Source organism: Kribbella sp. NPDC056861, from assembly GCF_040687575.1.
GTDB lineage: Bacteria > Actinomycetota > Actinomycetes > Propionibacteriales > Kribbellaceae > Kribbella.
This window is the reverse complement of record NZ_JBFBNQ010000010.1, coordinates 1-54313: the sequence shown is the minus strand read 5'-3', so window position 1 is coordinate 54313 and position 54313 is coordinate 1. Positions and strand designations below refer to the sequence as shown.

The 54313-nt window shown below is 65.9% G+C and carries 59 protein-coding genes and 2 pseudogenes (1 of these 61 cut by a window edge); 26 read left to right on the top strand and 35 right to left on the bottom strand.

The genetic code is table 11. The annotated features are described in order from the left end of the window. Positions 1–2550, bottom strand: partial view of a S8 family peptidase gene (locus AB0P21_RS39365; protein ID WP_363704283.1) — the 5' portion only. It extends 633 nt beyond the left edge of the window; the window shows 2550 of its 3183 coding nt (coding positions 1–2550); it begins with the start codon at positions 2548–2550; its stop codon lies off the left edge, out of view. 691 nt (positions 2551–3241) lie between these two features. Here AB0P21_RS39365 and AB0P21_RS39360 point away from each other — a divergent pair. The 5 genes from AB0P21_RS39360 (at position 3242) to AB0P21_RS39340 (ending at position 5465) form a co-directional block, all read left to right on the top strand. Then, positions 3242–3466 (top strand): HAD family hydrolase, encoded by a 225-nt coding sequence (locus AB0P21_RS39360; RefSeq protein ID WP_363704462.1) that lies wholly within the window; start codon positions 3242–3244, stop codon positions 3464–3466. A 398-nt stretch (positions 3467–3864) separates the two neighbouring features. After that, positions 3865–4050, top strand: a complete 186-nt coding sequence (locus AB0P21_RS39355; RefSeq protein ID WP_363704281.1) for a hypothetical protein — start codon at positions 3865–3867, stop codon at positions 4048–4050. A gap of 161 nt (positions 4051–4211) precedes the next feature. Further along, complete coding sequence (locus tag AB0P21_RS39350) at positions 4212–4553, top strand: PadR family transcriptional regulator (RefSeq protein WP_363704279.1); 342 nt, start codon at positions 4212–4214, stop codon at positions 4551–4553. Next, positions 4550–5098, top strand: coding sequence for a hypothetical protein (locus AB0P21_RS39345; RefSeq protein WP_363704277.1), 549 nt, complete (start codon positions 4550–4552; stop codon positions 5096–5098). Before AB0P21_RS39350 ends, AB0P21_RS39345 begins: the two co-directional genes overlap by 4 nt. After that, positions 5076–5465, top strand: coding sequence for a hypothetical protein (locus AB0P21_RS39340; protein WP_363704275.1), 390 nt, complete (start codon positions 5076–5078; stop codon positions 5463–5465). The genes AB0P21_RS39345 and AB0P21_RS39340 overlap by 23 nt, the downstream gene beginning before the upstream one ends. Positions 5466–5873: 408 nt before the next feature. Here the strand turns inward: AB0P21_RS39340 and AB0P21_RS39335 are convergent, their stop codons facing one another. After that, entirely contained in the window at positions 5874–6434 is a 561-nt protein-coding gene (locus AB0P21_RS39335; RefSeq protein WP_363704273.1) for a hypothetical protein, read from the bottom strand. Between the two features lie 905 nt (positions 6435–7339). Beyond that, a complete protein-coding gene (locus AB0P21_RS39330) occupies positions 7340–8590 on the bottom strand; it encodes an epoxide hydrolase (RefSeq protein WP_363704271.1) in 1251 nt (416 codons plus the stop codon). Positions 8591–8961: 371 nt separating this feature from the next. On the opposite strand from AB0P21_RS39330, the gene AB0P21_RS39325 reads away from it, so the two are divergent. Next, positions 8962–9147, top strand: coding sequence for a hypothetical protein (locus tag AB0P21_RS39325; RefSeq protein WP_363704269.1), 186 nt, complete (start codon positions 8962–8964; stop codon positions 9145–9147). 650 nt (positions 9148–9797) lie between these two features. Here AB0P21_RS39325 and AB0P21_RS39320 read toward each other — a convergent pair. Further along, positions 9798–10235 carry a hypothetical protein gene (locus AB0P21_RS39320; protein WP_363704267.1) on the bottom strand — a complete coding sequence of 146 codons (438 nt, stop codon included), beginning with the start codon at positions 10233–10235 and terminating at the stop codon, positions 9798–9800. Positions 10236–10318: 83 nt separating this feature from the next. Next, on the bottom strand, positions 10319–10870 hold the full coding sequence (locus AB0P21_RS39315; RefSeq protein WP_363704265.1) for a nuclear transport factor 2 family protein: 552 nt from the start codon (positions 10868–10870) through the stop codon (positions 10319–10321). A 108-nt stretch (positions 10871–10978) separates the two neighbouring features. Here AB0P21_RS39315 and AB0P21_RS39310 point away from each other — a divergent pair, with 108 nt between their 5' ends. Next, the gene (locus AB0P21_RS39310) at positions 10979–11584 is read left to right on the top strand and encodes a TetR/AcrR family transcriptional regulator (RefSeq protein ID WP_363704263.1); all 606 of its coding nucleotides are present in this window, start codon (positions 10979–10981) and stop codon (positions 11582–11584) included. Between the two features lie 834 nt (positions 11585–12418). On the opposite strand, the gene AB0P21_RS39305 is transcribed toward AB0P21_RS39310, so the two are convergent. Both AB0P21_RS39305 and AB0P21_RS39300 read right to left on the bottom strand, forming a co-directional pair. After that, positions 12419–12721, bottom strand: a complete 303-nt coding sequence (locus tag AB0P21_RS39305) for a hypothetical protein (RefSeq protein ID WP_363704261.1) — start codon at positions 12719–12721, stop codon at positions 12419–12421. Positions 12722–13216: 495 nt separating this feature from the next. Continuing rightward, positions 13217–13840 (bottom strand): TetR/AcrR family transcriptional regulator C-terminal ligand-binding domain-containing protein, encoded by a 624-nt coding sequence (locus AB0P21_RS39300; RefSeq protein ID WP_363704259.1) that lies wholly within the window; start codon positions 13838–13840, stop codon positions 13217–13219. A gap of 75 nt (positions 13841–13915) precedes the next feature. Between AB0P21_RS39300 and AB0P21_RS39295 the strand changes: the two genes are divergently transcribed. From AB0P21_RS39295 to AB0P21_RS39280, 4 genes are all read left to right on the top strand, one after another. Beyond that, a complete protein-coding gene (locus AB0P21_RS39295) occupies positions 13916–15121 on the top strand; it encodes a winged helix DNA-binding domain-containing protein (protein ID WP_363704257.1) in 1206 nt (401 codons plus the stop codon). Between the two features lie 489 nt (positions 15122–15610). Continuing rightward, a complete protein-coding gene (locus tag AB0P21_RS39290) occupies positions 15611–16636 on the top strand; it encodes an aldo/keto reductase (protein ID WP_363704255.1) in 1026 nt (341 codons plus the stop codon). A 269-nt stretch (positions 16637–16905) separates the two neighbouring features. Then, on the top strand, positions 16906–17037 hold the full coding sequence (locus AB0P21_RS39285; protein ID WP_363704253.1) for a hypothetical protein: 132 nt from the start codon (positions 16906–16908) through the stop codon (positions 17035–17037). Between the two features lie 2 nt (positions 17038–17039). Beyond that, positions 17040–17144, top strand: coding sequence for a TetR family transcriptional regulator (locus AB0P21_RS39280; RefSeq protein ID WP_363704460.1), 105 nt, complete (start codon positions 17040–17042; stop codon positions 17142–17144). Positions 17145–17761: 617 nt separating this feature from the next. Here the strand turns inward: AB0P21_RS39280 and AB0P21_RS39275 are convergent. The 3 genes from AB0P21_RS39275 to AB0P21_RS39265 form a co-directional block, all read right to left on the bottom strand. Continuing rightward, positions 17762–18814 carry an NADP-dependent oxidoreductase gene (locus tag AB0P21_RS39275; protein WP_363704251.1) on the bottom strand — a complete coding sequence of 351 codons (1053 nt, stop codon included), beginning with the start codon at positions 18812–18814 and terminating at the stop codon, positions 17762–17764. After that, entirely contained in the window at positions 18771–19625 is an 855-nt protein-coding gene (locus tag AB0P21_RS39270; protein WP_363704249.1) for a helix-turn-helix transcriptional regulator, read from the bottom strand. Before AB0P21_RS39270 ends, AB0P21_RS39275 begins: the two co-directional genes overlap by 44 nt. Before the next feature lie 328 nt (positions 19626–19953). Further along, a complete protein-coding gene (locus AB0P21_RS39265; RefSeq protein ID WP_363704247.1) occupies positions 19954–20895 on the bottom strand; it encodes a LysR family transcriptional regulator in 942 nt (313 codons plus the stop codon). Between AB0P21_RS39265 and AB0P21_RS39260 the strand changes: the two genes are divergently transcribed. Both AB0P21_RS39260 and AB0P21_RS39255 read left to right on the top strand, forming a co-directional pair. After that, a complete protein-coding gene (locus AB0P21_RS39260; RefSeq protein WP_363704245.1) occupies positions 20888–21793 on the top strand; it encodes an SDR family NAD(P)-dependent oxidoreductase in 906 nt (301 codons plus the stop codon). The genes AB0P21_RS39265 and AB0P21_RS39260 overlap by 8 nt on opposite strands. Before the next feature lie 13 nt (positions 21794–21806). Then, complete coding sequence (locus tag AB0P21_RS39255) at positions 21807–22253, top strand: hypothetical protein (RefSeq protein ID WP_363704243.1); 447 nt, start codon at positions 21807–21809, stop codon at positions 22251–22253. Between the two features lie 1364 nt (positions 22254–23617). Here the strand turns inward: AB0P21_RS39255 and AB0P21_RS39250 are convergent. The 3 genes from AB0P21_RS39250 to AB0P21_RS39240 form a co-directional block, all read right to left on the bottom strand. Continuing rightward, entirely contained in the window at positions 23618–24481 is an 864-nt protein-coding gene (locus AB0P21_RS39250) for an NADP-dependent oxidoreductase (RefSeq protein WP_363704241.1), read from the bottom strand. A gap of 93 nt (positions 24482–24574) precedes the next feature. Then, positions 24575–24982 (bottom strand): PPOX class F420-dependent oxidoreductase, encoded by a 408-nt coding sequence (locus AB0P21_RS39245; RefSeq protein WP_363704239.1) that lies wholly within the window; start codon positions 24980–24982, stop codon positions 24575–24577. Between the two features lie 25 nt (positions 24983–25007). Next, positions 25008–26471 (bottom strand): MFS transporter, encoded by a 1464-nt coding sequence (locus tag AB0P21_RS39240; RefSeq protein WP_363704237.1) that lies wholly within the window; start codon positions 26469–26471, stop codon positions 25008–25010. A gap of 123 nt (positions 26472–26594) precedes the next feature. Here AB0P21_RS39240 and AB0P21_RS39235 point away from each other — a divergent pair, with 123 nt between their 5' ends. After that, the gene (locus AB0P21_RS39235) at positions 26595–27281 is read left to right on the top strand and encodes a TetR family transcriptional regulator (protein ID WP_363704235.1); all 687 of its coding nucleotides are present in this window, start codon (positions 26595–26597) and stop codon (positions 27279–27281) included. A 248-nt stretch (positions 27282–27529) separates the two neighbouring features. On the opposite strand, the gene AB0P21_RS39230 is transcribed toward AB0P21_RS39235, so the two are convergent. The 3 genes from AB0P21_RS39230 to AB0P21_RS39220 form a co-directional block, all read right to left on the bottom strand. Beyond that, positions 27530–28336, bottom strand: coding sequence for a hypothetical protein (locus AB0P21_RS39230; RefSeq protein ID WP_363704233.1), 807 nt, complete (start codon positions 28334–28336; stop codon positions 27530–27532). Further along, entirely contained in the window at positions 28333–29265 is a 933-nt protein-coding gene (locus tag AB0P21_RS39225) for an ATP-binding cassette domain-containing protein (RefSeq protein WP_363704231.1), read from the bottom strand. The genes AB0P21_RS39230 and AB0P21_RS39225 overlap by 4 nt, the downstream gene beginning before the upstream one ends. A gap of 553 nt (positions 29266–29818) precedes the next feature. Next, positions 29819–29989: a hypothetical protein gene (locus AB0P21_RS39220; RefSeq protein ID WP_363704229.1), complete on the bottom strand. Its 171-nt coding sequence runs from the start codon at positions 29987–29989 to the stop codon at positions 29819–29821. A 106-nt stretch (positions 29990–30095) separates the two neighbouring features. Here AB0P21_RS39220 and AB0P21_RS39215 point away from each other — a divergent pair, with 106 nt between their 5' ends. Beyond that, a complete protein-coding gene (locus AB0P21_RS39215; RefSeq protein WP_363704227.1) occupies positions 30096–30548 on the top strand; it encodes a hypothetical protein in 453 nt (150 codons plus the stop codon). Then, entirely contained in the window at positions 30545–31222 is a 678-nt protein-coding gene (locus AB0P21_RS39210; protein ID WP_363704225.1) for a response regulator transcription factor, read from the top strand. Before AB0P21_RS39215 ends, AB0P21_RS39210 begins: the two co-directional genes overlap by 4 nt. Positions 31223–31271: 49 nt before the next feature. On the opposite strand, the gene AB0P21_RS39205 is transcribed toward AB0P21_RS39210, so the two are convergent. Next, on the bottom strand, positions 31272–32807 hold the full coding sequence (locus AB0P21_RS39205) for a bifunctional 3-(3-hydroxy-phenyl)propionate/3-hydroxycinnamic acid hydroxylase (RefSeq protein ID WP_363704223.1): 1536 nt from the start codon (positions 32805–32807) through the stop codon (positions 31272–31274). A gap of 28 nt (positions 32808–32835) precedes the next feature. Further along, positions 32836–33708: an NADP-dependent oxidoreductase gene (locus AB0P21_RS39200; protein WP_363704221.1), complete on the bottom strand. Its 873-nt coding sequence runs from the start codon at positions 33706–33708 to the stop codon at positions 32836–32838. Between the two features lie 178 nt (positions 33709–33886). Here AB0P21_RS39200 and AB0P21_RS39195 point away from each other — a divergent pair, with 178 nt between their 5' ends. After that, positions 33887–34807 (top strand): LysR substrate-binding domain-containing protein, encoded by a 921-nt coding sequence (locus AB0P21_RS39195; RefSeq protein ID WP_363704219.1) that lies wholly within the window; start codon positions 33887–33889, stop codon positions 34805–34807. 570 nt (positions 34808–35377) lie between these two features. Here the strand turns inward: AB0P21_RS39195 and AB0P21_RS39190 are convergent. Continuing rightward, a complete protein-coding gene (locus tag AB0P21_RS39190) occupies positions 35378–35797 on the bottom strand; it encodes a hypothetical protein (protein ID WP_363704217.1) in 420 nt (139 codons plus the stop codon). A gap of 74 nt (positions 35798–35871) precedes the next feature. Here AB0P21_RS39190 and AB0P21_RS39185 point away from each other — a divergent pair. Continuing rightward, positions 35872–36024, top strand: a pseudogene (locus tag AB0P21_RS39185) (hypothetical protein); the annotation flags it as partial. A 210-nt stretch (positions 36025–36234) separates the two neighbouring features. Here the strand turns inward: AB0P21_RS39185 and AB0P21_RS39180 are convergent. After that, entirely contained in the window at positions 36235–36864 is a 630-nt protein-coding gene (locus AB0P21_RS39180; protein ID WP_363704215.1) for a GAF and ANTAR domain-containing protein, read from the bottom strand. A 288-nt stretch (positions 36865–37152) separates the two neighbouring features. Between AB0P21_RS39180 and AB0P21_RS39175 the strand changes: the two genes are divergently transcribed. Then, positions 37153–37500 carry a TraR/DksA C4-type zinc finger protein gene (locus AB0P21_RS39175; RefSeq protein ID WP_363704213.1) on the top strand — a complete coding sequence of 116 codons (348 nt, stop codon included), beginning with the start codon at positions 37153–37155 and terminating at the stop codon, positions 37498–37500. 133 nt (positions 37501–37633) lie between these two features. Here AB0P21_RS39175 and AB0P21_RS39170 read toward each other — a convergent pair whose 3' ends face one another. The 8 genes from AB0P21_RS39170 to AB0P21_RS39135 all read right to left on the bottom strand — a co-directional run bounded on the left by AB0P21_RS39170 (position 37634) and on the right by AB0P21_RS39135 (position 44000). Continuing rightward, positions 37634–38710, bottom strand: a complete 1077-nt coding sequence (locus tag AB0P21_RS39170) for an FAD-dependent oxidoreductase (RefSeq protein ID WP_363704211.1) — start codon at positions 38708–38710, stop codon at positions 37634–37636. Then, a complete protein-coding gene (locus AB0P21_RS39165) occupies positions 38707–39993 on the bottom strand; it encodes a DUF2254 domain-containing protein (RefSeq protein ID WP_363704209.1) in 1287 nt (428 codons plus the stop codon). The genes AB0P21_RS39170 and AB0P21_RS39165 overlap by 4 nt, the downstream gene beginning before the upstream one ends. A gap of 96 nt (positions 39994–40089) precedes the next feature. After that, positions 40090–40296, bottom strand: a complete 207-nt coding sequence (locus tag AB0P21_RS39160; RefSeq protein ID WP_363704207.1) for a hypothetical protein — start codon at positions 40294–40296, stop codon at positions 40090–40092. After that, entirely contained in the window at positions 40296–41264 is a 969-nt protein-coding gene (locus AB0P21_RS39155) for an alcohol dehydrogenase catalytic domain-containing protein (RefSeq protein ID WP_363704205.1), read from the bottom strand. Before AB0P21_RS39155 ends, AB0P21_RS39160 begins: the two co-directional genes overlap by 1 nt. Beyond that, positions 41261–41740, bottom strand: a complete 480-nt coding sequence (locus tag AB0P21_RS39150) for a hypothetical protein (protein ID WP_363704203.1) — start codon at positions 41738–41740, stop codon at positions 41261–41263. The genes AB0P21_RS39155 and AB0P21_RS39150 overlap by 4 nt, the downstream gene beginning before the upstream one ends. Positions 41741–41850: 110 nt before the next feature. Beyond that, entirely contained in the window at positions 41851–42162 is a 312-nt protein-coding gene (locus tag AB0P21_RS39145) for an antibiotic biosynthesis monooxygenase (RefSeq protein ID WP_363704201.1), read from the bottom strand. Continuing rightward, complete coding sequence (locus AB0P21_RS39140; protein ID WP_363704199.1) at positions 42159–42734, bottom strand: type 1 glutamine amidotransferase domain-containing protein; 576 nt, start codon at positions 42732–42734, stop codon at positions 42159–42161. Before AB0P21_RS39140 ends, AB0P21_RS39145 begins: the two co-directional genes overlap by 4 nt. Before the next feature lie 87 nt (positions 42735–42821). Next, entirely contained in the window at positions 42822–44000 is a 1179-nt protein-coding gene (locus AB0P21_RS39135) for a glutathione-independent formaldehyde dehydrogenase (RefSeq protein WP_363704197.1), read from the bottom strand. A 267-nt stretch (positions 44001–44267) separates the two neighbouring features. Between AB0P21_RS39135 and AB0P21_RS39130 the strand changes: the two genes are divergently transcribed. Both AB0P21_RS39130 and AB0P21_RS39125 read left to right on the top strand, forming a co-directional pair. Next, positions 44268–45170: a LysR family transcriptional regulator gene (locus AB0P21_RS39130; protein ID WP_363704195.1), complete on the top strand. Its 903-nt coding sequence runs from the start codon at positions 44268–44270 to the stop codon at positions 45168–45170. A 255-nt stretch (positions 45171–45425) separates the two neighbouring features. Then, positions 45426–45674, top strand: a complete 249-nt coding sequence (locus AB0P21_RS39125) for a hypothetical protein (RefSeq protein ID WP_363704193.1) — start codon at positions 45426–45428, stop codon at positions 45672–45674. 30 nt (positions 45675–45704) lie between these two features. Here the strand turns inward: AB0P21_RS39125 and AB0P21_RS39120 are convergent, their stop codons facing one another. Both AB0P21_RS39120 and AB0P21_RS39115 read right to left on the bottom strand, forming a co-directional pair. Next, the gene (locus AB0P21_RS39120; RefSeq protein WP_363704191.1) at positions 45705–46685 is read right to left on the bottom strand and encodes an aldo/keto reductase; all 981 of its coding nucleotides are present in this window, start codon (positions 46683–46685) and stop codon (positions 45705–45707) included. Between the two features lie 44 nt (positions 46686–46729). Continuing rightward, positions 46730–47575, bottom strand: a complete 846-nt coding sequence (locus tag AB0P21_RS39115) for an SDR family oxidoreductase (RefSeq protein WP_363704189.1) — start codon at positions 47573–47575, stop codon at positions 46730–46732. A 164-nt stretch (positions 47576–47739) separates the two neighbouring features. Between AB0P21_RS39115 and AB0P21_RS39110 the strand changes: the two are divergent. The 4 genes and pseudogenes from AB0P21_RS39110 to AB0P21_RS39095 form a co-directional block, all read left to right on the top strand. Continuing rightward, positions 47740–47982: pseudogene (locus AB0P21_RS39110) on the top strand (helix-turn-helix transcriptional regulator); the annotation flags it as partial. Between the two features lie 254 nt (positions 47983–48236). Then, complete coding sequence (locus AB0P21_RS39105) at positions 48237–48695, top strand: hypothetical protein (protein WP_363704187.1); 459 nt, start codon at positions 48237–48239, stop codon at positions 48693–48695. A gap of 259 nt (positions 48696–48954) precedes the next feature. Beyond that, positions 48955–49467 carry a hypothetical protein gene (locus AB0P21_RS39100; RefSeq protein ID WP_363704458.1) on the top strand — a complete coding sequence of 171 codons (513 nt, stop codon included), beginning with the start codon at positions 48955–48957 and terminating at the stop codon, positions 49465–49467. A gap of 32 nt (positions 49468–49499) precedes the next feature. Next, entirely contained in the window at positions 49500–50375 is an 876-nt protein-coding gene (locus AB0P21_RS39095) for a transglutaminase domain-containing protein (RefSeq protein WP_363704185.1), read from the top strand. Positions 50376–50422: 47 nt separating this feature from the next. On the opposite strand, the gene AB0P21_RS39090 is transcribed toward AB0P21_RS39095, so the two are convergent. Beyond that, entirely contained in the window at positions 50423–50839 is a 417-nt protein-coding gene (locus tag AB0P21_RS39090) for a hypothetical protein (RefSeq protein WP_363704183.1), read from the bottom strand. A gap of 117 nt (positions 50840–50956) precedes the next feature. Between AB0P21_RS39090 and AB0P21_RS39085 the strand changes: the two genes are divergently transcribed. Then, positions 50957–51433: a sigma-70 family RNA polymerase sigma factor gene (locus AB0P21_RS39085; protein WP_363704456.1), complete on the top strand. Its 477-nt coding sequence runs from the start codon at positions 50957–50959 to the stop codon at positions 51431–51433. Between the two features lie 30 nt (positions 51434–51463). On the opposite strand, the gene AB0P21_RS39080 is transcribed toward AB0P21_RS39085, so the two are convergent. The 4 genes from AB0P21_RS39080 to AB0P21_RS39065 all read right to left on the bottom strand — a co-directional run bounded on the left by AB0P21_RS39080 (position 51464) and on the right by AB0P21_RS39065 (position 53900). Then, entirely contained in the window at positions 51464–51880 is a 417-nt protein-coding gene (locus tag AB0P21_RS39080) for a GAF and ANTAR domain-containing protein (RefSeq protein WP_363704181.1), read from the bottom strand. Continuing rightward, positions 51852–52133 carry a hypothetical protein gene (locus tag AB0P21_RS39075; RefSeq protein WP_363704178.1) on the bottom strand — a complete coding sequence of 94 codons (282 nt, stop codon included), beginning with the start codon at positions 52131–52133 and terminating at the stop codon, positions 51852–51854. The genes AB0P21_RS39080 and AB0P21_RS39075 overlap by 29 nt, the downstream gene beginning before the upstream one ends. Positions 52134–52400: 267 nt before the next feature. Then, on the bottom strand, positions 52401–52610 hold the full coding sequence (locus tag AB0P21_RS39070) for a hypothetical protein (RefSeq protein WP_363704176.1): 210 nt from the start codon (positions 52608–52610) through the stop codon (positions 52401–52403). Between the two features lie 942 nt (positions 52611–53552). Further along, positions 53553–53900, bottom strand: coding sequence for a hypothetical protein (locus AB0P21_RS39065; protein WP_363704174.1), 348 nt, complete (start codon positions 53898–53900; stop codon positions 53553–53555). Positions 53901–54313: the final 413 nt, after the last annotated feature.

The following is a 54313-nucleotide window of genomic DNA, read 5'->3' as shown; positions in this document are numbered from 1 at the left end:
CGGGCCGAACACGGCTTCGTTCCAGCGCTGGCGATAGGTCGTGCCCGCGTTCACGGTCGACTCGGTCGACGACAGCGACGCTATGGAACCGTCGCCGTCCGGCTGGATCTCGGTCATCGAAGTCCACCAGACGTTGCCGCCGCCCTCGAGGAAGTGAGTTGTCTTCGAGGGCAGTGCGTAGGTGTACGGAACCGCGAACCCGATTGATTGACCCGGCGCCGTGCCCAGCAGGATTTTGGACATCGTGCTGTCCTTGACCTGGCTGCTGTGGTGCGCGATCACCTTGGCCAGTTCGCTGTCCTTCACAACTCGGTGCAGGCCGGCGAAGAACCTTCCCTGCCGGGAGCTGACCAGTCCGTAGGTGATGGCCGGATCGACCAGGGGTCCGTTCGCGCTGGGAACCGCAAGCTGGGTCGTGATCGTCGACGCCAGCTCGTAGGGTGCGGCCGCGGGCCCACCGAGCGGGCCGGTGAACAGGCTCTGCCCGACTGCGGTCGTAGCTGTACTGCTCAGCACGTCGGAGCCGTCCTGTTTCAGGGTCGCGTCGGCAGCGACCAGAACCTCGCGAGCGCCGCCCTGCGCCACGGTCGAGGTGACCCGCTTCGTCTTCCTGGCGTCGACGACGACGACGGTTTTCCTGGTCAGCTGCAGGGTCGGCTGGACGAGATAGTGAAGGTCGGGCGTTTCGAAGATCGCCCCCGCCACGAAGTAGCTGCCTTTGGGCAGGCGAAGAGTCGCCGGTCCCTCCGCGGCGTCGACCTGGTGCCTGTCGTAAGTGGCCGGATTGAGGATTTCGGTCACGCCGGCCGCGGCCGGGGCACCGGTCGAGTTCACGTGGCTGATGATGAGGTCGTAGCTTTCGATCTCTTTGGTGACGGCGATCGGGACAGTGGTGATCGATCCGTCGGATCCGGTCGCCGTCACTCGGCCGGTGTAGGTACCGTCCACGCCGTCGTGCCGGGTGTTCGAGACGATCGAGACAGATCCGGTGCCACCGGCCGGGATGGTCAGTGACGACTGGCTCAGGGTCAGCGCGGAAGCCGGAGCAGTCACGTTGCCCGGCCCGGTCAAGATCGACTGGAGCGACAGGGTCACGGGTGCGTTGGAGGCGTTCTGGTATGTCAGTTGCCTGCTGATCGGTGCGTCATCGGTGTGCGGCCACTGGGCCAGCCCGAATGTCACGCTGGTGGGCTGGGCCAGTACGTTCTGCTTGATCGCCTTCGCGACATCAACTCGTCCCGCGCCCTGGGCGAATCCCCCGGCCTCCGCCAGCGGTTTCGCCGAACCCATCAAGACGCCCTTCAGCTGGACCGCCTTCCAGGCGGGGTGTTGCTGGCGCAACAGCGCAGCCGCACCCGCAACGTGTGGGGTGGCCATCGACGTTCCGGACAGCCGTAGGTACTGGTCACCGACAGGTTCACCGATCAGCGAGTCCTTCGCCTTGGCCGCGACGATGTCGACGCCCGGCGCCACGATGTCCGGTTTGATCGCGCCGTCCCCGGTCCGCGGACCACGGCCGGAGAAATCGGCCAGTTCGTCTTGCTTGTCGACCGCCCCTACGGTGAGTGCCGCGTCCGCGCTGCCGGGTGAATCGATCGACCCGGCGCTGGGCCCGGAGTTTCCCGCGGCGATCACGAACAGCACTCCAGTCTGCGCGGTCAGCGTGTTCACCGCTTCCTCGACCGGGTCGAGCTCGGGAGTGTCGTGGCCGCCGATGCTGAGGTTGATCACGTCGGCCTTCTTCTCCACAGCCGCCCACTGCATTCCGGCCAGGATCGCGGACGTCGAACAGCCGTCGGCGGCGCATACCTTGCCGTCGAGCAGGCTCGCGTCCGGCGCGACTCCGCGGTACCTGCCCGCCGACGCGGCCCCGGTTCCGGCGATCGTGGAGGCCACGTGGGTACCGTGCCCGAAGGAATCGCCGGCTGCCTCGTCGGTGAAGTTCCTGGCGTCCACCACCCGATCGGCCAGATCCGGATGCGTCGCGTCGATCCCGGTGTCCAGGACGGCGACGGTGACGCCCTTGCCGGTGAATCCTGCCTGCCAGGCCGCTGGGGCACCGATCTGCGGCACACTCTGGTCCAGCGTCGGGTGCAGCCTCGCATCGAGCCAGATCTTCTCGACTCCTGCCTTCAACCGCTGATTTGCCGACACCCCGGCGAGAAATGTGCTTGCACCCGACTTCGGTACCCGCAGTGCGGACGCTCCGATCGCGGGCAGTTCGCGGATCGGTTCGACCTTGCCCTGCGCCACTGCCGATCGGCCGCTCGCGCCCGAACCGGCGTAGGTCACGATCAACGGGATCGTGGTCGACCGTGCGTCGTCGTACCCGGCCTCGATGAGTGCCGTGACGTCGAACAGTCGTCGGTCGATCCGCCCTGCGGCCACCTCGCCGGCGAGGTCGGTCGGGATGACGGTCAAATGACCCTTGGCCCGATCAGTCAAGAAGCCGGCGCCTGGCCGGCTTGGCGCCGGTACCACCGACACCACCTGCCCATTACCGGCAACGGTCACTCGATCCCCGGTCACCAGAGTCACTGCGCCGCTCACCGGCTGCACCTCGGCCGACTGACTGGTGACCGCCGATTCCTTCTGACCGACTCCTGCCTCAACCGGGGCCGCAGCGGCCCCGGCCGCTATCAACGAAAGGGTCACCGGGACTGCCCACCGGCCAAACCTGTTCTTCCTACTCATACTGACGTCTCCTCATCGACTCGAAGGTGGCAAGACCTATAAGTCGACGAAGCACACAAATGTGTCAGGGAAACCGAATCCATGCGCCCGACCCCAGCGCTTCCGAGATCGAGCTCTTGGTGCGGAGATTGCCGCTGATCACTCGGGTACGACAGGAACTGCTCGACCGGCAACACCGGGAGCCACTTATCACCCAGCATCGTCCACGACTCCTCACCGCTCTCGGCCGCAGCAGTCTGACCTCTGCTCGCCCGTCTACAAGGACAAGCAAACGTGCTGATCGAGGACACCACTCTCGATGCGGCCTTCCCGTGTGGGTACACCGACATCAACGACGAGACGGCCTTGCGCTGGACCTTCGTTGGCTATGCCACGCTCGGCGCGATCATCTTCCTGCGCTACCGCTCGCTGTCGCCGTCGATCGAGCTTAGGACCCGCCCCGAAGCCTCAGCCGCGATTCAGCAACTGACGCAGCTCACCGGAAACAGCCGGTGCTGCTCACCAGCGACAACACCGCCACCGCCGGCCAGGTCGCCGCCACCGCCGGATCACCAGCGTCCGCGCGGACCTGCTGCCCGACGGCAAGGTCGCCGCGGTCCGCGAACTCCAGGCTGCCGGCGAACGCGTCACGGTCGTCGGAGACGGCATCAACGACGCGCCCGCTCTCGCCGCAGATGCCCGGATCGCCATGGGCGGCGCCGGATCCGACCTACCCTGCAGACCGCCGACGCGATCGTCGTCCGCGAGGACCTCACCACCGTCCCGGCCGTGATCGCCTTGTCGCGACGGGCTCGCCGGGTCGTGACCGAGAACCTGATCATCGCAGCCACCTTCATCACCGTCCTGGTGACCTGGAACCTCGTCGGCCACCTGCCCCTGCCGCTCGGCGTCGCCGGCCACGAAGGCTCCACCGTCATCGTCGGACTCAACGGGCTCCGGCTCCTCCGCAACACAGCCTGGCACCGCGCCACCAACCAGACAGGCCAGCGCTCATGACGTAGTCGCACAGCTTGCCAACAGCGCCTTGCGCGAAACCGCCGCGCAAGGCGGGCAGACATCTCGCAGCGCGCTGGTCAAGGCGCGGAAGCACCCCACGTATGCATATCGCCGCGTCCTGGAAGTCCAGATCGCAGGGTTCTCCGATTCAGAGCCCGCCGCGATGTTCGTCGCATGGCAGATGAACCCGGTAGTGAGAGCTTGCAGTGGAGCATGAAGCGGTTCGTCGAACTGCTGGATGAGGCGATCGATTCGGCAGGTGCTCAGCTCGCGCGTGGCCAGAGTCTGATGGCCTGGAGGGATCCGGTCAGGGGAGTGACCGACGACGAGGCTGAATCACCTATCGGGACCGACCTGTGACTCCTTGAATCCCAGATCCGGGTTCTGACCGCGGCGCGACAGGGCGAGCCGAGTCGTGGCCAGGAGGCCGTCGCGGATCAGGGTTGCATCTGATTCGGAAGTACAAGCATCACCACCAATCCACGTTGCGGATGCCGGTGGCTACAGGTACTGTGTGTCGCATGGTAGCCGAGAAGGCCTTCTCCCAACTGCGTCGGGGCGCGCTGGAGTACTGCGTGCTCGCGCTACTGCAGCGGGAGGAGACCTACGGGTTCGAGTTGGTCAAGGCCCTCGGCCAGGTCGACGGTCTCGTCACCACCGAGGGCACCATCTACCCGCTGCTGGCACGCCTGCGCCGGGAGGGGCTGGTGGAGACGACCTGGCGCGAGTCCGAGTCGGGACCACCCCGTCGGTACTACCGCAGTACTGACGAGGGACGCGCTGCGCTGGCCGCGTTCATTGCGGACTGGGAGCGGTTCCGGGATTCGGTCGACGCTGTGTTGGAGCAAGGGAGACAGGGATGACGAACGTGCACAGCGACGCCGACCGGTTGGTCGACGACTATCTGCGGGCCTTGCGGACAGCCGCCGAGCCGCTGCCGGAGAGCCGGCGGACGGAGTTGATCGACGACGTCACGGCGCATATCGCCGAGGCGCGGGCGCAAGGGCCGCAGGGCGAGTCGGAGATCCGCGCGATGCTCGCCCTGCTGGGAGGACCGGAGGAGATCGTGCGGTCGGCCACCGACGGCCTGGTTCTGGTCGATCGGTACCAGCCGCGGGTTCGGGGGCGGGAGGTGGTGACGTTGCTGCTCTTGCTGTTCGGTGGATTCCTGTTCGTGGGCTGGTTCGTCGGGGTCTATCTGCTCTGGAAGTCGGATCGCTGGCAGGCCAGGGAGAAGTTGCTCGGCACTCTGGTCTGGCCGTTCGGATTTGTCGGTGCGATCGCGATTCTCCGAGTACCGGTCGAGCTGCCCACGGTGCTGGGGATCATCGTGGGCGTCATCATCTGGCTGGCGCCGGTCGTGATGCTCGGTGTGCTGCTGAGGCGTGCTCAGCCGCAGCCACGCTGACGCCACCCATGGCGGCATCTTCATCGCCGGCTCATTGGCCTGGCGAATGCTCATCGACAGCTTTCGCCTCGAGCGGTGGGACATCACTGACGCCGTCGTCTGCCTGGTCGGCGTAGCGCTGATCATGTGGGAAAGCAGGCGCGCACCGTGCGCGTCCTGGACCACCGCCGGTGGGTGTCGTACTCGTCCCCGACGCTGGATGGCTTCAAGTGGCGGCTGGGGACCCCGGCCGATACAGGGCCGCTGCGGGTGTGCCGTGCCTGTACGACGGTTCGGATCCAGGTGGGGACCGGCTGGATCCGGCCTCGACACGCCCGGTTGGCGCCGATCGGTGATTCTGCCGTTGTCACCGGCCCGGACCAGGTGAGTGCACGGGAAACGTCGGCTGTCGATGTTCGAAGTCGTCGACACAGATGTCCGGACTCGCCTGCAATGCCGGGTTGGACGAAGGGCAAAGGCTCTGCCTAGACCTGGTGGATGCTTGCGCAGCAACCTCCTACGCGCGAAGGACAGGGCCGAATCGCGGCCCGGTCCTTGTTAGTCGCCAGCGTTTCCGCACCGACATGTCGGCCCGCAGGATGAGTGTCCTAGCTCAGACATCAGCCGCAAAATAGGTCGCGGGTCGCCGAACGCCCCATCTCCCCGTCCCGGGCGCCCTCGTTGGTCTGATCGGGTGAACTCCCGTGGGGCCGACGTCACGGGGCTGATGTGCCACCTATTTGTTTGGTACCGGGCGGTCCGCATCTGGTGTGCAAGACCGGTGGCGCGGTTGGGGTCAGTGCTGTGCGGCGAATCTGTCTTCGATCGCTTTGAGTACGAGGTCGGGGCGTTCTGTCGGCACCTCGTGGGAGGTGCCCTTGGCGGTGACGAGCGTCCGGTTGGGTGCTTTCTTGACGAATGAGGCGGCCGCGTCGCGCCAGTGCTGGGCGTCCGGGGGAGAGGCTGCGAACGGGGTCTTCTCCGAGACCATGACCGTTGCGGGTACCGAGGTGGGCCACACCACCTTGTGGAAGGCCTGGTGTGCTTCGGCGAAGCCCTCCGCGGTGGAGATGAGCTGGCGGTTGGCCGGCTTCTCGGGGTCCTTCTTCGCTGCGTCGACGTCCGGCTGGGTCGCGGCGACGAGGCGGGGGATTTGCTCGTCGGTGAAGAACTGAGGGAGGTTGGCGTCGACCAGGACCGCGCCGGACAGTATCTCCGGGTCGTCTTGGGCGAGGTTGTTCGAGATTCCCGGCTGCCTGCACGATCCGTTTGGCATGTCTATTGGTGGTGGTGGTGCTGGGACCAGCGAGCGCGGTGGGTTTATCCCCCGCGAGTGGCCGCTGAGACTGTGGATCATGTGGGCCTGCTGGTCACGGGGCCCACGCGCGCGCTTTCACGAGGCCGCGCAGGTGGATGATTCTCCTGGCAGTGACCGAGGGCGGCGGCACCGATTACCCGACCCACCTCGAAGGGCTGATCGTCGTCAACGACCCCTTCCAACGCGGCATCGAGGTCTAGGTCCTGGACGGCATCGCCGCCGGCGAGCGCACCGAACGCTGCCTCATCCTCGACCTGGCCCTCGCACTTGCCGAAGAGCGGCGCCACGACATCGTGAGGAGGACGAAGAACGGCCTCGACTCCGCCCGGCGCACCCTTCGGTGGAGAGACATGGCACCGCGGAAAGATGCAGGCCTCAAGCACCTGACGGGGATCTGTAGCTCGAACTGCGCGAGGATCGTTCTACAGCGGTTCAATACCGGTGCCGGACGCGTCCCTCATCAGGGAGGGCATTTCGACAGGCGCCGCGGTCGCCAGCCCCATCGGCGGACCAACCACAAGTTTCCATCGAACTCGCGGGTGGCCACCCAAATCAGCTCGCTTCGCGGCAGGCCTGATCAGCGCTCAAGATTCCAGGTCGGATGGGTCTCCGTTCACCTGCCCGGCGAACTCAGGCTCCACCTAGGAGGTGAACAGGGACGCCGGCGTCGGTACCTACTTCTCCTCCGCCGGCTTGGTGCTGGCTTCCTATCCAGGCATGACGACCAATTCTGATCTCAGGTCGAAGCTCGCCCGCCGCTGGTTGGTCACCCTGCGGCGGGCGACGCATCGGCGATGCCCTGTCACCGGGGGCTGTGGGGTGAGACTCAGTGGCCGGGCGACGTGTTCCTGAGCGGTCTTGTGATGGCGGCTTCCAGGCATTCCTTGGAGAGGTTGACGTTTTGTCGCAGGCCCTGAGTGGGTGGATCGGCCTCTGCTACGGGCTTAGCTCAGTGGTCGGAAGAAGGTTCTGAGGTCCGCGGTGAGGAGGTCGGGGACTTCCATCGCGGCGAAGTGGCCGCCACGGTCGTATTCCTTCCAGTGCTCGATCTTGCCATCGGGGTCGGTCAGGGTCTTGATCGCCGTCTCGTTCCCGAAGACGGCCACACCGGTCGGCGGACCAGCCACCGCATCCCAGGCCTCGTGTCCGCCGTCACCGCTGCTCTCGCCCCAAGAGCCGCTGTCGGTGGAGTCGCCCCAGTCGCCGCCATTGCCTGGCTGCATCGCGAGCAGTGCCTTCCAGGCTGCCATTCCTTCATAGACCGCGTGAGCCGACGTCGCGCCCGATCCGGTGAACCAGTAAAGGCTGACGTTGGTCAGCAGTTGATCGCGGTCGACCGCGTCCTCCGGCAGCTTGTTCGCCGGGTCGGTCCACTCCGCGAACTTCTCCACGATCCACGCGAGCTGCCCGACCGGTGAGTCGTTCAGCGAGTACGCCAGGGTCTGCGGTCGCGTCATCTGCTGGACCAGGTAGCCGAATCCCTCGTCCTGCAAGGCATTGAAGCGCTCAGCCCGATCCCGATCCGTCTCGTTCAGGCCGTCCAGCGGGATCGGATCCCCGAACGGCGCGGCCGCGCTCACCCCGGCCAGGTGGACGCCGATCACGTGCGCCGCGTCGACCATCGGCAGCATGCCGGCAACTCCCGATCCGGCGTCGGTGCCGTGGGCGGCATACCGCTCGTACCCGAGCCGGCTCATCAACTCGGCCCACAGCTGCGCCACCCCGAAGAGGTTGAACCCGCCGTCGCCGATCGGGTTGGAGAACCCGTACCCCGGCAGCGACGGTACGACGACGTGGAACGCGTCAGCCGGGTCACCGCCGTACCCGCGGGGATCGGTAAGCGGGCCGATCACGCGCTGGAACTCCACCGGCGAACCAGGCCAGCCATGGGTCAGGACCAGCGGCGTCGCGTCGGGCTCGGGGGAGCGCTGGTGGAAGAAATGGATCCGCTGCCCGTTGATCTCGGTCAGGTACTGCGGGATCTCGTTGAGCGCCGCCTCCTGGGCACGCCAGTCGAAACCGTCCACCCAGTAGCCGGCGAGCTCCCGCAGATAAGCCACCGGTACGCCGCGACTCCAGTCGTCCACCCGCGGGGTGGCAGGCCACCGCGTACCCGCCAGACGGTTCCGCAGATCGTCGATTTCGCTCTGAGCGATCTCGATCCGGAAGGGCTGAATTTCACTCTGGTTCGTCATACCGCCAACGCTAAAGACAGCAGCGGCCAACTTCTGACCTCTACCCAATCTTCAGATGAGCAGCGCGAGTGAGCTGGTCGCTTTCGACGGCGGCATCAGGAACCGGGGCGAAAAGTTCCGACTGACCGGTGAGCGTGGCCAGGGTGCTCAGACGGGACATAGCATCCGCAAGGCCGTTGCCGCGAAGTCGCCGACCACCAGACCGATCTGGGTAGCCGTAAGTCGCTAGAACGCCGCCTGTCTACACCACTAGTTCCTGGGTCCTGCGGCAAGCGCCGTACGCTAGTGCGCCAGCATCGCGGTTGTCCGCCGGAGTCCTGGATCCGTAAGGCAGGGTCCTTTCCAGCGATGGTCGCGGAGATGTTTTTCGTGTGCCTGGGGATCGTGGTACTTCGAAGGTGCAGTGGAGTACGCAGCGGCTGGTGGAGTTGCTGGACGAGGCGATCGACTCGGCAGGTGCTCTGCTCATGCGTGGCGCGGGTCTGATGGTCAGGCGGGACCCGGTCAGGGGAGTGGTTGGCGACGAGCCTGAGCCGCCGACAGGGTCGGAGCTGTGACTCCTTGAATGCCATGGCGACGTCCAGGAGCCGATCAGTGCGAGCCGCTCCTGCATGACCTCGTCGTACGCCTGGTCATCGATGACGATGATCATGTGTACGTCCGAGTAGATATCGGGCCGACCTCCAACGATCGATCTGGTGATCGACACACCGGCCGGACGCGCATCCTGCCTGATTTGGGTAAGCACGTCGTCGAGGAACCGGCTGTGCAAGGAGAGGAGGTCCATCTGATTCCTTCCGATCGGAGCAAAGCAGATGACCGCAACATTCAGCCGGGCGGAGATCGAAGCCAAATCTCGCAAGCGATCCTCGCCCCGAGCAAGGTCAGTGTTCGGCGGCCAAGGACCCGATCTCGATCAAATCTTCGCGAAACCTTGCCGCGGTCGACATGGCCGCTCGCGGTGAGGGTGATGACACCGTCGCTGACCTCGATCGAGACCTGCTGTGCGGCGGCCGCCGAGACGAAGGAGGATGGATCTTGAGTGGCGATGTAGTCGAGGCGTGGGCGACGTTGGACGAGTTGTTGGGGATGGAGGCGTTGGCGGCTGACGCGGATTCGGGTGGCGGTGTTGGCCGGTCGGCGATTCTGCCGTTGTCACGGGCCCGAACCGCGCGGGCTTACCCGGAAGCGTTGGCTCACCCAGGTGCTACTTGGTCGAGCGTGCGGTGGCGGAGTTCGGTCGCCAGCCTTGCCAGCCTCGGCACAACACGTAGGCGATCGCGGTGGCTACCACCAGGCCGGCGTCGATGGGCCAGGTGTTCGCAGCATCGGGAGTATTGCTCGTGGCCGCGACGATTCCGAAGCCGGTGATGGCGATCTTGTGGAGGAAGATCAGCTCCCACGGGCCGCGTTGGTTGCGTGGGGCAACGATAATGATCGCGAAGAGGCCGACGAAAACGAGGTAGGCGAGAGTGCGCCATGCCTCGGACATCAGGCGATCGGGCGCGACGTCGAACAGGATGCTGACGCCGTTGGCGAACGCAACGAGTGTCGCGAGCGCACACAGGGCGAGCAGTCCTCGTCCGATTCTGTCTGCCAGGGCTGAGGGTTGGTTGGTGGCGGGTGTGCTGGAGTGGATTGTCATGGTGCTTCTCTCTGGTTGGTGCCTGGTGGTGGAGTGCGTCGGCCGCCCAGGGCGGTGCGGTCTGCCGGGTGGGCCTCGTGCATTCAGCTGGCGGCGGGCCAGTTGGCCGGGAGGCCGGACTGCTTCAGGAGGTCGGCGAGGTTGTAGTAGTCGGCATTGGACGTGATGCGTTCGCCGCGGAGCTTGATGATGGTGGTGGCGGGGACGGCGAACGGCTTCGTCGCGCCCGGCATCACGCCAGAAAAGGTCCACTCGATCGCGATCTGGTTGCCGCTGCGGAACGACGAGTGGACCTTGACCTTGGTGTTCTTGATGACGGCGTGGGTTTTGGTGACCCAGTTGCCGATCTCGCTCTGCCCGTGCCATTCGGCGCCGAACGCGAGGTCTCTGTAGACGGCGTCGCGGGTGAAGAGGGCGGCCATCTTGGTGGGCTGGTTCTTGGTCCAGGCGGTTTCCCACTGGGAGACGATCGCCTTGGAGTCGTACTGCGGACTCCGGTGCTTGCTCCCCGCAGAACCCGTGGTGCTCGCCGACGATGCCGAGGCCGGCACTTGAGCGTTCGCCGGGGCGATCGTCGCGACACCCGCGGTGGCGACCGAGACTGCCAGTACGGCGGTGATCAGGATCCTCTTCATGACTGCTCCCAGGGTGATCGGGGTGGTGTGGCTCGTGGCTTTACGAGTGTTAACTTATATGATCAGTTAACGGGTGTAAAGTCATCTGTATGGCGAATCTGAAAGAGCGTGTCCGCAACAAGCGAGGTGAAGGCGCGCAGCTTCGCGACGACATCGTCGGCGGCGCGACCAGGCTGCTCGACCAGGGCGCGGGAGCACAGAGTCACGCTGCGTGCGGTGGCGCGGGAGGCGGGGATCTCGGCGCCAGCCATCTATCAGCACTTCGCCGACCGCGATGCGATTCTGCTCGCGGTCGCCGAAGTCGCCTTCGCCGAACTGGAACATGCGCTGAACGATGTGGGTGACCACACTGACCCCGCTGACCGGCTGAGAGCGGTCTCCGCGGCCTGTCTGACCTTCGCCGCGCGCTCGCCCGGCCGCTACCGGATCATGTTCGGCGGGGTCTGGGATGCGAGCAAGTCACTGCAGCGTGCACCGGCGATGGCCGGTGATCTCGCGGAACTCGGCCTTGGCGCGTTTCGGGTCATCAGCCGGGCCATCGCCGCCTGCGTCGAGGCAGGTCGCTCCACTGGTACAGATCCGCACGCCGACGCAACCGCGTTGTGGGTCAGCCTGCACGGACTCGCCCAGCTACAAGTGGCGACGCCTCTGTTCCCTTGGCCTTCCGGGTTGCAGTCGACGCTCATCGGCCGGCTTGCGTTGCTGCGAGTCTAGAGGTTTGCGAGCAGCCTGGCGGTGGGGGAGTCGACCTCGACGATGTGCTGGTCGGGTTCGGCAGGTGCCGTGATGGAGTGAAGGGCGAGTTCGAGAAGGCCGGCTGGGTGATGGTGATCTGTTGGCGTGATGCTCAGTCGCAGATCGCATGGCCGTACCCGCAGCCTTTAATGTCGGGATTGGTACGGCAGGGATTCGCGAGTCCTCGATCAGGAGAGTGCCGTGCGGCGTCGCGGGTCGCGGCGCAGGTCGGCGATGGCTCCGGGGCTGCGAACAGAGACCAGTCGACGGAGGTGATCCACCCGGTCGGACCGGATGGAATCCCGAGCGGTCAAATTGCCTCGGGATGGGGACAACTACCACCAAGATCTCTTGTTCGCCCACATCAACGGGGATGGATGAGTCGACTTCCGTGCAGCATGACTGTCCTGTCGGGCGCCTGGAGGCAGTAACGATCCTCCAACATCCCGGCGGGGACTGACCGCGTAGCGGAGCGGTCGAATCGGCTGGCCGCTAGCAATCTAGTTCACTGGAGGTAATCAAGCCGCTCACGGAGCCAACCGTTGATGTCGTCAGTGGGCTGATTGAAGTGGAGTCACTCGGGTGTCAACTGGTCGGAAGCAGCGATTCAGCAGCAGATGAGACGCGGGAGCTTGGGATGTCGAGGGCAACCTTCCGCTGTTGCTTGTGCCATCTGAGCGACTGGCTTTCGCTGTGCGGGTCAGCGCCAGGCGGTGAGGATGATGCTGGTCAGGAGGATGCAGATGAGGAAGTACGGTGCGTTCAGGAGGGTGTAGAGGAAAGGGCGGGGGAAGTTCGGGTTGAGGGCGATGGTCAGGGTGTGGGCGACGAGGTAGCCGATGCCGACGATGAGGCCGAACGCGATCGCGTCGGGGATCGTTTCGACATCGAGAGCGCGGAGGAGGATAGCGCTGGTGATGACGACACGAGGTTCGGGATCAGCGGGACGACGGTCAGAAGGGCGCCCCCGGCTTCCATTTCGCGGTTCTCGTTGCCAAGCGCAACTTGGTAGGGCTTCGCCACGATGAAGGTGAAGTAGACGTAGCCGAGGACGGCAAAAACGAGCAGCGACATGACGACTGCGAGCCAGTTGATGTCAGCGAAGACATTGAACATAAGAATTCCTTGGTGTGTAGGTGTGAATGAAGAGCGGTCGTAGTGCCGGGGCTTATTGGGCGACGGCGATGACTCAGGTGATGCCGAGCTGTTTGTTGGTGAGCATGCCGAAGCCGGCTGACCATGCCAATACGGCGAGGAACTCGAGGGCAGTCGCGTCGAGGGGGCTCGTTTTAGTAGGCGGGAGCGTCGTCGAGCATGGCGCCGCTGCCAGCCAGGAAGAACGACTAGTCGGTCATGCTCACGGCGGGTCCCGTCGAACTGCGTCTCAGCGCCGCCAGCCTGCCCAGCAGGGCGATTGCGTGGGTGCCGGGCGGATCGGCGGGCATGCCGAAGTGGCGCTAGGTGCGGATCTGGAGCTCGGCGCTGAAGGCGTCGACATAGAACATGAGGGCTCCGCAGATGTTGCCGGTGAGGTTGAGGTGTGAGTCGAGGGGGCCGACGTGGGTGTGTTCCTTGGGCTCGATGGACAGGCAGCTACTGGGGTATAGAGGCTCAGGGGTGGGCGAGGACGGCGGGCAGGAGCACGTCGTCAAGAAGCGCAGTGATGAACTCGGCGGTGATGGGCTGACCTTCGAGTCCGCTGCGAGCGGCGCACATCGCCGGGATGACTCGTGCGAGCGCGTCGGCGCGGGCATCCGGCCGGCCTTCCCCCCGGTCGATGGCGCGTTGGATGAGGATTCGGTTCGCGGTAATCCATTCGCCGACATTGGCATCAGTGACTGCTTCGCCGATGCCTTCGTGGACCGTCGCCATGGAGGCCAAGCCGGCCAGGATGCGCAGGCGCTTGCTGGTCTCTTCGAGTGATTCGGGAAGGATCAGGGCGAGGATGTCGTCGCGGAGAGAGCCTGTGTCGGGGAGCGCGTCGATGTCGACGTCGCGGCGCGCCATATGCCTCACCGCATCGATCACGAGATCCTCCTTGGAGGCCCATCGCCGATACATCGCGCCCTTGCCGGCCTTGGCACGGGCGGCCACGAGCGCCATCGTCATGCCGGTATATCCGGTCTCAGCGAGGACGTCCAAGGCAGCTTCGAGGATGGCTGCGTCGCGTGACTCGTCGAGCTTGCGGCCACTCTTCGAGGTACTCGCCGTTTCGGCATTCTCATGCTCATCCATATCTAGACAGTACCATTTGGTTCCGGTACCTACTAGTACCGGAACCAAATATTACCGGTTTGTTAGGATGGTCTCATGCATCGTCCCTTCTGCTCCGCGACCGACCGTCGGCAGTTGCTGGTCGGTCGTCATCTCCTCGACGGGTCAGGGACCTCAGCGGCGCACGTCGCAAATCGCCTCCTTGCTGTCCACGCCACAGATCCGGCGACTCCCTATCTGTCGATCCTCGCCCGCACCACGGACGTAACCATCGGGGACATCGCGTCCGCCATGTACGAGGAGCGCCTGCTGGTTCGCTGGCTCGCGATGCGCCGCACCGTTTTCCTTATGAACCGGGAGATCATCCCCGACGTTCAAGCCGCAGTGAGTGGACCTCTCGCGCAGGTCCTCCGTCGACGCCTGTTAACCCTGCTGAAGAAGAACGAGGCGCTTCCGGATGTGCCAGACATTTCCGAATGGGTGGCAGCCGTGGAGAAGGGTGTGCGCGCTGCAGTGCGCGACTTGAGCGAGGCGACCGGGGCACAGTTGAGTCGTGCCGAGCCACGCCTGAAGACGGTCATCCCCCCGCGCCTGCCGTCCGACACTCGTCAGACGGTAACGAGTCCGCTGTTGGCAATGATGAGCGCTGCCGGCGAGATCGTCCGAGGTGCCCCCGTGGGCACTTGGACAACGCGTCAGCACCGCTGGCAAGCAGTCGACACCTGGTGGCCTGATGGCCTGCCCGCGCGCGACGCGCTCGAAGCGCGCACCCGCATCGCCCAGCAATGGCTGCGTGCCTATGGCCCGGCTACGATCGGCGACCTGCAGTGGTGGACGGGGTGGACGAAGACCGCGACCCGCGCCGCGGTTGCAGCTCTTGCCACGATCGATGTCGACCTCGATGGCATGGACGGCATCGATCTGGTGAGGACCGACGTCGAGCTCGACGCGATAGTTCGACCGACCGAACCCTCGGCCGCGCTTCTCCCCATGCTCGACTCGACAGCGATGGGCTGGCAGAACCGGCACTGGTACAGCCCGGCAGACACGACCGGGCTCTATGACAACCGGGGCAACATCGGACCGACGATCTGGTGGGACGGCGCGATCGTCGGAGTCTGGGCATCGACACCGTCCGGCATCCGCACGATTCTTGTCGAGGACAAGGGGAAGGCCGCGGCTGACGCGATCAGCGCGGCGGCGGCCGATCTCGAGGCGAAGCTCGGTGGGGTCGTCGTAACGCCTACGATCCGAACGCCCATCGAGTTGTCGCTGTCCGAACGCGCCAGCTCGGCGACCTGAGCCGAAAGGGGCGAGCCACATCGACGCCGTCAACGGGCGCGACGATTGACCCGATCGGCCGGCTCGCCATGGTCAACCGTCCTGCGTGGGTGTTCACGCGATCGCGTCTGGAGCACCGCCTTCGACTGCCAAGTCGAAGGTGTACTCCGTCGGGACCAGCTGAGCTGATCATCGCCCGCGGCTCGCCTCGCGGAGCGTAATCGTTCGCCCGCAGCGCCACACTCTGCCGGCGTGCCAGGAAGCGGAGGCGCTCCGGGCCGCATGAATACATCGTCGATGTGATCGATGGGGAGCGTCGCCTGCACGGAGCCTACGAGTGAAGAGGGGCGTTCGTCGGCACCATCCGGTACCGGTACGTGACGGTATCGGAACCAGCTGGTACCGTTTGAGCACGAGCTTCGCTATGCCGCGGGTTGGAGATGTTGAGGGTCACATCGACGTCTCGCCGAGCGCTGGGATGCGGAGCCGTTCTGAAGAACGGGTGATCACATGAAGTACCGAAGCCTCGGAGACACCGGACTCGACGTCAGTTCCTTGTGCCTGGGCACCATGATGTTCGGATCGTGGGGTAATAAGGACCACGACGACTCAATCCGCACCATCCATCACGCGCTCGACGCCGGCATCAACTTTGTCGACACCGCCGACCTCTATGCCCATGGGGAGGCCGAGGAGGTCGTCGGTAAAGCCCTGGCCGGGACGCGCCGCGACTCGGTGGTACTGGCCAGCAAGTTCCACAACCCGATGACCGACAACGTCAACGACCGCGGCAACTCACGCCGGTGGATCATGCGAGCGGTGGAAGGCAGCCTGAAGCGCCTCGGTACCGACCACCTCGACCTCTACCAGGTGCACCGTCCTGATCCGGCGACCGGGATCGAGGAGACCTTGGGGGCGCTGACCGATCTGCAGCGCGCCGGGAAGATCCGGTACTTCGGCACCTCGACGTTCCCCGCCCACGAGCTCGTCGAGGCGCAGTGGGCCTCTGAACGCCGGAGACTGGGCCGATTCGTGACCGAGCAGCCCCCGTACTCGCTGCTCGCTCGCGGAATCGAAGCCGACGTCCTGCCTGCCGCCGCAGCGCACCGTATCGGTGTGCTCACCTGGAGCCCGCTCGGTGGTGGCTGGCTCTCCGGCACATTCCGCAAGGGTGCCACTGGCCAGGTGAGCAGCAGAGCGGAGCTCATGCCCGGCATATTCGACATCGACGCCCCACGCAACGCCGGTAAGCTTGACGCCGTCGAGGCTCTCGCCGTGCTCGCGGACGGGGCCGGCCTGTCCCTGATCCACCTCGCTCTCGGCTTCGTGCTCTCCCATCGCGCGGTGACCGCACCGATCATCGGCCCGATGAACATCGAGCAGCTCGACAGCCAGCTCGGCGCAGCCGACCTGGTCCTCGACCAGGACGTCCTCGACCGCATCGATGAGATCGTGCCTCCGGGCCGCAACCTGACCGCTGGAGACGCCGGCTACGTCCCGCCCGCGCTCACTGACGCGAGGCAGCGCCGGCGCTGACGACGTCCTCCGTCATCGTCGGCGCCTTCTTTGCCATCGCCGGCATCATCCTCACCGCCGTGCTGGTCTCGACTCGTGAAAGCCGCGAGCACTCACAGGCCACCAAGCGCGGCAAGGTCACCGCATTCGCGATCTGACCCATCCACCGGCATGTACGGACCTCCTACGCCGCCCGCCGTGCCTGGCACGACCTGGATCTGGACCGTCACACAGCACGACACGATTCCGGCAGCGAGGAGATCGCCGATACGACGCAGGACAATCCTGTCGTGGATGACTCCGTGGCGGACAACGACGGCAGCCTGACTGTCCATCGCCGCCCGGGCAGCAAACTCGACTCTGGGCAGCGCGCCGAGGTCCTGGGCGCCGCGCTGCACGTTCTGGCGGGGTCGGCTACGTGAGTATGACCATGAACGCGGTAGCGGCACGGGCGAAGGCCGGCAAAGGCACCTTCTACTGCCGCTGGCAGTCGAAGGCGAATTGGTCCTCGACGCCGTCGGTCACATGAAGCGCAGCCAGGTGGATCTGGACCGACTGCCCGACTTGGTTCCCCCGCCGGCACAGCCGCCCTTCTGGAGTGCCCTCCCATTGTCAAAGGGAGTCGATGACCGCCGACAAGCCGCTCCGGGCCGATGCCCGCCATCTACAGACGACACTGCCCGCGGCACGGTCCTGGCAACCTTCCTACGCGACATGACCGGTCACATCGCCGCCCACGACGGCCTCGCCCGGATGCCGGCCACGCTCATGGCCGATCGCTCAGGTGTCCTGGCCGAAGGCAGCCGGCACTGGAGCCGGCCGTGGCCGAGAGGGTGGCCGCCGCGTGGCCGGCCACGGCCGACGGTATCCATCACTCTGGTACTGGACGGGCTCCGCCGCCCGTTGTAAATGAGAAGTGCGGCTCACGGGGCGCTGTCGAAACTCCCCGCCAATCAAGCTGCTGAGCGCGAGCCACGCCGATGCAAAGACCTCCAGTCCCGTCACCGGCTCGCCTTACCCCGCCGCATTGACGCGCTTCGAGCCGATAATGCCGCCGGCGACCAGGATGCGCTCCTCAGTTTGCGGTTGTGCGCGTGCTCGAGGAGCTCGCGCACAACCGCTGGTCAGGGCCGCCAGCGAGCGCGGTCAGTCGGTGGAGATGGTAATGACGGTCTTGCCGGGCAGTGAACCGGCAGCGGCCAGGCTGTGAACCTCAGGAAGTTTCTCCAAGGGCACCCGCTTGGCGACCTCGACCTTCAGCTCGCCGGTGCTGACGCGCGCCGCGAGGTCGGCGAGTTGGTCGGCGTCACTGCGCACGTACAAGTCGATCCCGCGTACTCCTCGCTGCTCGTCCGACGGAGCTGGCATCCACACCGTGGTGTTGACCAGGGCGCCGCCGTCACGGATCAGCGGAACGAACGCTGCCAGCTGCTCCGGTGTGACCGGTGCGAGATTCAGGACCAGATCGAGCTGCTCCGTGACCAGCGCGGCCACATCGGACGTTGTGTGGTCGATAACCTCATCAGCGCCGGCAGCCTCGACCCGGTCGCCGTCTCCGGGGCCGACGACGGCGACCACCCGGGCCTGTGCCTCTTTGGCCAGCTGCACGGCGTAACCGCCAACCGCCCCACCGGCACCGTTGATCAAGACACGTTGTCCGGCGACCAGGTTGCCGTGATCGAACAGAGCCTGCCAGGCAGTCAGGCCCACCACGGGAAGGGCCGCCGCATCAGCCAGCGGGATGCCTTTCGGTGCTCCTGTCAGGATTTCTGCCGGCGCGAGAACGTATTCCGCGGCCGCGCCTGTGCCGGTCATCGGCAGAAACCCGATGACGCGGTCACCGACGGCCAGGTCCTTCACGTCCGTACCGAGCTCGTCGACCGTGCCTGCCACGTCGATACCGGGTGTGTGGGGCAACTCGACCGGGATCGGTCCCTGCATGAATCCTGCACGAATGTTGCCCTCGACACCGTTGAATGATGTCGCGGCGACACGAATCCGGACCTGACCGGCACCAGGCACGGGCTGATTGACGTCCTCGTAGCGCAGAACCTCGGGACCGCCGAACTCGTGGAAACGTACTGCCTTCATCCTCTGCACCTGCTTCTGTGAGTGCTGTTTTTGAACACCACGAACTTCGCAGGAACCACGACGGTTAGCCTGGGCCGGCTTGGCCCACCATGGTGATGGCCGGCCCACGCGCGGCGCCGACGATCTCGGCCACCCGCTCGGCGTCGACCGATCCGGGCGGCGCGGTCAGCATCAACGCGGTCAGGTCGTCACCGGGAATTTGCAGCAGGCTACCGACCAGTTGGACCGCGCCTCCCTCGGGATGGGCGAACGAGGCGGTGCTCTCGTAGGCCGCCACCTGTCGTGGCGCGCGCCACAGCGTGTCGAAGGCTTTGCTGCGCGTCCGTAACTGGTCGATCAGTTCCATCAGCGAGGCATCGGTGGGATAGCGCAACGACGCGCTCTGAATGCGTGTCACGAGGATGGCCTGATGATCGCTCGCGTCGGCGGCGGACTGCTGAAAACGAGTGAACGGGTCACAAAAACTCCGCCATGCGATGTTCCACTCCCACGGCTCGCCGGTCAGATCCCAGTGCCCCAAGGACAGGAACGCGCTGTTCACCGCGACCAGGTTCATTGCCGCGTCGGACACGAACATCGGGGTGTCGGCGAACCGCTCCAGTAGTCGCGCGGCCGCAGGCCCCACATCGGTAGGCACCAAACCCTCCGCTGCGGCATACCCCGCCAGCGCGCACAATCGCTCGTACTCAGCCCGCCCCGCCCGCAACGCCCGCGCAATCGCGTTCACCACACCGACCGATGGATGGCTACGTCCCTGCTCCAGCCTGCGGATGTAATCCGCAGACATTCCCGCAAGCTCACCAAGTTCTTCTCGCCGCAACCCCTCGACCCGACGCCGGCCAACCGTCAGCCCCACCGACTCCGGGGACGTCGCGCCCCGCAGCCGACGCACAGCATCACCGAACTCCTGACCCTCCACCTCACCATTGTCCCTCCCGCCATTCGCCCGGTCGACGCCGGTCGACCTCCGATGAGCTCGAGCTCGACGATGGTGCGAACGTGTTCGAAAGCCGCAGTAGGCACATGCATGGCGGTATTCGCGACCGCGTCCGGCATTCCCGGGCCCGACGTGTGGCGTCCCGGCGGCCGGTTCGAGCTCACCCTTCGTGCCATCTGCGTCCCGATCGCCTAGGACAGCGCCCAAACATTCCCGGGGCGAACTCGGACTCTCCGGCGTGATCGTCGGTCATCCCCGACCCTCGCCTTGATCCCTGCACCGGACAAACCCCGTGCCTGCCCGGCACGGATCACGAATCCCGGCCGGGAGAGGTCGTACCCGCACTGCTGTCGGCCATCCGGCGTGCCTGTTGGGCCACCGCGGCGCGGACCGCAGCGGCCGCGGCGGACGGAGCACCGATGCCGGCCAGCCCTATCGAACGGCGGACCAAGTTCGGATCGTCGACCTCGACGCAGACAACGCCACTGGGCAGCGCGGAGGCCACGAGGCTCGGAATCGTCGTGACGCCGAGCCCGGCGGCGACGAATCCGAACCGGGACGCCCAGTCACCCAGTTCAGTGGTGACCTGCGGTGTCGGCAGCGTTGGCCAGGCGCCGAACTGAGGCTCTCCGCGCGCTCCTTTACCGACGATCCAGCGCTCCTGGGAAAGCTCGTCCACCGGAACCCGGCGGGCTCCCGCAAGTCGGTGTCCCCGGCCTACCGCGATCCGCAGCGTTCCGGCAGGAAGTGGTTCGACCTCGATCCCCGCGAGGTCCCATCCGGGCAGATCCCCACCGGACGCCAGAATCGCCAGGTCCAGCCGGCCGGCCCGCAGGCGGCGAATCTGAACGGGCGTGGACGACTCGAGAAACTCGACTTCGACCGATGGGTGGGTGGCGCGGACGCTCGCGATGGCGCGCGGGACCAGCCGCAGGGCGGCGGTCGGGAAACCGCCGAGCGCGATCCGGCCCACCACCGGCGCCGGTAGGTTCTCGAGTTCGCGCTGCGCGACGTCGTACTGGTCCAGAATGGCGGCCGCGTGCACCGCGAGCCGGTCGCCTGCCTCGGTCGGCTCGACCCCGCGCGGTCCGCGATCGAACAATCGCGTACCGGTGGCCGCCTCCAGCGCGGCGATCTGTTTCGACACCGCCGATTGCGTGAACCCCAACCGCTCGGAGGCCGCGGTGAGCGATCCGGTCTCCACCACCGCTCGCAGCGCGCGCAGCAGCTGCGGATGTCCGTCGATGAGCATCGACCCAGTATGCCGGACCAGAATACCTTGCCTGCTCGATCTTCGCTGGTGGCATGATGCGTCGGCGCGCAAGATCGACTCCATGAATAAGATCTGGTTCGTCACCGGCACCTCGAGCGGCTTCGGCCGGCTATGGGCGGAAGCCGCCTTGGAGCGCGGCGACAGTGTGATCGCAACTGCCCGCTCTCTGGAATCCCTCCAGGACCTTCCGGAACGTTTTCCCGAGACCGTCCTGACACTCGAACTCGACGTCACCGACCGGCAAGCAGCTTTTTCGGCAGTCGACCAGGCGGTGGCCCGCTTCGGACGCATCGACGTCGTCGTCAACAACGCGGGCTACGGTCACTTCGGCATGGTGGAGGAACTCACTGAACGCGAGCTTCGCCGGCAGCTGGAGACCAACTTCTTCGGGGCGGTCTGGGTCACCCAGGCAGTCCTGCCCGTGCTGCGTCGACAGGGCAGTGGACACATCCTTCAGGTGACCAGTGAAGGCGGACTCCACGCCTACCCGGGCATCGGCGCGTATCACGCCTCCAAGTGGGCACTCGAAGCCATCTCCGAGTCACTGTGGCAGGAGGTCGCAGGCTTCGGCATCCAGGTCACCTGCGTCGAACCCGGCCCGTACAAGACCGATTGGCTCGACCGCGGATCCCGCCACAGCGATGAGCTGCCCCAGTACGCCCAGTCGCGCCTCGACAACGCCGTGGACTTCGACATCGGCCTGGCGGCCGCGACCAAGCCTGCCATCCTCGCCCTCGTCGACGCGGAGGATCCACCACACCGGCTGCTCCTGGGCAACCTCTTCCCCGAGATCGAAAAGCTCTACCAGGAGCGCCTGCAGACCTGGCGTGAGTGGCAGCCGGTCTCCTTGGCCGCGTTCGGCACACCGGCCGATTGACCATCCCGATAAGTTGCGGGACCAGCAGCGAAAGCTTGGTGCGCTGTGCAAAATCGAGGCCGAGCAGAATCTGCGCGACAGTGGCCTGACGTGGTGCATCCTGCGCTTTCCCTTCGTGTATGGAGACCAAGACGGTCACCTGGACGCTGCACCGAACCAACTCGCGAGCATGGGATGGCATCCGGCTCGCAAGTTGAGCCTCGCACACCACGCCGATATTGCGACTGCCGTCAAGCTCGCTCTGACCGGCGCCATGGATGGTCGGACCGTGAACATCGCCGACGACTCACCGCTCACGACGTACGAGATCGCCCAGATCGTCGGGGCCACGTACAACTCCTCGGGCGACCCGCTGGCCAACCCGTGGCAAGGTCACATGGACATCGGCCTCGCTCGCAGCCTCGGCTTCCGTCCCACGATCCCGACGGCCTACGAAGCCGCTCGCCAGGGAATCCTCTGAACCGAAATCCGCCCTCGGCTCCCGTGCTCCGCCCTCGGGCAAATCACTCAGGAACCCATCCCATCCGGTGAAATTTGAAATGAGCCACCATCCTGCCGCGGCAGCCGGGATTGCTTGTTCAAGTCGGAATCAAGCTCCTGGGCGGGCTGCATATGGGGTCGACGGTCGGTGAGATCCGGCGGTCACCGTTCGGAGCCGGCCAGCTATGGCATCTGATGCTTGCTGAGGGCAACACTGCACTGGTGGCGGAGCTCGCGTCCGGTCTGTCCAGGCCGATTGATTTCGAGCTTGCCCGGCCGGTCCAATCCAGCAGCTCTCCTTCGATCGGACCGACCAAGGCACCGCGCCCCCGTCACTACCGTGTTGACGAGACCGGTCAGGCCGAGCGACGCCGATTCCACGCAGACCGGCTGCAGCCTTTCGAAGCAGTCGCTACCGACGGCACCCCTCCTAGTCGCAGTGGCCCATCGACATCAGTACAACCGGTGAGTTTGACCAGGTGCTCCGCGAAGCCGCCCGGCACGCCAGGACACCACTGATCGTCGACCTGTCCCAGCGCCAACATCCAGACGCTGCCCCAAGCCCATCAACGAACCGCCTCCAATAGCCAGCTGATCCTGCTCGCCACACCCGGCAGTTCCGCGCAGCACGTCCCTGACCCTCCTCGACTACCGCCCTACCCGCCGAGGCAGCGACGAGCGTCGTTTGTCTGACTAGCGCTCCACGCAGACGTGTGACGTAGCCGAGCTGATCTCGCCCGGAAACCGGAGACGCCGCCCTATGTCGCTGGCGTAGTGCCCGGATGACACTGGAGCTGGGGGTATCTTGTCGCCCTGACTGTACGGGCCGATCATGTCCGAGCGCTCGGGCAGTCGATGTCACGCCCAGTAAGAGCGTTCTGCCGGGCGGTTCGAGGTAACAGCTCCACCGGGACGGCTTCATTCACTGGACTTGGTCAACCGGTGCCAGCAGGTGAACGAGGTTGTAGCATCCGTGGCTTCGATACATGGTGGGCTGAAGAGGGAGCAAGTTGTGGCCGGTCGGAAGACCTGGTTCGGGGCGCAGCCGGCTTGTTGATCGCCTTCGCGTCGGTGCTGGTCGGCGCCCGTTCCATGGTCTTTCTGCTACCGTTTCAGCAGCGAGCTAGCGGGTTCCGAACCGCGAGAGCTCGGACGAAAGATGTTCAACGTTTGTGGTCGGCCTCGCGGTGCCGGCGCGGTGTCGACGCCGCGGTGCGCCGGCGAGGCCGTTGACGAATCTATCTATGCGTGGTCATCGCCAGAGGTGCTGAACCGCGATGATCCTCGCGCTTTCCTGCTGGGCGTACGTCGGATGCGGGTTGTTGCCGCTTACTGGAGTCGATTTCAGCTGACGATCATGACGAGCCGGCCGCGGACGTGGCCGGTTTCGCTGGCGTGGTGGGCGTCGGCGATCTGCTCCAGCGGGAAGGTTCGCTCGACTGGCAGCCAGAACTTTCCAGATTCGATGAGTTCGCCGATTCCGGCGAGCGCGCCGAAGGCGTTGCCGTCGACAAAGCCGTTGCTGAAGTGCACGCCGTGTTGCTCTGCTCCGGCGAAGTCGGCCAGGGTGATGACATTCTTCGGCTCGCCGCCGGTCAGGGTGATGAGTTCGGGGAGTACGCCGTTGCCGGCCACGTCGAGAGCGACGTCGACACCATCGGGGGCCAGGGCTCCCACGCGGTCGGTCATACCTTCTCCGTAGGTGACGGGTTCCGCACCCAGCAGGGTGAGGTAGCCGCTGTTACGGGCGCTGGCGGCACCGATGACGCGCGCGCCACGGGCGACGGCGAGCTGGGTGGTCGCGGTGCCGATTCCGCCAGAGGCACCGTTGATGAACAGGGTGGTTCCGGAGGTGACGTGGAGCTGGTCGAGGCCGCGGGTCGCGGTTTCGAGAGCGACCGGGATGCCAGCGGCGTCAACGAACCCGAGCGACGGCGGGATGGGGGCCCGGAAGGTCAGTAGCGCGTATTCAGCGACGGCGGCCTGATTGTCGGAGATGCCGAAGACACGGTCGCCGACGGCGACGTCGGTGACGCCGTCACCGATCTCATCGACGACACCCGCAACATCGGCTCCTGTGGTCTGTGGCAGGGAGGCGCCGAAGTTGAGTTCGCCGCGGCGGATTTTCGCGTCGCTGGCGCTGATTCCTGCCGCTCGGACCTTGATGCGGACCTGGCCAGGGCCGGGGTGCGGGTCGGGCAGGTCCACGATAGCGAGGACCTCTGGCCGCCGTACTGGTTGAACTGTGCTGCCTTCATGCTGGTTGTCTCCTGAGAGGTGTAGATACGACGGTGGTCGTGGTCAGACGTTGCGGCTGTGGGGGACCTGTTCGGTGTAGTCGACGTCCCAGTTCTCGACGCCGATGGCGATGATGCGCTGGGGGTGGATGCGGATCATCGCATCGTCGTGGTGGCCGGGGGTCTCGACGTCGACCAGCGCTTCCGCGTGACCGCGGATCTCCCGTGAGCGGACCCGCCAGGGGTCTGTGCTGGGCACGTCGTCGATGACCAGCGCGATGCGGCCGTTGTCGGCCACGTTGCGGAACCGGCGGCTCTTGCGGAGGTTGAGACCCATCAGGTCGATGGTTGAGGTCTTGGGGTTGTAGGCGAATCCGACCGGGCTGACTTGAAGGGTGCCATCCGGCTGAGCGGTGGCCACGCGGCACAGGGGCTGGTCGGCCATGTACTGGATTTCTTTGTCGGTGAACACAGAAAGGGCCTTTCGTCAGTGGCGGTCAGTGAGCGAGGACGGGTTCGGCGTCGGGTGCGACGGCCAGGAGGCCGCTGCGGAAGAGCCCGGCCGAGATCAGAGCGCCTGCAAGAAACAGGGCGGCAGCGACCCAGAACACGAAGTGGTAACCGGCGAAGATCGCTTGGGCGATGGTGGCGGGGTCGGTGGCCGTTCCGGCATGAGCCGTCAGGTAATTGGTGGTGGCGGTCGCGCCGAGGGAGCTGAACACGGCGAGTCCGATCGAGCCGCCGGCCTGCTGGGTGATGTTGACCATCGCGGAAGCCACCCCGGTTTCGTGCGGCCGCACGCCGCTGGTGGCGGCGTTCTGTCCCGGACCGAAGATTATGCCGAGACCCAGACCGATGACGGTCAAGCCCGGGAGTACGCCGCCGGTGTAGGTCGAGTCGGCGTCGATTCCGGTGAGAAGAACCATGCCGCCCGCGGCGAGAAGGCTACCGATCGGGACGATCGGGCGTGGGCCGATGCGGGGAAGCAGTACCGCGCCGGACAGCACCGCGCCGACCATGACCAGGACGACCATGGGCAGGAACGCCAGGCCACTCTGGACCGGCGTGAATTTCAGGGTTTCGGCGAGGTAGTAGGTGACAAACAAGAACACGGCGAAGCCACCGGTGCCAGAGATCCCAACCGCGAGATAGGCCCCACCACGGTTGCGGTCGAGCACCACCCGCAGCGGCAGGAGCGGATCGCGGACCCGGCGCTCGACGAAGACGAACGCGACGACGAGCAGCACGCCGAGCGCAGTGGGGCCGACGGTCCACACATCGGTCCACCCGCGAGTGGCGGCGTTGCCGAGCCCGTAGACGATGCCGAACAGACCGAGCAGAGCCAGGGCGGTGCCGGCGAGGTCGAGCCGGGTTCGCTGAGGACGGGCACGGTCGACGAGGAAAATCAGGGCGCCGGCGACCGCGACGGCGGCGATGATCACGTTGACGTAAAGGCACCACCGCCACGACAGGTTCTGCGTGAGCACCCCGCCCAACAGAAGTCCTAGAGCGCCACCGGCACCGGAAATGGCACCGAAGACGCCAAAGGCGCGGCCGCGTTCGTCAGCGTCGGCGGCGAACGTCACCGACACCAAGGACAGTGCGGCGGGCGCGAGCAGCGCAGCAAAGGCGCCTTGGGCGATACGGGCGATCAGCAGAAGAGTGAACCCGTCCGCCGCCCCGCCGAGTGCGGAGGCGGCCGCGAAGCCGATCATGCCGATGACGAACAGCCGCTTGCGACCGTGCAGATCGCAGAGCCGGCCGCCGAGGAGCAGAAGGCTGCCGAAAGCAAGGGCGTAGCCGCTGACAACCCATTGGCGACTGTCATCGGAGAACGTCAGCTCACGCTGCGCGGTAGGCAGAGCGATGTTGACGATCGTGGAGTCCAGGATGACCATCAACTGCGCCAGGCTGAGGACCACGAGCGCCAGCCACCGGCGCGGGCCTGCTTCGGGTTTCATGAGGACCTTCCATCGTCGATGAACTCTTGACTTACCATCGTTATATTAACTTATCGTTGGTAAGTCAAATGCCGACCGGTAAGGTGGTGGCTTGTGACCGAGAGAGAGCCGCGACCCGAAACGATGCCGGCCGAAGCCACCAGTTCCGACGTGTTCTGGCTTCGTGATGAAGTAGCGCGGCCCCCACGCCGGAACACGCCGCTCAGCTTGGCGCGGATCATCGACGCGGCGATCACCGAACTCGACGCGACGGGAGTGGATCGGCTGACCATGCGCCGGCTTGCCGAGCGGCTCGAAGTGACGTCAACCGCGCTGTACTGGCACGTCAAAACCAAGGAAGACCTGCTCGACCTCGCGCTAGACCATGTCGTCGGGGAGGTGCCAGTGCCCGCACCCGATGTGCCGCCCCGGGCGGGACTCCAGAAACTGCTCGTCGGCTGGTACTCCGCGATGGTGGCGCACCCCTGGTCGCCGAGTCTGCTCGGCCGGCCTCTTCTGGGACCCAATGTGCTGACCCGGACCGAGTACATCCAGGCAAAGCTCGTCGAGGACGGCCTTGCGGGAAAGGATCTCGCCGCAGTGACCCACACGCTCGCCGGCCTCGTGCTGGGCTCGGCGATGGCGGACGCTACCTGGCAGCGGATCGACGACCCCGCCGCGATCGCCAAGGTGCGCGCACACATCCTCGACTCCGCGGACCGCTACCCCACCCTCAGCACATCGGGCTTCGTCGACGCCGGCTGGTCGGACAACGAACTGTTCGCTCTCGGGCTCGACCGAGTCCTCGATCAATTCCTCGGCACGAAGTAGTCGGGCAGACTGTCAGACGTCCGCGTCTCAATCGAGACGGGCCCCAGATTCCCGCCATCGGGTTTGACAGGATCACTCACGAAGCGCGGCATCGGCTGAAATCAATCAGAAATCTGGATCAATGACTTGTAGTAGAACAAGACGTGGCCGAAGGCAATGTCTCACGTCGTAGCAGGCGGGCGCGGATACGACAAGAGGGACCACCTGTCTGGTGGTCCCGCTTGTGGCGCTGTTGGGCATTGGCCGGGTCAGGCGTCGGTTCGCTTCAACCTCCAGGCGGCGCCGGCCGCTACCAGGGCCGCATATCCGGTGAAGACCGCCAGCCCCGGCCAGGGGCCAAGGGCGTCGGGTGCCTGAATGACGGCAGCCGCCGCGTTGCTGGCGGCTCCTGGGAAGTACTTAAGGGCGCCGTTCCAGGAGTCGGGGATCATGAGGCCGACGATGTTGTCGAGCAGGAACATGGTTCCGAACAAAGTGGTGATCGAGGCCGCGGTGGAGCGCAGCAGAACTCCGAGCGCCAGTCCGAGAAGACCCGAGGTGGTGAGAACGGCAGCGGTGCCGATGATGGCCCGTGCGACGCCTGGGTCCGACCACGACGCGGCTCCGTTACCGATGATGGCCTGACCCGCGGTGAAGGCAATAGCTGTTCCGGCGAGACTGGCGGCGAAGCCGACGGTGGTGAAGACGGCGAGCTTGCCCCAGAGGACAGGCAGCCGTCTCGGTACGGCGGTCAGCGACGAGCGAATCATGCCGGTGCTGTACTCACTGGCGATGATGAGGATCCCCAGTGTTCCGAAGGCGAGCTGAGCGAACATGACGCCGCCGAGACTGGCGTCGGCGGCGCCGAGGCTGTCATCGCCGACCCGGCCACCTGACCTGGTGACCGAGGCGGTGATCAGGCCGACACAGATCAGTAACGCGGTTCCGATGGCGAGGGTGATGACGGTGGAGCGTAGTGACCAGAACTTGATCCATTCGGACTGGATGACACGTACCTGAGTCACCTTGAGCTGAGTTTTCGGACTGGGCCTGGTCGACGAATTCGCGGTGGTCATCGGGTAGCTCCTGTCAGGGAGTGCTCGGAGGTGGTGCGGTATTCGACAGCTTCCTTGGTGATTTCCATGAACGCTTCTTCCAGGGACGGCCGCTGCACTGACAGCTCGTGCAGGGCGATCCCTGCGTCGGCGGCGCGATCGCCGATCTGTTGCGCGGACATCCCGGCCACCTCGAAGGTGCCGCGTTCGATGCTGGTGATCGTGACCTGGGGGCCTGCGATCAGGTCGTGGAGTTCGGCGGCGCGTGGTGACTGCACTCGCACTGTGTTTCGTTCAGCCTGTTCGATGAAGCCGGCGACGGACACGTCGGCGATGAGCTTGCCGCGGCCGACAACGATCAGGTGCTCGGCGGTCAATGCCATCTCGCTCATCAAATGTGAGGACACGAAGACGGTCCTGCCCTGGGCTGCCAGTCCTTGCATGAGTTGCCGAATCCACAGGATGCCTTCGGGATCGAGGCCGTTGACCGGTTCGTCGAGGATCAGTACCTCGGGATCGCCCAGTAGCGCGGAGGCGATCCCCAGCCGCTGTCCCATGCCGAGAGAGAAGGCGCCGGCCCGTTTGCGGGCGACGTCGTGGAGCCCGACGATGTCGATCACCTCGTCGACCCTGCTTCTCGGGATGCCGAGTGTGGCGGCCATCGCTGCCAGATGATGGTAGGCGGACCGTCCGGTATGGACGGCCTTCGCATCGATGAGGGCCCCTACCTTGGCCAGAGGTGCGGTCAGATCGGCGTAGCCGCGGCCATCGATCGAGGCGGTCCCGGACGTGGGCCGATCCAGTCCCAGGATCATCCGCATAGTGGTCGATTTGCCGGCGCCGTTCGGGCCGAGGAAGCCGGTGACGATCCCGGGCCGCACTGTGAAGGTCAGGTTGTCCACGGCGACCTTGTCGCCGAAGCGTTTGGTCAGTTCCTTGATTTCGATCATGGCAAAAACTTTCGCCGCCGAGCGGCAGGTCGCGCGTCGTCTCGGTGCGGGTAGTCGATTACGTCTGCGGCAGTAGCCGATATACCGCCAGAAGACGACGCGGACCAGGCCGCGTTCGGCGTACTTTGGCCGCATGACACAGGGGTGGCGCGTGCTCAGCTGGACGTGGGCGGCCAAGCAGCAAAGGCAGTTGCTGCGGGACGGGGCTCTGGCGCTGGGTCTGGCGGCTTTCGCAGCCGCTGTGATCTGGATCGGATCCGACGATCAGCCGTCTCGGGCTCCGGGGTTGCCTGACGTGACCGCGATCGTTGTGATGGTGACTGCGATCCTGGTGCGACGCAGATGGAGCGGGTGGTCGATTGCCGCGGTCACCGTGACGTCGGCGGCGCTGACGGCGGCCGGCCATGAAACGCCGGTGCTGATCGTGGCACTGTTCTTCCTCTTTCATGCTCGTGCGGGCGCCGGCGACCGGCGAATCACCTGGCTGATCGCGGCTGGTGTGAGCGTCCTGCTCTACTTCGTCTCTGTCGTCTGGGCAGACGGTGGCTGGTGGTCACCGGAAAATCTCGGAGTACTGGCTTGGATAGGTATGGCCACCGCCGTCGGTGATGCGGCCCGAAGCCGACGTGCCTACCTCGTCGCAGTCGAAGAACGAGCTGTGCGCGCAGAGCAAACTCGCGAAGAAGAAGCCCGCCGCCGGGTGACCGACGAGCGACGCCGTCATCAAGGTCCAAGCCTCCGGTGCAGGAAACATTCTTGCCGAGCACCCCGACCAGGCTGCCACCGCTCTCACTCACATCAGCCGTGCCTCTGACACCGTCTTGCAAGAGATGGCTGCCGTTATCGGCCTGCTCCGAAACCCGAGCGAACCGCTCGCTCCGCCGCCGTCGCCGGCCCCAGGTCTCGCCGGTCTGGCCGCGCTCCTCGGTAACTTCGCAGCCGCGGGATTGCGAGTGGACCACCAGCAGCACGGTGAAGCCAGGGACCTCCCGCAAGTCACCGACCTCACCGCTTACCGAATCGTGCAGGAGTCGTTGACCAACGCTCATAAATACGGCGAAGGCACGGCCAAGGTCACTGTCGTATACAGCCCGCAAGGAGTGGCGATCGAGGTCAGCAACCCGGTCAGATCCGGTACAAACTTCGCAAACTCCGGATATGGCATCATCGGTATGCGGGAACGCGTGTCGGTTGCCGGCGGATCCCTCCTGGCTGATCTGACACCCGGCGCAGGTTTCATGGTCCGCGCCGACCTTCCTACCCCGGACGGGCCAGCGATATGACCATCCGACTACTTCTGGTGGATGACCAGCCGTTGATCCGGGCCGGTTTCCGGATGTTCCTTGAACCGGCCGCAGATCTCGAAGTCGTCGGCGAGGCCGGAACCGGACGGCAAGCCATCGAGTTCGCGAGAGCGACCCGCGCTGACGTGGTCTTGATGGACATTCGGATGCCCGACATTGACGGCATCGAGGCGACCCGCCGGATTGCCGCCGACGACGACCTGGCCGGCGTCCGGGTGCTGATCCTTACTACCTTCGAAACGGACGACAATGTCGTCCTCGCCCTCCGCGCGGGCGCCAGCGGCTTCCTCGTTAAGAACGTCGAACCCGTCGACCTGCTCCACGCCGTCCGCGTCGTCGCCGCCGGAGAGTCACTGCTGTCCCCAGCGGCCACCCAAGCGCTGATCAATCGGTTCCTGACCCAGGCACCTCTCGGTCAGCTACCGGCAGCGCTTGATCTCATTGTCCTCACCGGTCGGGAACGGGAGATCTTGGCGCTGGTCGCCTACGGCTTGTCGAACCAACAGATCGCCGAACAACTGTTTCTGTCTCCCCTCACGGTGAAAACCCATATCAACCGCGCCATGACCAAGCTCGACGTCCGCGACCGCGCTCAACTGGTCGTCATCGCCTACCAGAGCGGACTCGCCCACCCAGGAGGGCGACCCGCATGAATAGTTCCAGCACGGTATCAGCCCGTTTCAGATCGCCAAACGACGTCGTCTACATCCGCTGCTGCCCGGTCTGATCGACCATGGCATCCGGTGCCAGTAGCTCAATGGCGCGGCGAGAAACCTCGGCAGCGTCTTGTCCCGAGACCAGCACATAGTTGTCAGGCCGCACGACGGCCGCGGTAGCACCGAGACTGCGAAGCCAGTCATAGTGGGTGCCGTCCACATCGGACAGGACGACTCCCTGTGCCTGAGCGCCCAAGCCCACCAGAGTGATCCCCGCTGTGCTCACAGCCTCCGGATCAATGTCGGCCAGCGCATCTTCGGTCGCGAGAAGACGGAAGCCACTCCCGACCAGTTCGTCGAGGAGCGCGGTCATGCGCCCATTGCTCGCCCGGCCTTGGACCGACAGCGTACGGCCGCCAGGTCCGAAGAATCCGGGGCCCAGGCCGGGCAGCCGAATCCGGTCGGGTTCCACCAATGCGGCGCGACGGGTGCGCAGTTCTTCGTCGCGCTCAGCGGCAAGTACTGGATCACGCAGGGTGTGCTGGCGGCCTAGGCGCATGCTGGTGGCGGTGATCGCGCGTACGTGGGGCTCTCGTTCGGTCTGGTAGGTGTCGAGTACGGCAGAGTCGTGTACGCCGCGGAGCACCCAGTCGAGTTTGAAGGCGATGTTGCCCGCGTCGCGGATACCGGAACACAGCCCCTGTCCGAGGAACGGCGGCATCTGATGGGCGGCGTCGCCGGCCAGCAGGACTCGCCGGTCTCGCCATTGATGCGCGATCAGGGATCGGAACGTGTAGTCCGCGACCCGGACGAGGTCGGCGTCGTCGGTCGACAGATAGCGTCTTACCCGCTCCCAGGCTCGGGTTTTGCTGCGTTCAACGTCGAGGTCTGCCTCGGTGTCGAGCATGAAGCAGAAACGCTGGTGTCCTGATCCGGTCGTGATGATGGTGGTCGGTTCGTCAGGGTCGCCGATCTGGAGTGCACCCGGCAGACCGAGTTCCTCGGCCGGCCGTCGCAGTTTGAAGTCACACACCAGCCAGGGCTCGGAGAATCCCAGGTCGTCCAGTCCGATTCCCAGTGCCTCGCGGACGAAACTGTTGCCGCCGTCAGCACCGATCACATACCGCGCCGCGAAGTCTTCCCCGGTGTCGGTCCGTACGACGACCTGGTCGTCTTGCTGGTTGACCGCGGTGACGGTTGTGCCGAATCGAAGCTCTACCGACGGCAGGGATCTGCAGAGCTCGTGCAACGCGTTTTCCAGATCCGGCTGGTGGAACGTCGCCATGTCGGGCCAGCCGCTGTCACCGATGCTCCGGCACACCTGCTCGATCAGCAGTTCTCCTTGCCTGTTGCGCCATTCGTAGCGCTCCTGCACGTGCAAACCGGGCAGAAGCGCCGGTGCCAGCCCGAGTGCCGCCATGGTGCGTAAGGTCTCACTGTCGAAGCTCGCGGCGCGCGGCAACCCGTAGCGGCCCGGATAGCGCTCGAGGACCAGCACCGAGTGACCGGCCTTACCCAGCAACGCCGTCAGGACCAGCCCCACCGGCCCGCAACCCACCACGATGACATCTTGCTCACTCATAATTCGTTCCCTTCAGGGTGGCGGCTGTTCAGGGAAGCAGGACGAGCTTGCCGGGGCCGTGTCCGGCAATCCCTGCCTCGTGTGCCTTCGCGGCGTCATCGAGCGAGTAGGTGGCGTCGACGATGACCTTCAGTTCGCCCGATCCGGCACGCTCGGCCAGGTCGGCCCGAGCGGCGTGCCGAACCTCGGTGCCGACGTCTTGGCCGGGACCGTTGCCCAGCACTTTGATCCCGGCCGCGGCGCGCCGCTCAGACCCGGTGATCGAGGCAATCCTGTTGCGGTCGGCAACCAACTCTAGTGAGGTGTCGAGTGCTTCGTCGCTGCCAACCAGATCAAGCGCCGCCGTAACTCCGTTTGGCGCGGCGGCCCGAACTCGATCGAGCAATCCTGGTCCGTACATGACGGGCGTCGCGCCTAGGTCGCGCAGGAGCTCGTGGTTGGCCTCGGTGGCCGTGGCGATCACGGTCGCGCCTTGGGCGGTGGCCAGCTGGACGGCCATCAGCCCGACGCCGCCGGAGCCGCCATGGATGAGGACGGTGTCGCCCGTGCCGACTCCGGCCGCGTGCAGCGCGTGAGTCGCCGTGGTGCCGGTGAGCATCAGCCCGCCGGCTTCCGGCCAGTCCAGTGTTGCCGGCTTCGGTATCAGCGAGGTAACCGGCGCCGTGACGTACTCGGCGTAGGCGGCGGTGACGGGATAGACGATGACCTCGTCGCCGACCTGGACACCGTCGGCCTGCGGTCCGACCTCGGTCACCACACCCGCGCACTCCAACCCGAGCGCCGGCAGGTTGTCCGTGCCGACTCCTGCGGAGTCCTTGTTCTGGTCGGCGACCCGGTGAAAAGCACCGCTGTAAAGCTTCCAGTCGATCGGGTTGACCCCGGCCGCACGGATCTGAACCACAACGCCGTCATCGGGCGCAGTCGGTGCGGGAACCTAGGCGACTTCCAGCACATCGGGGCTTCCATAGCTGTTCGGACGAATGATTTTCGGCATGTCTTCATCATCAACAGTCAGTAATATGATGTCTAATGCATGTTTTACAGTATAAATATGCACATGATCGATATGAGGATGACCGATGCCTGAAGAGTTGGATCTGAATCTGCTCCGCGTCTTCGACGCCCTCATCGACACCAGCAGCGTCAACGAGGCGGCACTGCGTCTGCACCTGTCCCAGTCAGCGACCAGTCATGCCCTGGGCAGGCTCCGGCGAGCTATGAACGATCCGATCCTGGTGCGCGCCGGCCGACGCCTGGTGCCCACCACATTCGCGCTCGACGCAGCACCACGGGTACGGAATCTGCTCGCGACGGCGGCCACGCTCCGGGTCAGCCCCGAATTGGACGACCCCCGATCATGGGAGCGGACATTTGCCATTCGGCTGAACGACGGACTGATCCCGGTGCTCGCGCCGCGAGTGACTCGCCTGGTGACCGCGTCCGCGCCCGGAGTCCGGATCCGGTTTGTCCGCCAGGACTCCAAAGACCCCGATCAGCTCCGCGATGGTTCGCTCGACCTCGATGTCGGGGTGGTCGGGCCGCCGCCCCCCGACGTATTCACCGAAAGGCTCTTCACCGATCGCTTCGTTGCGGCTGTGGCGGCCGATTCCGCCCTAGGGCAGGCAGCAGAATTATCGGTCGACGATCTGTGCCGTTATCCACACATCTCGTCGTCCCGCCGAGGCCTGGCGCGCGGCCCGCTGGACGATGCGCTGAAACGTGACGGGCGTTCGCGGCGAGTTACGGCAGTCGTCCCCTCGTACGCGGTCGGTGCGTTGATCGCGCTGGAGCAAGATGTCATCTGTCTGGTGCCACTCACCGTCGCACGCCACTTGGTGGATCGTGCCGTCCCGTTGCGCTGGCACGAAGTCCCATACCACCTGCCGGAGGCCGACGTCGAGCTTCGATGGCACCGCCGAGCCGACACCGACCCGGCATCCCGCTGGCTGCGAGCCCGAATCCGTGAGGCAGTCCAGCCACTTCTCGAAACGTCACCGTAGGCGTGATCGAACCAAGACCGCGGACATCTCCCGGCGGCATGCGGCTCTAGTCAGCGCCGAGCTGATGTTCCATTCGGCCGACCACCCGGCCCGCGCGCCACCGTCCGCCGAGATCAGCAGCCAATGCGATGAGGCTCGAGCCTGCGGGCAGGGACAGCCGCGGCCCGCAGCAAGGATCGGCTGAGGCCTCCTCACGCCATCATGATGGGCGGAGTGGACGGAACGACCAGGCGGACGTATCCCGTCAGTTGCTTTAACTGGCCGTCCTGTTGAATCTCTTGTTGCGCCTCCAGGTGCCGCAGATGTGACCTCGAGTCATCCGTGCGGGTCGTGAGCGCGGTCGACGTTAAGCACCGCCTGAAGGCGGCGATTTTCGCCGGCGATCTTGTTTGATGCGTCGGAGTAGGCGTTTTCTGAACGACAGGTTTCGTCGTCGGACGACGTCCGTCTGAGCCACTCTGGGAACGGCCGCATCCCGGATCCGCCCTCGACACGCGCGGCCGGCGATTCTGTCATTATCACCGGTCCAAACCGGGCGGGGTTACCCAAAAGCGTCGGCTCACCCATGTGCTACTTGGTCGAGCGTGCGGTGGCGGAGTTCGGTCGCCAGCCTTGCCAGCCTCGGCACAACACGTAGGCGATCGCGGTGGCTACCACTAGGCCCGCGTCGATGGGCCAGGTGTTCGCAGCATCGGGAGTGTTGCTCATTGCCGCGACGATGCCGAAGACGGTGATGGCGATCTTGTGGAGGAAGATCAGTTCCCACGGGCCGCGTTGGTTGCGTGGGGCAACGATAATCATCGTGAGGAGGCCGACGAAGACGAGGTAGGCGAGGGTTCGCCAGGCTTCGGACATCAGGCGATCGGGCGCGACGTCGAACAGGATGCTGACGCCGTTGGCGAACGCGCCGAGTGTCGCGAGCGCACACAGGGCGAGCAGCCCTCGTCCGGTCTTGTCTGCCAGTGCGGCGGTGATCAGGTTTTTCTTCATGACTGCTCCTCGAGTGGTCGGGGATTCGCTTGCTTTACACCTGTTAACTTACATGTCCAGTTAACAGGTGTAAAGTGAATCGCGAGGCGACTTCGAAGGATCGTGTTCGCAACAAGCGCGGTGAAGGCACGCAGTTACGCGACGAGATCGTCAGTGGCTCGGCCAGGCTGCTCAAGCAAGGCGCGGAGCGCAGCGTCACGCCGCGCGCGGTGGCCCTGGAGGTAGGGATCTCCGCGCCGGCCATCTACCAGCACTTCGCCGACCGCGATGCGATCCTGCTGGCGGTCGCCGAGGTCGCCTTCGCCGAGCTGGAACACGAGCTGAACGACGTGGGTGACCACGCCGACCCCGCTGACCGGCTCCAAGCGGTCTCCGCGGCCTATCTGACCTTCGTCAAGTCCAATCGGCCGGTTGGCGGCGTTGGATGTCGCTGTTGCTCAGCGGGCTCTGGAGGCTGCGTCGGCGATGATGCCGGCCGCGACGTCGTGGAGTTTGATGTTGCCGGTCTGGGAGGTGCGCACCAGGAAGTTGAACGCCCGGTCGGGGTCGAGCTGATAGCGCTCCACGATAATGCCGATCGCCTGGCCGATGGTGTTGCGGGTGGTCAGTGCTTCGTTCAGGGTTTCGTCTTGGCGGCTCCAGCCCAGCGCGGCCGCGGCGAGGTTAGCGAACAGTACGGCGAGCCGGTGGTCGTCCACGCCGATGCCGTGGGGTTGGTGGGAGTACAGGTTGAACCCGCCGCGCACGTGGGGGTCGGCGTGGAACTGGAATGCCAGCTGCGACCCGATCCCGTACTCGGCGGCGACGCGGGGCCCGTACTTCGGCCAGCGCGGGTCGCTCCGGATGTCGTCGACCTGCACGACCGGCTCCTTGAGCACTGCCGTCAAGCATGGCCCCTCACCCAGTTCGTATTGCAGTTCGTCGGCCCGTACAGCGACGTCGTCGGTTGGGGCCAGGGTCTGGATTTTGCCGTCTTTGTCGGTGATTGAGATGCTCGCGTGGTCGATGCCTGGTGTCGCGGCTACGACCGCGGCGGTCAGGCCTTGCAGTGTGTCGTAGACGTCCATCGGGTAGTGCATCGACAGTGCGATCTTCTCCATGACAGCGACAAGCTCCGGGAGTTCCACGGCTCGGTCCGATCTCAGCCCCCGCACCTTCGGCGCGGGATGGCTACGTCGTCAATCGCCGAGGATGCACAGCTGACCACTGGGCGAAGAATCACCGGTGCTCCTGACAGTACGCCCGCAGCGCTCCGGGGTGAACACGGCACTCATGCGTCGTGCGATGCCGTTGCGGGCCTTCGCGCTGACTACCAGCACGACCGCCATTAGTTCGCACAGTGCCATGATGGATCGATGGAGGAAGCTCGCGACCTGCTGGAAACGCAACGACGACAAGCGCTCCGACGGCTGGCGAGCCTGACGGGCGACTTTGACGAGGTGGTCGCAGCCTCACGAGACTCCAACGCCGACGACGAGCACGACCCCGAGGGCGCGACCATCGCCTTCGAGAGATCTCAGGTCACGTCGCTTGTGCAACAGGTCCAGAAGCAGCTGGCGGAGATCGACGCAGCATTCGACCGACTATCAGCCGGCACCTACGGCACGTGCGAACACTGCGGCCAACCCATCAGTGCAGGCCGTCTACAAGCCAGACCTGCGGCCCGCACCTGCATCACTTGTGCCCAGCTCACATCCTCGTGAAGTGAGCCTTGCGGGCGACCTGGAGTTTTGTGTCCCCAGACGCGAGCGTTCGTGGACACCGCCGGCGTCGAAACGGATGGTGTGCGAGTCCAGACTGTCACTGGAACTGTTGCTGGGGCTCGCCGAGGCGCGCCTATGGGGTGAGCTCGGGGGCGAGACCGTCGCCGGTCGCGGCCCGAGCAAGGGCGCGGCCCAGCGATGGTGCCTGCTTGAAGAGATTGTGACCGGCGACGAAGAGAGTGGGCCCTGACTCCCAGACAGCTAGGCCGTCCTCACTCCACGGGAGGTCGGTCACCCAGCAGTGGACGAACTCACGCGGCTCCGGGTCGAGGCCCGGCAGGGCGCGTGCGACGTACTTGCGTGCGCGCTGGTCCAGTGATCGAACTGCTGCCGGGTCGATGAACGTGCCGTCGTCGCGGACGCCGACAGTTTCGCTGAGTCCGACGGCGTAGCGGGAGTTGCCGGGCAGCGGCGCCGCGTAGACGCCGACTTCGCCGAAGTCGCCGCTGCCGTCTTGCAGGCATGCGACACGTGTCGGAGCGGCGGCTTTCACGGCGAAGGTCAGCCGCACGTGTGCCGCGAGGCGGATTGGCAAGGAAAGGCCGACGCTCCGCGCCAGGCGGGCGGTTTCGCGGCCGGCGCACACGACCACCTTTGAGTATTCAGCGCAGCCGGTGACGCTGCGCACCTCGACTGCCGTACTGCTGTGCGGGTCGATCGAGATCACCTCGCCGGTGACGACCGCGTCCCCGAGCTGATCCGTGAGCGCCTTGATCGCGGCGCGGGTACGGATCGCGCCGCCCGTCTCGTCGAACACCGCCGGTCCTGAGTAGCCGGCGAGCAGCGGCATGCGGTCGGCGAGCTCGGCGGAGTCGATGGCGTGCGCGGCCACGCCGCCCACGCGGTCGAGCACCCGCAGCCGCGCGAGCGCGCTGTCGCCGATTGCCACCACACCATCTGATGAGACCAGTTCGACGCCGAACCGTTCGGCCCACTCCGCCCACACTCCGCGGCTCTCGCGCGCAAACGCGACAAGCCGGGGATCGTCGTGCGCATGCCGGAAGATCCGCGACTCGCCGGCCGACTGGCCGTGGCCAGGTAGACCGGCCTCGTACAGGTGCACCGCGACGCCCTGTTGACTCAATGCGTACGCGGTCGAGAGGCCAACGATTCCGCCTCCGACCACCGCAACCTCTGCCGAACCTGTCATCGGACCGCGCGAACAGTGGCTGCTGGTTGGGGGGTGAGGTCGCTGCCTGACCCGATGCCTTGCTGGTCGGGGACAAGAGCGGCATGTCGATCGGGCCCGTCGTCGTACTGTTGCTCGACGGCGGCAGTCAGGAGTGCGATTTGACGGTCGAGTGCTGGTTGCCGATCCGGTGGGGCCACCGTTTTGAGGTCCTGGAGCGCGGCGAAAAGCCGGCGCGGGATCTGTGGTGAGGCGGCGCCGGCGAGGCGGAGTTCGTCGAAGACGAGTCGGACGTAGCCGTCCCAGCTGATGACGCGTTCGATGAGCCGGAGTTCGCCTGCCGCGTCGCAGTGGCGGCCGGTGGGGAAGGTGCGGGTTGCGAGCTGGCGCAGGCCGTCGTGGAGGCGGTCGATCACCATGACGGCGGTAGTGGGGTCGGTGAAGGGCTGGGCGATGCTGCGTTCGGCGATGTCGACGAGCTTGCGGAAGCCGTAGGCGGGGTCGTCGCCGTGGGTGCGTTCGCCTGCGAGGACGACGAGGTCGGCCAGGTGCGTGTGGTCCAGACGGTCGGGGTGTCCGTCGATCCGGAACAAGGGGGCGCCGGCGGGTACGAAGTCACCCATCATCGGAACGAGTTCGAGCACGCAGTCGGCTTTCTGGGCAGCCGCGATCAGGGCTGGGTGGTCGAGGTCGACCACGATTCCGGGCTCGGGGGAAGCGACGATGTCACGCCGGCTCGACGCGGCCTGGCCGGGTGGGTAGAGCCGATCGATCTGTTCGTGGAGGTGGTCGCCGACCAGGTCGATCAGGCCGGCGACACGCAGCGAGTTCCCGGCGTGGTGAATGTAGAGGAACAAGGCGGCGATGCTGGCGAGCTGAAGTAGGTAAGCCATCAGGACCGTCAGCCCGGGTACGGTGCCGTCGCCGGCAGCGTTGACTTCTCGCAGCGCGAGGATGGCGAAGGTGAAGGTGGCCGCGAACAGCCCGTAAGCGAGTTGGCTGGCGCGGTCCTGCAGCAGTGCCCGCACGATCCGCGGCGAGAACTGGCCCATGGCCAGCTGTACCGCCACCGTGGTGACCGTCAGTACGAGCGTGGTCAGCGTGACCATGGCCGAGGCGATCGTGGCGAGAATGGACGACACCGCGTCGGGTTCGCCGGTGATGCTGGTCGGAATGAGGCGGTCGCCGAAGGCCCGGTCGATCGCCACGGTGACTAGGGACAGCACAATCGCTGCGAGCACGCCGAGCAGTGGAACGATCCACAGCTCGCCGCGCAGGCGGTGCCGGGCACGCAGCGACAGCATCAGCGACTTCCCCTCAGTAGGCGAATTGGTGCTCCAGTGCCCGGTGGCAGTGCGGTCAACCCCTCGGCGTGCCGCTGCGTGGTGACTTGTCCGGGGTCATCTCCCGGGCTGGAAGACGGCCCGGACGCAGCCGTCTTCCTTGTTCTTGAACATGTCGTAGCCGCGCGGGCCTTGGTCCAGTGGCATCAGGTGGGTGGCCAGGTGTTCGGTGGTGAGCTCGCCCCGGGCCATGTGCTCGAGAATTTGCGGGATGTAGCGGTGGCCGTGTTGCTGCGCCCCGCGCAGCGTGAGGGCTTTGTTCATCACCGCTCCGAGGGGAAATTTGTCGACCATCCCTGCGAAGACTCCGAGGGTGAACACGGTTCCGCCTTTGCGGCAGGCATGGATGGCTTCCCGTACGGCGGTCGGCCGGTCGGTCTGCAGCCGCAACTGCTGTTTGGCCTGGTCGTAGAGGTAGGCCGGGCCGGGACTGTGCGCTTCCATCCCGACGGCCTCGATACACACATCGGGTCCCTGCCACCGGTGGCTTCGCGCAGTTCGGCGGCCACGCTGACTTCCTCGTAGTTCAGCGTTTCGGCTCCGATGTGCTGCTCGACCTGCTGCAGGCGGTTGACGAACCGGTCGATCACGACGACGCGTTCAGCTCCCATGAGCTGCGCCGCGGCGGCGGCCATCTGCCCGACCCCGCCGGCGCCCCACACCGCGACCACATCACCGGGCTTGACCTGGGCTTGATCGGCGCCGGTCCACCCGGTCGGGGCAGCGTCGGAGGCGAACAGTGCGGTCAGATCGGGCACGCCGTCCGGGACCGAGAACGCGCCCTGGTCGGCGTAGGGCACCCGGACGTAGTCGGCGTGGCTGCCGGCGTACCCGCCGAGAGCATGGGAGTAGCCGTAGCAGCCGCCCGGCGCGAAGCCCCACAGTGCCTCGGTGATCGCTGGGTTGGGGTTGCCGTTGTCGCACAGCGAGAACAGCTTGTTCTGGCAGTACCAGCAGCGGCCGCAGCTGATAAACGAGCAGACGACGACCCGGTCGCCGACCTGATGGTTGCGGACCGCCGAGCCGATCTCGGCGACCTCGCCGAGGAACTCGTGACCGAGCACGTCACCAGCCCGCATGAACGGGACGTAACCGCCGAGCAGGTGTAGGTCCGAGCCGCACGTGGTGGTCAGGCTCACCTTGACGATCATGTCCTCGGCGTTGAGGAGCTGCGGGTCGGGGACCTCTTCGACAGAGGTCTGGTTGATGCCGGTCCAGCACAGTGCCTTCACAGCACTCCCTCCTGACCGGCGCGCCTGGTTGCCGCGTCGAGCAGCAGTCCGCCGGGTGTGTACCGGCGTTTGCCGTGCGGTGCCGGGTCGACCCTGAGCACTTCACCGACTTCGATGAGCTGTTTGGCCTGGCGTAGCGCCGAACGGACCGCCTGCTGCGGGGTCTCGCCCTCGGTCCGGGCTGCGGCGTCGTCCGATCCGGAGGCTCTGAGGTGACGCAGCCGGACGGCCAGCTCCGTGCCCTTGCCGCCGGGAGCGGCTCGGACCTCGACCTCGACGGTGTCGCCCAGGTCCGTGATCGGGTCGGGCCACCGTCCCTGCGGCGCTACCTCTTCTGGTGGGCGGTTGATCGTGACCGTGAGCCATCGCCGCTGCGACTCGTTGTCCGTGGATCCACGGGGAGATTGGAGGATGCGGCGGACAACAGCTCCGCCGACGACCCCGCCCGCCAACACCATGCTCACAACTCGTTTCATGTGTTATCTCCAGACGGTGACGATCGTGGGTGAAGTCACGGATGCCGCGGTCGCATGGACGAATCGAGCAGCTCGAGGATCATTGGGGCTGTCACGCCGAGGCGCAGCCTCTACTCGGTCTCCCCGGGCAGCTTGTACGCGAGCACATCGATGGTCTGGATGCTCGGTTCTGCGCTAAACAACTCGTCTGCTTGCGCGGCGAGTGCCTGACCGACGCCGCCCGACAGGTGGGCCTGGCGGGCGTCGTCGTCGGGGAACACGTCGAAGATCCCGAAGGTCGACTCGTCGTACTGGACAGCGAACCAGGCCCGCGTCCCCTGCTCCTGCTCGACGACGGAACGCGCGCCGCGGAGAAAGTCCGCGACGTCTTTCTCCTTGCCGGGCTTGGCCTGCACGATCACCGACAGCGCAACCTCGATCATGCTCCGCCTCCCGCCCGGGCCGGCTGCGCGGCCTGGCTGAACAGATCCACGATCGCGGCACAGAAGGCCGGGAGGTCGTCGGGCGAACGGCTGGTGATCAGGTTCCCGTCGCGTGCCACCTCTTCGTCCACGACGTTCGCGCCGGCGTTGCGCAGGTCGGTGCGGATGCTCGGGTACGAGGTCAGCGTCCGGCCCGCCGCGACGCCGGCCTCGATCAACGTCCACGGTCCGTGGCAGATCGATGCGACCGGCTTACCGGTGGCCATGAAGTCGCGCACGAAGCCGACGGCGGCGGCGTCGACTCGCAGCTGGTCGGGGTTCACCGTGCCGCCGGGCAGCAGCAGAGCGTCGTAGTCATCGACCGAGGCCGACTTGACCAGGACATCGACCGGGAAGGTCCCGGCCGCCTCCAGGTCGTGGTCGCGGGCCTGGATCTCACCGTCGTGCAGTGACAACAGTTCGGTCGCCGCTCCGGCATCCTGCAGAGCCTGTCTCGGTTGTTCCAGCTCCACACGCTCGACACCGTCGGCCGCCAGGATCGCGACCCGCTTGCCGTGCAACTCGCCTGCCATGTCCGGCTCCGTTCTGTGAGAGGGGTGCCGGCCTGCCCGCACGGGCAGGCCGGCTGCTTGCCGTCGAGCTCAACGTGAGAGGGACGGTCAGCGGGCGCCTGCTCCGGCCTTGTGCTTGGCGGAGCCGTTCGGGTGCAGCACGATCTTGGTCCAGCCGTCGTCGCGGTTGTCGAAGTGTTCGTAGGCGTCGACAGCCTGCTCCAGGGACAGGTCGTGGGACACGATCCAGGAGGGTGTGGCCTTGCCTGCGGCGATCAGGTCGCGCAGCCGCCGGTTGTACTTCTTGACCGGGCACTGTCCGCTGCCCAGGGTCTGGCCCTTGAACCAGTGCAGGCCGTAGTCGAAGGCCACCTGACCCTGCTTGGCCAGCTTGTCGGGGCCGCCGGGGTCCTGCGGGACGTAGACGCCGACCGAGCCGATGCCGCCGGTGAACCGCACCGACTTGACCAGGTTGTTCATCGTCATGTTCGGGTGCTCGGTGCCCTGAGGGTCGTGCGCCTGATAGCCCACGCACTCACATCCCCGGTCGGCCCCCAAGCCCATCGTCTGGTCCATCACGAACTCGACAGGATCGACCTTGGAGTCGTCGATCGCGATCGCACCGATCTGTTCGGCGAGCCGTAGCCGGTCCGGGTGACGGTCGACGACCATCACCTTGCCGGCCCCCTTGATCGTCGCCGACAGCGCCGCCATCAACCCGACCGGCCCCGCACCGTAGATCACCACCGAATCCCCGGGCAGCACGCCGGCCATCTCGGTGGCGTGGTAGCCGGTGGGGAAGATGTCGGCGACCATCACGTAGTCGTTCTCCTTGTCCACCGAGTCCTCACCCAGCCGCAGACAGTTGTGGTCGCCGTACGGAACCCGCAACAGCTCCGCCTGCCCTCCCTGCCAGGGCCCCATGTCGGCGAACCCGTAGGCGGCGCCGGCCATCTGCGGGTCCGGCTGGGTGGTCAGGCAGTAGTTGGTGAAACCTCGCTCGCAGTTCTTGCAGAACCCGCAGGAGACGTTGAACGGCAAGACGACCCGTTCACCGACCTTGACCTTGTCGACGCCCGCACCGACCTCGACGACCTCGCCGAGATTCTCGTGCCCGAACGTGCGGCCGGTCTCGAAGTCGGTGCGTCCCTCGTACATGTGCAGGTCCGACCCGCAAATGTTCGTGGCCGTGATCCGCACCAGCACGTCCGTCGGCCGTTCGATCTCCGCGTCCGGGACATCCTTCACGCTGATCTTGCGCGGTCCGTCGTACACGACAGCTTTCACGGTAAGCCTCCTGGGATCGGTACCACGGCAAGGGATGTACGGGCCGAATGCCCGGTCGTCCAACCCGGTCAATCGAGCAGCTAGGCGACACCTGTTCACCCTCGCAGTGACCACTGGCCATCACCAGGACAAGGTTTCTACTGCACATGAGCCGCGGCCTAACGCTGGTCCTGGTCAGCGTCAGCGGACGCGGCGCTCCGACCTCGCAGGATGTGCGCCGCGCCCAGACCCCCCATCAATCTGGCATCAGGTCTACCGTGGCTGATCATGGAGCTCCGACAGCTCCGGTACTTCGTTGCTGTAGCCGAAGAACAACACTTCGGGCGAGCCGCCCGCAGGCTGCGCATCGCCGCGCCGTCGCTATCCCAACAGATCCAGGCCCTGGAACGGGACCTGCACGTCACCCTGCTCGAGCGCAGCCCGCGCGGCGTGCACCTCACCCCCGCAGGCCAGCTCATGCTCGAACACGCCCGCGTCCTCCTCGCCCGAGCCGAACGCGCCCGCAACGAAGTCCGTTGCGCCGACGGCCGCCACCGCCACCTCACCCTGCACGTCGTGTCAGGCATGGAGCACGTCTTGGACAGCCCCCTGCGCCACCTGTCCGGGACAGCCTCCGGCCTGCAGGTCACCACTGCGACTAGCACCGACCACGACGCGATCCTCGCGGTCCGCGAAGAAAACATCGACGCCGCCATAGTGTGGGTCCGCGCCACGCGAGACCACGACCTCGCCGGAACCGTCCTGCAACAAGTCCCGGTGCACCTCGCCCTGCCCGCCGGGCACCGGCTCGCCGAAGCCGAAGCAGTCCGGGTCGACGACCTCGCCACTGAGACGATCGTGATGTTTCCCCGCAACCTGTTCCTCGGCATCTGGGACTGCATCATGGGTCACCTGTTCCCTGACGGGCCTTCTCGTCTGGACCAGGTGCTCACCCAACCAGACCTCATCAACGCCCCCGAAGCCCTACTGCGCTCGGTTGCTGCAGGTGACGGAGTAGCGCCGGTCGTCCCGGCGATGGCCGAGCACGTCCCGGTCTCCGGAATCGTCGTCCGCCCTCTCATCCCGCCCCTGCTGGCCCCCATCGAGCTGATCTGGCACGACCCCGCCCACCCCGCACTCAAGACTGTCGCCGCCCTCCTCACACACCACGCAACGCCACCGGCGGCGTGACCCGGCCAGCACGGACCGCGATCCAGCCGACCGGGCAACAGAAACCGAGTCCGCTCGCCGACGTCGAGACGCTCCCGGCGGACTGATCAGGTGACTGAGAGGCCGGTGTCGCGCAGCTGCTGCTCGGCGTCGGTGCGGCGCTGCCGAGGGTGCTTCAGTGATTCCTCGAGAGCGGCGACCTCGCCGAGCCAGGCACGGTCCTTGGCTTCGGTCAGGCGGGCTTCCGCGTTGCTGGCACGGAGTGCCGTAGGGGCGGTGGCACTCTCCGAGCGCGACCTTGCGCAGCAAGAAGTGGTCTTCGAACTCGGTCCATTCCTCGCCCGTGGCAGCGCGCATCTCGCCGAACGGGCGGGTTTCGCGGCGGCGTTCGATGAAGTGCTGGTGGGCGGCGATGACCTCTTCGGGAAAGACGGCGGTGTAGCCGCGGCTCACGGCGAACTCAGGGCCGCCCGGCGTCGACCGGCCGATTCGTCTGTGGTCGACCTGGCGCAGCGCCGACCCTGAGACAGCTAGGCCCTCCGTGACGGATTGGAGTCACCGGTCGATGCTGGCCATGTTCGCCTCGTTGTGGCGATCGCCCGCGGCCGGGGTGAGGTTGTTCAGGCGGTCGAGCTGCGCGGCGCTGAGTTCGATGGCGTCGGCGGCGGTGTTCTCTTCGACGCGCGAGACCCGCCGGGTGCCGGGGATGGGTGCGATGTCGTCGCCGCGGGTCAGCAGCCACGCCAGCGCGGTTTGTGCCGGGGTGGCGCCGATCTCGGCGCCGATGGCCTGTACTTCGTCGACGATGCGCAGGTTGCGCTGGAAGTTCTCGCCGGTGAAGCGCGGGTTCGTCTTGCGCCAGTCGTCGTCGGCGAAGTCGTCGACGGTGCGGATCTGCCCGGTCAGCAGGCCGTGCCCGAGCGGCGAGTAGGGCACGAATCCGATGCCGAGCTCACGCAGCAGCGGGAGGATCTGGGTCTCGACGTCGCGGGTCCACAGCGAGTATTCGGTCTGAAGCGCGGCCACCGGGTGCACGGCATGGGCCCGGCGGATCGTGTCGGGACCGGCCTCGGACAGTCCGATGTAACGGACCTTGCCCTCGGCGACCAGTTCGGCCAACGCGCCGATCGTGTCTTCGATGGGCGTGTTCGGGTCGACGCGGTGCTGGTAGTAGAGGTCGATGTGGTCAGTGCCGAGCCGCTGGAGTGAGCCTTCGACGGCGGCCTTCACGTTGCCGGGGCTGCTGTCGATCGTGCCGGGGCCGCCGCCTGAATGCGAGACCAGGCCGAACTTCGTCGCCACCACGACATCGTCGCGCCGGCCCTTGATGGCTTGGCCGACGATTTCCTCGCTGTGGAAGGGGCCATAGATCTCGGCGGTGTCGATGTGGGTGACTCCAAGGTCCAGCGCACGATGGATGGTGCGGATCGATTCGGAGTCATCGAGCCCTCCGCCCGTGGTGTAGACGCCGGCCATGGTCATGGCTCCCAGGCCGATGCGGGAGACATCGAGCCCGCCAATTGATACGTGCTTCATCAAGTACTCCTTGTCTAGAGGCCGTCAGGCCTGGTCGATGTTGTTCACGCTTGGGTTTCGTCGTAGGCCAGGTTGTCGCCCAGTTCGCGGGACGCCTCGGCCTGGGCGAGAAGCTCGGTTGCCTTGACCTCGGCGGCCTCGATGGCGTCCGCCCCGGCGACGAAGCGCCGCAGCGGCTTGTCCTGGTCGGCGATGGTGAGCAGGGCGCGGGCAAGTTTGGCGGGGTCGCCCGGCTGCCGGCGGTTCATGGCCTTCATGCCCTCGATCCTTGGGGCGGTACGAGAGGCGTAGTCGTCGATGGACAGCTCTGGCCAGGCAGTGGAGCCGTCCACGAGAAGTTCGGTGCGGAAGTAGCCGGGCTCCACGATGGTGGTGTGGATGTTGTACGGCTCGACGTCGTAGCGCAGGGACTCCATCCAGCCCTCTTCAGCGAACTTGGAGGCGGCGTAGGCGGCGGTGAATTCCATGCCGACGAGTCCGGCGGTCGAGATAATGGTGATGATGTGGCCGGCACGCTGTGCTCGCATGAGGGGCAGGACGGCGCGGGTGACATTCATCGGACCGAAGAGGTTGGTCTCGAACTGCCGGCGCATCTGGGCGGGCGAGATTTCCTCGAAATAGCCGGTGAAGAGGTTCCCGGCGTTGTTGATCAGGACGTCGATGCGGCCGAAGCGGTCGACGGCGGCCTGCGCTGCAGCCCCTGCGTCCGCGATGTCGGTGACGTCCAGCTTGGTGACCAGCAGGTCGTTGTGCGGCCCGTCCAGGGCCTTCGCGACCTCCTCGGGGCGGCGGCCGGTGGCGACGACCTGATGGCCGGCGGCGAGGGCCTCGCGGGCGATGTCCGCGCCCAGACCGCGGCCGGCGCCGGTGACGAAAATGACCTTGCTCATGGGTTCCTTTCAGGTGCCGTGGCGCCGCAAGTTTCGGCGGGCCGCACCGCTCTGGCTGGCACACCACCAACAGAACCGGTTGTCACGCTTCCGCGGGAGTCCCTGACGATGGGGTCACTGACAGGGACCCCCAAACCGGCCCAAGCGCTCGTAGAGTGAAATGCATGACAGGAAACGACCCCGACGGCGCCAATCGCGGCATCCGCGACGAATTCCGCGCGGAGATCCGGGAATTCCTGGGCACACGACGGGCCAGGGTCACCCCCGAGCAGGCCGGACTGCCCCTGTACGGCGGAGAGCGCCGACGGGTCACCGGGCTGCGCCGCGAGGAGGTCGCCCTCCTCGCAGGCATCTCCAGCGAGTACTACACGCGACTCGAGCGCGGCAACGCCACCGGCGTCTCAGAGAGCGTCATCGAGGGCATCGCGACGGCACTGCAACTCGACGAGGCCGAACGCATGCACCTGCTCGACCTCCTGCGCGGCGCCAACACGACCCGTCCACCGCGCCGCCGGCCCGTCCAGCAACGGGTCCGGCCCGCAGTGCAGCGCGTCCTCGACTCGATGACCGGCACACCTGCGTTCATCACCAGCGGGCGCGGAGACATCCGGCTATCAATCCGCTCGGGCGAGCCCTGTTCGCGCCGGTCTACGCAGACCCGGTGCGGCCCCCCAACAATGCCCGGTTCGTCTTTCTCGACCCACACGCGACCGTGTTCTTCCGCGACTGGGACCAGGTCGCGGGCGACACGGTCGCGATGCTGCGCGCCGAGGCAGGCCGCGATCTCTACGACCGGCGGCTGACGGACCTGATCGGTGAACTGTCCACCCGCAGCGAGGAATTCCGCCACCGCTGGGCGGCCCATAACGTCCGGATGCACACCACGGGCGTGAAGCTCCTCCACCACCCGGTCGTCGGCGACCTCGACCTGCCCTTCGAGACCTTCCCGCTGGGCTCTGACCCCCGCCAGGTCCTCGTCACCTACACCGCCGAGCCCGCATCACCCACGCAGGACGCCCTCAACCTGCTGGCCAGCTGGGCCGCGACCAACGACGACATCACGCGGTCCGCGCCGGACAACGAGTCCGAACCAGCCGACTCCGCCGATACACCCCACTGATCGACCAGCCACGCCCGACGAGCCGCCCGAGCCGCCGCCGAAGACCAAACCTTGCGTTCACCTTCAGCTCGAACTCGACGCGCCCCAGCCTGTACTCAACATCCAATTCGGACCCCAAGTTGCCCACGGCCACCGTGTCACCGGCCCGAACCTGGGCGAGAATTCCGCGGGTGCATTGACCAGATCAATCACCGCGTCATAGACATGTCCACGACGCGCACGCCCACGCAAGGCAGGACAAGCCAGCGGCCGCCTCAAGATAAATGGCGAGCTGGTGATCTCGGTCGAGGGCCGGTTGAGCTTCGACGCGCTGCAGCGGCGCATGGTCACCGCGCCGGCGGAGGCGAGGCATCTCGTCGCGACCGTGCCGGCCTCGTACGTCGCGTTCGATCTGCTGGCGATCGGCGGCGTCGACCTGCGGACCCAGCGCTGGACCGTACGCCGTACTCGGCTGGAGAAACTCGCCGCGAGCTTCGCGTTGCCGCTGCAGCTGTCGCCGGTGACAGCCGACATCGAGGAGGCACGCGAATGGTTCGACGTACTGCCTGCGGCGATGGGCGTCGAGGGCCTGGTCGTGAAGGGCGCGAGCTCCCGGTACGTCGGTGGCCGGCGCGAGTGGCTGAAAGTGAATTCTGTTGGGGTGCGTCGTGTTCGGTTGGCGAGCACCGCAGGTGATTTGCCAGGTCAGGGCGCTGCGCCACGTCCAGGAATGGTGCGCGACGGGTGTCGCGCACCGGGTGGTGGCGGCGGTGACGACGCCGGAAATGCCTGAAATGTCACGAGAAATGAGGGCAGGATCGTCGCATGACCACTCGGGACCGACTCGCACGACATTCCACCTTCTCCAATCCGGGCCGGCACGGCCGGCTGCTCCGTGAGCTGTCCGGGATCGAGGAGATCTGCACGGCAGTCAGCAATCTTGTCCTCCACTATCGCGCCGAGGCGCACCTGCTCCGCGATGACCGTCGCTGCGAGATCAACTCGCGCTGGGTCTCAACCCTTCTGGACCTTGATCAGGCACGGCATCCCCGCCCAGCGCTGGATCCACGGCCGCCTGGCGACCGGGTAGCGGGATGCTGTCGTGATCATTCCCTGCTCGCGGTCGCAGCTCTTCGCGAGCATGAAACCCCGGCACGGACCCGGGTGGGCTTCACCGGCTACTTCCCGGGACCTCCAGACTTCCGGGGCGATCATGTCGTCGCCGAATGGTGGAACGGCCACCGATGGCAGCGGTTCGATCCCGAACTCGAGCCGGGGAGTCGCTCATTCGACGTCCGCGATCTGCCGACCGGTGAGGGTGCACCCTTCGAGACTGCCGCGGAGGTCTGGACGGGCTATCGTGCAGGTCGCCTCGATTCGGTGCGCTATGGAGTGGCGCCGAACTCGGAGCTATCCGGTCCGGGATTCATCCGGACGTACGTGATCATGGAAGTCCTGCACCGGTACGGTCACGAGACACTCCTATGGGACGAGGTCGGCACCGGGATCACCGATTCCGATGCCGACGAGGTCGCCCGGCTGCTGCTGGCCGCCGACGCCGGAGATTCGGCGGCCGAAGATCACCTGGAGCGGCAGTTCCAGACCGACCCGAAGCTCCGACCGGCACCAACAGTCACCCAGCTCTCGCCGTATGGGGACCCACCGGTCACGATCGACCTCACGCCGCACCCTCGGCCGTGAAATTTTCGCGGAGGTGGCACGTCGAGGAGCGGCCGTGAACCTCAGTCTCAATGCCGGATGTTGAGCTGAGTCATCAGTTCGCGATTGGCCGCTCGGGCAGCGGTTAGCTCATCGCTGCGTTCTTCGAGCTGGCGGCGCAGCTCGAGGAGTTGTTGCTCGCGGTCGGTGAGCGCCCGCTGGAGGCTGCGGATGTCATCGGGTGCACCGAGACCACTGTCGCGAAAGACGGCCTCACCAAGGCTTTCCGATAGCCGGTTTTCCAGGGCACGGATGTGTTGCCGAAGCCGGATGTTGAATGCGCGCGTGTTGAGCAGGTCGGCACGAAGAGACGCGATGCTGACAGCGTTGTTGGTGGCTGCCGGTTCTGCTGGGACAGCGGCTGCGGCCGAAACTGCGGCGTGCAGGTCTGCACGGCGGTGGATGAAGCTGCGATGCACTCTGGCAGCACTGGCGATCGATGACACAGTGATTACCGCACCGGCGGAGAGACGGCTTGCGCGGCCGTCTCGTACTGGACCTTACTTCCTTCTGAGAGACGGCATCGACGGGTCAGGACATCATTTCTGCGGGCTACTTCCGTGATGTGGCTTGGACGGGTGCGGATCCCGCGCCGGCTCCAGGAGCTCCAGGGCTCGATCAGGTCGAAGGTGCCGCTGTTGGAGCAGGAACTGAACCGGCCACCCACCACTGATGAAATCGCTGACTACCTAGGGGCCACACCCGAAGAGATCACCGAGGCGCGGGCAGCCAGGGGCTGTTTCAGCGTGCTGTCCCTGGACCGGCCAGCTGATGGTGACAGTCTTGATCTGGTCGGCACGCTGCCGGCAGCGGCCGACCAGGACCTGGAGCAGTTCGAGACTCTGGACGAGCTCACGCCGCTGCTGGCGGATCTTGACGACCGGTGCCGGCGGATCCTGCACTTGCGCTTCGTCGAGGCCAAGTCCCAAACCCAGATCGGGCAGGTCATCGGCTGTAGTCAGATGCAGGTCTCTCGGCTGCTCAGGGCCACTCTTGACCGGCTCCGGGCCCAGCTGGGCGTCACCGCCATCGCCGCCTGACCTGCTCGATGGACGCTGACCAGCGCGGTACTAAGTGGGTAGCTGTCCGGTTTCGAGTACATGACCAGCGACGTCGCGCAGGCGCCGGTTGCCGTTTTGGGAGTGCTGCTTCAGCAGGGTGAAGGCCTGCAGCGGGTCGATCTTGTAGCGCTCCATCAGCCGGCCGACGGCCTGACCGACCTCCTTGCGGACATCGATCGCCTCGTTGAGCGAGGCCTCTGTCTGGGTCGACGCGACCGCGATCGAGGCGTGCAGCGCAAGCAACTGGGCCGCCTCGATGTCGCCCTCATGGAAAACGAACGGCTCCGACGAGACCAGGTTCAGGACACCGCTGGTGGAGTGCGCGGTGAACAGGCGAATCGCCAAGGCGCTGCGGATCCCGTTGGCGGCCGCGGTCGGCGCCCATTTGGGCCACCGATCATCGGCGGCGGTGTCCTTGACCAGCACGTTGCAGGATCGGTGATGGCCAGCAGGCTCGGACCCTCACCGAGGTCGATCTGCAGCTGGTCGGCGACAGTGACCAGCGGATCGGTCGCGGCGATCGTTTCCGGCGCTGGCGCCGCATCAGCATCACCGAAGCGTGGTCGTAGTGCAGCGCCTCGACGGCGAACTCCAGCACTCCGTCGACCGTGGCGACAACCCCGATCTGGTCGTGCAGGTTCATCGCCAGATCGCCGAAATCCGCAGCTCGGTCAGTCATTCGCGCCCTCCTCGCGCCAGGCAACATCAAAGACCGGCACTGGCCTTTGACGGGTTTCGAGCGTATGCAGCTGCGTAGGTTCCAGCCCTGCCAAGAGACGGTCTACAGGCCTAGGCCCAGCAACAGCTAGGGCGGCCTTTGGCGCACACGGGGCCGAACGCCAAAGGCCTGGATCAACCCAATCCCGGCCGGGACACAAAGGTGATCGTGGCGCTCCTGTCACCACCGCCGGCCGATCGCAAACCTGCGAGATGGACCCACCCAGCGTCACGGCAGTACGTCGGCACAGATCAACCGGCTGGCAGCCTCGAGCACGGGAGCGCCGGCCGCGGTAGCGCGAGATTCGAGCAGAGACCTGGCCAGCTCGGAGCCGATCAGATACATCTCGACCAAGATGCCTTCAGCAACTGAAATCACCAGCACCAAGTAGGCGAAGCTGAAAGTAGGGAACCGCTGATTGTCGTCGTGGTGGTCCACAAGGACCGCCCGCCTTCACGGCCATACTGCCCGGCCGAAGATTGGTTCACCGAGGACGGCACACCTTGGCTGGCGAGTCCGAAAAACCGACGGTCCTCACCCACGGTACGTGCAGACCGCGCCACGCACCCAGTCGAAGCACGTTCAAGCAGAAACTGGCCACTACCAACTGCCCGCTCAACGATGCCTCCGACGCCCATTGGGTGCTGGGGATTGAAGGCAACACGGGAGGTGGCTCAGGCGGACGACTTCCTCAAGCGCGAATAGTGCACGGTTCAGATACCGTTCGTTGTTAACGTATTGAGAGGACGTCCGTTGCCTCTAGCCACAACGCATCAATGTTGTGTTAGATGCAACGGTGTCTGAGGCAGGAAGCGGCCTTCCTGGAGCTGCAAACCTTGTGCTCGTAGAGGGACTTGGTTTCCTGCAGCCAGAGCTGGCGGTGCTGGAGGCAATGATCCAGGGCTGGGATCGTCAGCAGCAGGTCCGCACACCATGTATGGGTGCGGCAGGCCGATCCAGCGCCTGCTGGGCTCGGGGCCTCTGAGGGAACTCTGATTAGGTGGGCTTTGCTACGCGGCCATCCCGGACTCGGCGTGGTGTTTGGCGGTAATTGCCGAGCTGTGGTGAGCCAAGTCGGGGTCGCGTGGATCGGCCCGATGGCAGTTGACTCCTTGCGAGGTCCAGAGCCTTCCGCCGCCTGGTGAGGTACCGCCCCGGGGCGTAGCCGAGGGCCAGCCGGCCGCGTCGGTTCGGTGCGATGCATGCGCTGCGCGGCTATGATCCGGTCCCGGAAATCATCCTCGAAGTAGATCTGCCCGTGGCCTGGTCCGCCGTCGAGCCTGATCGTCGGTCCACCTGCCATCAGTGCACTCCTCAACATCATGGGTTCGGTGCATCAATCGCGGCGATGTCACCGAGGGGTCGTCGGACCGCGGACTGTTAGCGGTCAGGGGCCTCGGGTGCGGCTTGGCGGAGGTTGTCCTGGGGGATCCAGGCGATATGACCGTCCCGGACTCGCCCGAGCCATTGGCCACCGTCGCGAACCCAGGCATCCAGCTCACCCGACTCCCAGGCGGTCAGGTGCTCGACGCGCTGGGCGGGGTCGACGGTGCGTACTTCGTCGGCCGGCCGCGGGCCGTGAGCGTTGAACTGCAGGTCGAGGTCGGTCTTCAGTTGCTCGGCCGCGGCCCGCTCGAGGTTGGTGACGCGCCAGCCGTTGACGGCGCCGTCCCACGCCCCCCAAGGTGCCGGATCCGTCGTCTGAGAGTCGCACCGTGAACCGTCCAAGCATGGACTGACGGCAGCCTATTTTCGAACACATGTTCTAGTTTTGGAGGGTCGAAGGAAAGCATAGATGGCTACAACAATCCGCCGGAGAGGTCATTAACCGTCTGCCGAGCGGTTGCTGGGTCGCGGGACAGCCCAAAGTTGTTAGGAGCCAAAGCGAAGATGGCCGCGTGCGCCACGTATGCCGTCGCGTTGCAGGCCGGCGGTGCGATGAGGATTCAGTGAGAGCGGGCCCGGCCCGCACGGAAGGGATCGTCGTGTCAGTGCTTTGGCGTGGAACCGGCGCGCGGCTACTTCTTTCGCAGCAGGTACACGTCCCCGTTGCCTGATCGATCGCTGTTGAAGATGAGGTCGGTGTTGTTGATGAATGACGCATGGGCGTGCAGTAGCTCGTTGCTATGGCTTTCTTCGGA

What these genes read in the sequence shown, in the direction of transcription:
- AB0P21_RS39355 (WP_363704281.1), top strand. Translation starts at nt 3,865, where the DNA reads ATGGCAGATGAACCCGGTAGTGAGAGCTTGCAGTGGAGCATGAAGCGG.
- AB0P21_RS39350 (WP_363704279.1), top strand. Translation starts at nt 4,212, where the DNA reads ATGGTAGCCGAGAAGGCCTTCTCCCAACTGCGTCGGGGCGCGCTGGAG.
- AB0P21_RS39345 (WP_363704277.1), top strand. Translation starts at nt 4,550, where the DNA reads ATGACGAACGTGCACAGCGACGCCGACCGGTTGGTCGACGACTATCTG.
- AB0P21_RS39335 (WP_363704273.1), bottom strand. Translation starts at nt 6,434, where the DNA reads ATGATCCACAGTCTCAGCGGCCACTCGCGGGGGATAAACCCACCGCGC.
- AB0P21_RS39330 (WP_363704271.1), bottom strand. Translation starts at nt 8,590, where the DNA reads ATGACGAACCAGAGTGAAATTCAGCCCTTCCGGATCGAGATCGCTCAG.
- AB0P21_RS39320 (WP_363704267.1), bottom strand. Translation starts at nt 10,235, where the DNA reads ATGACAATCCACTCCAGCACACCCGCCACCAACCAACCCTCAGCCCTG.
- AB0P21_RS39315 (WP_363704265.1), bottom strand. Translation starts at nt 10,870, where the DNA reads ATGAAGAGGATCCTGATCACCGCCGTACTGGCAGTCTCGGTCGCCACC.
- AB0P21_RS39305 (WP_363704261.1), bottom strand. Translation starts at nt 12,721, where the DNA reads ATGTTCAATGTCTTCGCTGACATCAACTGGCTCGCAGTCGTCATGTCG.
- AB0P21_RS39300 (WP_363704259.1), bottom strand. Translation starts at nt 13,840, where the DNA reads ATGGATGAGCATGAGAATGCCGAAACGGCGAGTACCTCGAAGAGTGGC.
- AB0P21_RS39295 (WP_363704257.1), top strand. Translation starts at nt 13,916, where the DNA reads ATGCATCGTCCCTTCTGCTCCGCGACCGACCGTCGGCAGTTGCTGGTC.
- AB0P21_RS39290 (WP_363704255.1), top strand. Translation starts at nt 15,611, where the DNA reads ATGAAGTACCGAAGCCTCGGAGACACCGGACTCGACGTCAGTTCCTTG.
- AB0P21_RS39280 (WP_363704460.1), top strand. Translation starts at nt 17,040, where the DNA reads ATGACCATGAACGCGGTAGCGGCACGGGCGAAGGCCGGCAAAGGCACC.
- AB0P21_RS39260 (WP_363704245.1), top strand. Translation starts at nt 20,888, where the DNA reads ATGAGCATCGACCCAGTATGCCGGACCAGAATACCTTGCCTGCTCGAT.
- AB0P21_RS39265 (WP_363704247.1), bottom strand. Translation starts at nt 20,895, where the DNA reads ATGCTCATCGACGGACATCCGCAGCTGCTGCGCGCGCTGCGAGCGGTG.
- AB0P21_RS39240 (WP_363704237.1), bottom strand. Translation starts at nt 26,471, where the DNA reads ATGAAACCCGAAGCAGGCCCGCGCCGGTGGCTGGCGCTCGTGGTCCTC.
- AB0P21_RS39235 (WP_363704235.1), top strand. Translation starts at nt 26,595, where the DNA reads ATGCCGGCCGAAGCCACCAGTTCCGACGTGTTCTGGCTTCGTGATGAA.
- AB0P21_RS39230 (WP_363704233.1), bottom strand. Translation starts at nt 28,336, where the DNA reads ATGACCACCGCGAATTCGTCGACCAGGCCCAGTCCGAAAACTCAGCTC.
- AB0P21_RS39225 (WP_363704231.1), bottom strand. Translation starts at nt 29,265, where the DNA reads ATGATCGAAATCAAGGAACTGACCAAACGCTTCGGCGACAAGGTCGCC.
- AB0P21_RS39220 (WP_363704229.1), bottom strand. Translation starts at nt 29,989, where the DNA reads ATGACGGCGTCGCTCGTCGGTCACCCGGCGGCGGGCTTCTTCTTCGCG.
- AB0P21_RS39215 (WP_363704227.1), top strand. Translation starts at nt 30,096, where the DNA reads ATGGCTGCCGTTATCGGCCTGCTCCGAAACCCGAGCGAACCGCTCGCT.
- AB0P21_RS39210 (WP_363704225.1), top strand. Translation starts at nt 30,545, where the DNA reads ATGACCATCCGACTACTTCTGGTGGATGACCAGCCGTTGATCCGGGCC.
- AB0P21_RS39205 (WP_363704223.1), bottom strand. Translation starts at nt 32,807, where the DNA reads ATGAGTGAGCAAGATGTCATCGTGGTGGGTTGCGGGCCGGTGGGGCTG.
- AB0P21_RS39195 (WP_363704219.1), top strand. Translation starts at nt 33,887, where the DNA reads ATGCCTGAAGAGTTGGATCTGAATCTGCTCCGCGTCTTCGACGCCCTC.
- AB0P21_RS39190 (WP_363704217.1), bottom strand. Translation starts at nt 35,797, where the DNA reads ATGAAGAAAAACCTGATCACCGCCGCACTGGCAGACAAGACCGGACGA.
- AB0P21_RS39180 (WP_363704215.1), bottom strand. Translation starts at nt 36,864, where the DNA reads ATGGACGTCTACGACACACTGCAAGGCCTGACCGCCGCGGTCGTAGCC.
- AB0P21_RS39175 (WP_363704213.1), top strand. Translation starts at nt 37,153, where the DNA reads ATGGAGGAAGCTCGCGACCTGCTGGAAACGCAACGACGACAAGCGCTC.
- AB0P21_RS39170 (WP_363704211.1), bottom strand. Translation starts at nt 38,710, where the DNA reads ATGACAGGTTCGGCAGAGGTTGCGGTGGTCGGAGGCGGAATCGTTGGC.
- AB0P21_RS39165 (WP_363704209.1), bottom strand. Translation starts at nt 39,993, where the DNA reads ATGCTGTCGCTGCGTGCCCGGCACCGCCTGCGCGGCGAGCTGTGGATC.
- AB0P21_RS39160 (WP_363704207.1), bottom strand. Translation starts at nt 40,296, where the DNA reads ATGAACAAAGCCCTCACGCTGCGCGGGGCGCAGCAACACGGCCACCGC.
- AB0P21_RS39150 (WP_363704203.1), bottom strand. Translation starts at nt 41,740, where the DNA reads ATGAAACGAGTTGTGAGCATGGTGTTGGCGGGCGGGGTCGTCGGCGGA.
- AB0P21_RS39145 (WP_363704201.1), bottom strand. Translation starts at nt 42,162, where the DNA reads ATGATCGAGGTTGCGCTGTCGGTGATCGTGCAGGCCAAGCCCGGCAAG.
- AB0P21_RS39140 (WP_363704199.1), bottom strand. Translation starts at nt 42,734, where the DNA reads ATGGCAGGCGAGTTGCACGGCAAGCGGGTCGCGATCCTGGCGGCCGAC.
- AB0P21_RS39130 (WP_363704195.1), top strand. Translation starts at nt 44,268, where the DNA reads ATGGAGCTCCGACAGCTCCGGTACTTCGTTGCTGTAGCCGAAGAACAA.
- AB0P21_RS39120 (WP_363704191.1), bottom strand. Translation starts at nt 46,685, where the DNA reads ATGAAGCACGTATCAATTGGCGGGCTCGATGTCTCCCGCATCGGCCTG.
- AB0P21_RS39115 (WP_363704189.1), bottom strand. Translation starts at nt 47,575, where the DNA reads ATGAGCAAGGTCATTTTCGTCACCGGCGCCGGCCGCGGTCTGGGCGCG.
- AB0P21_RS39095 (WP_363704185.1), top strand. Translation starts at nt 49,500, where the DNA reads ATGACCACTCGGGACCGACTCGCACGACATTCCACCTTCTCCAATCCG.
- AB0P21_RS39085 (WP_363704456.1), top strand. Translation starts at nt 50,957, where the DNA reads ATGTGGCTTGGACGGGTGCGGATCCCGCGCCGGCTCCAGGAGCTCCAG.
- AB0P21_RS39075 (WP_363704178.1), bottom strand. Translation starts at nt 52,133, where the DNA reads ATGACTGACCGAGCTGCGGATTTCGGCGATCTGGCGATGAACCTGCAC.